A 55915-nucleotide genomic window follows, 5' to 3' on the forward strand; every position below is an offset into this window, starting at 1 on the left:
CCGTGCCGGCGACCGCGCCGGGCTGCTGCGCTCCGGCGCGATCGTCGCCGGGCTGCTGGTGACCGCCGCCGGCTACCTCTCGGCCCGGGCCCGGAGCACCTCGCAGGCGGTCAGCGAGCCGGCTCCCCGGCGCCGGGCCGGTCCGGCACCGATACGGGTGCTCGCCGTGGAACTCTCCGAGGGGGTGCCCGACGTGCCCGACACGGGCGGGCCGGACGGCAGCCGGTACGGCGCGGCGCACGTCCTGGTCCGGCTGCACGGGCAGCCGCTCGGGCTGGTCGACGTCACGCTGCCGGCCGGCGGGCTGCCCGCGCCGGCGCTCACCGCCGCGATCCGGGCCCGCCTCGCCGCGGTGATCGACGAGCACCTGCGGCGTGACGGCCTGCCCCCGCTCGACCGGCGCGACCCCGGCCCGGTCGAGGAGACCGACGGCACCGGAAACGCGCTCTGTGCCGAAGCGTCCGCGCCTCCCGCCGGGGCCGGGTCGTGTCCGTCCCGCCCGCCGGCGGTGGAGCACACCCCGTTCGTCAGCGTGGTCGTGCCCACGTGTGGGCGCACGCCGCTCTTCGAATCCGCCCTCGACTCGATCGCCGCCCTCGACTACCCCCACTTCGAGATCGTCGTCGTGGACAACGCGCCACAGGTCACCGACACGGCGCGGATCGTCGCCGGACGCACCGCCGACGATCCGCGGTTCCGCTACGCCGGCGAACCGCGACCCGGTGTGGCGCACGCCCGCAACCGGGGACTGGCCGAGGCTCGGGGCGGAATCGTGGCGTTCGCCGACGATGACGTCATCCTGGACCGGGGGTGGCTGCGCAGCCTGGTCGACGGCTTCACCGACGACGAGGTGGCCGGGGTGACCGGCCAGGTCCTCGCCCGGGAACTCGACACGCCGTCGCAGATCTGGCTGGAGCAGTACGGCGGTTACGGCAAGGGCTGCCAGCGGCGGCGGTTCGACCGGGCCGGGTCCGCCACGTTCGAGGTGGGGGACGGGCGTCGCGTTGACGTGCCAGCGCCGTCCCTCCACCCGTACCTGCCCGGTTCGTACGGCTCCGGCGCCAACATGGCGTTCCGCACCGACGCGCTGCGCCGGCTGGGCGGTTTCGATCCGCGGCTGCGCAGCGGGGAGGACATCGATGTGCTGCTGCGTACGGTGCTCGCCGGGCACGCGCTGGCCTACGAACCCGGGGCCATCGTCTGGCACACGCACCGCCGTGAGCTGCGGGCCCTGCGACGGACCATGTACCTGTACGGGGTCGGCCTCGGCGCCGTACTGACGAAATGCCTGGCGAGTGATCCGACCGCCCGACGCGAGCTGTTGGGGCGGCTGCCCCGCGGCATCGCCTACGCCCTGCGGCCCGGGTCGGCGAAGAACAGCCGGAAGCAGGAGGACTATCCCGCCTCGCTGACCGTCCTCGAACTCTGCGGGCTGGCACTCGGGCCGGCCCACTACGCCGCCGCCGCGGCCCGAGCCGGAAGGAGCCGCACGTGAACGGTTCACCGAGGGCCGCGGTCCCCGTCCTGTGTTACCACAGCATTGGCGACGTACGCCGAGACGGCACGCTGCGCTGGTCGGTGTCGCCGGGCGACTTCGACGAGCAGATGGCGCTGATCCGGGAACGCGGGCGTACGCCGATGACGGTGGGCGGCTACGCGGCCGTGCTGCACGGGCTGGCCTCGCTGCCGCCGCGACCTGTGCTGATCACCTTTGACGACGGCTTCCCCGACCTCGCCGAGACCGCGCTGCCGGTGCTGCTGCGGCACCGTCTCACGGCGACCGCGTACGTCATCGCCGCCCGGGTGGGCGCGGCGCCGCTGCCGGACGCGGATCCGTCACTGGACTGGGACCAGCTCCGTGAGCTGCAGGCGCACGGGCTGGAGATCGGGTCGCACAGCCGGAGCCACCGTGCGCTCGACTGCCTACGCCCCGCCGAGCTGCACCAGGAGATCGTGGAGAGCCGACAGATGCTGGAGGCCGTGACGGGCACCGCGGTCCACTCGTTCGCCTATCCGTACGGATACCACAGCCCCGCCGTGCGGACCACGGTGCGCGCCGCCGGCTACACCTCCGCCTGCGCGGTCAAGAACGCGCTGAGCCACTCGGGCGACGACGTCTTCGCCATCGCCCGGGTGCTGATCGAGCGGGACACCGGCGTCGCCGGAATCGAGGCCCTGCTTCAGGGCACCGGCCGGCCGCTGGCCTGGCGCGGCGAGCGGTTGCGCACCCGGGGTTGGCGCGCGTACCGGCGGGCCCGGCAGCTGGTGCACACCGCGCGCCCGCGGCTGAGCCACCCGACCTCGTGACTTCAGGGAGAGCACCGGAAACGAGAGGAGGGATGACCTCGTGAGCGCCCAACCCACCGGGACCGCGGACCCGGCGATCGGCCGCACGGCCCCCACCGTCGCCGAGCCGATCGGGGTTCGGCTGCGCCAGCACCTGCGCGACCCGCTGAACGGCAACGTCTACGCGCTGATGCTCAACACGGCCCTGAGCTCGGTGCTCGGCATCGCGTACTGGGCTCTCGCCGCTCGCCTCTACTCGCCGGCCGAGCTCGGTGTCGGGGCGGCGATGGTGTCCACGATGACGTTTCTGAGCAACCTCTCCCAACTCAATCTGAACGGCGCCCTGGCCCGCTTCCTGCCTGCCGCGGCGGAGCAGGGCAGCCGGCTGGTCGGGTACGCCTACGCGGTCACCTGTCTCGCGTCACTCGCCCTGAGCTGCGGTTTCCTGCTGCTCGCCCCCCTGGTCAGCGACCGGCTCGATTTCCTGCACCACTCTCCCCTGCTCGCCGTGGCGTTCGTCCTCTCCGTCGCCGCCTGGTGCGTCTTCACCCTGCAGGACAGCGTGCTGACCGCCCTGCGCGGGGTCGTCTGGGTACCGGTTGAGAACACCGCCTTCGGGCTCGCCAAGATCGCGTTGCTGGTGTTGTTCGCCGGCGGCGTACCGACCCTGGGCATCTTCATCTCCTGGAACCTGGCGGTCGTCGCGGCGCTTGTCCCCGTCAACGCGCTGGTCTTCCGCCGGCTGCTGCCCCGGCAGCGGGCACGCCGCACCGGTGCGGTGTTGCCGGGCCGTCGGGTACTCGCCCGGTTCGTGGCGCTGGACTACGTCGGATATCTGTTCATGCAGGCCGGCACGAACGCTCTGCCGCTGATCGTGACCGCCCGACTGGGCGCGGAGGCCAACGGCGTCTTCTACGTGGCCTGGCTCCTCGGCGGCTCCCTGGAACTGGTGGCGTATCACTTCGGCACCTCGCTGACCGTGGAGGCCGCCGCCGACGAGTCGCGGCTCGCGGCGTACGCGCGGCAGGTGCTGCGGCGAGGCCTGCTCCTCTTCGTACCGGCGGTCGTCCTGCTCTGGGTGTCGGCACCGGTGCTGCTGGCCCTCTTCGGCAGTGACTACGCCTCGACCGGCTCGGACACCCTGCGGCTCTTCGCCGTCGCGGTGCTGCCCAAGCTGGTGCTGACCGTCTTCGTCGCGGCGTCCCGGGTGCAACGCCGGGTGGGGCGCATCATCGCCGTGCAGGCGTCCACGAGCGCCCTGGTCGTGTCGCTGGCGCTGGTGGCGATGGCCGAGATCGGGGTCGTCGGGGTCGGCTACGCGTACCTCGCCGGACAGGTCGTGGTGATGGCTGCCGTCCTCCCGTCGATGCTGCGGCTGTTGAGGGGCGCGTCGTGAGCGGCGACCCGGCGCTGCTGGCCGTTCCGGTCACCGCCGGTCAACGGATACGAACCGGTCTGCTCACCGGCAGCGAGTGGGCGGCGCCCGTCGCGGCGCTCGCGCTGGGGGTCTGGGCCCTGAAGCGGGGGGATGCCGCCGACATCGGGTCGCTCGGCCTGGTCACCGCGCTCCGTCCCGAACTGTACGGCGCGCTGGCCCTGCTGACCGTGAGCTTCCTCCACGGGGTGTTCCGCACCCGCCCGGCGTCCGACACCCTGCTCGCCGCGCACGTGGTGGTGCTCGTCATCCTGATCTTCGGCGCGGCGCCGATCATCGAGCCACTGCCGCGGGTGATCTCGGGCTGGCTGCACGTTGGCTTCGCCGACTACATCGCCCGCACCGGGGAGACGCTGCCGGAGTTGGACGCCCGGTTCAGCTGGCCCGGGTTCTTCGCGCTGACGGCCATGGCGACGCGGGCGGCTGGGATGCCGGACGCCATGCCGCTGCTCGCCTGGGCACCCGTGGGGTTCAACCTGCTCTACGGTGCCGCGGTCTTCCGACTGGCCCGGATCTCGTCGACTGACGCGCGGGCGGCGTGGCTCGCCCTGTGGCTGTTCTTCCCCGCCAACTGGGTGGGGCAGGACTACTTCGGCCCGCAGGCGCTGAACTACCTCTTCTACCTGGTCGTGTTGTTGGTGCTGGTCCGCTGGTTCCACCCGGTCCGGTCCGGGGGCCGGTACCGCCAACGGTTCCTGGACAGCCTGGTCGGTCTGCTGCTGCGCCTGCTCCGGCTCCCGCCGAGACCGATGCTGCTCGACCCGGTGGCCGAGCAGGCCAGCCGGGCGTCGCTGGTCGGTCTGGTGGCGGTGGTCCTCACCGTCTTCGCGGCCGGTACCGTGAGCCACCAGCTCACCCCGATAGCGATCGTGGTCAGCGTCGGTGCGCTGGTGCTGGTCCGCCGCTGCACGCTCCGTACCCTGCCGGTCCTGCTCGCCGTCGCGCTGATGGCCTACATCAGCTACGGTGCCGTCGCCTACTGGCAGGGGCACCTGAACGACATGTTCGGCTCCTTCGGCAATGTCGGCGGCACCGTCAAGGACGGGGCGGTCGAACGGGTACACGGCGACGCGGGGCACCAGATGGTGGTGTGGCTGCGGGTCGTCCTCGCGATGGCGGTCTGGGGGCTGGCGGCCGTCGGCGCGTGGCGACGAATGCGTCGGGGGCAGCCCGTCCTGGTGCTCCTGGCGCTCGCCGGGGCGCCGTTCCTCCTCCTGGCGATGCAGAGCTACGGCGGCGAGATCTTCCTCCGGGTGTACGCGTTCGCCCTGCCGTTCATGGCGATCCTGCTGGCCGCGCTGCTGGTCCCGGTGTGGCCGGCGCGGCGTCGTGTCCCCGCGGTCCTCATGGCGGGCGCGTTGAGCACGCTCCTCACCGGCGCGTTCTTCGTCGCCCGATACGGCAACGACGCCTTCGAGCAGGTGCGCCCGGCCGACCATCGGGCCGTGGAGTGGCTCTACGCCAACGCCCCGACGGGCACCTCGTTCGTCTCGGTGACCTCCAACGTCCCCTGGCGGGCGCAGGGCGTCGAACGGTACGAGTACCTGCCCCTCGGCCAGGATCTCGGGCCGACGACGGCCATCGCGATCGAGGCGGAGATGCGGGGCAACCCGAAGGGCGCATATCTGATCATGACGAAGGGGCAGTTCGTCTTCGCGGAGACGTTCCTGGGCAAGCCACGGGGCTGGGGCGAGAGCGTGGAACGGGAGGTCGTCGACTCAGGGGACTTCAAGCTCGTCTACTCCAATCCCGAGGCGAGGATCTACGTCCTCGCCAGCGGCGAGAGTGGCGGCCGATGACCCAGATCGCCGAGCCCGACAGCCATGCCCGCCCGGTTTCTGCTGACCCTCGACTCCCCTCCCCACGGGCCAGCCTCCCGTCGGGTACGCCATGGCCGGCGTTGGTGACGCTCGTCGCCGGCGACGCCGTCATCGCCCTCGTCCTCTGGGACGTGCCTGGGATCCTGCGGATGGTCAGCGTCCTCGGCTACCTCGCCGTGGCGCCGGGGCTGGCCTGCGCGAGGCTGATCCGGATACCGGACGGGCTCACCCGGTTCGTCGTCGGCGTCGCGCTCAGCCTCGCCCTCGGCATCCTGGTCGCGCAGGGGATGATCCACCTGCACCTGTGGTCGCCGCTGCTCGGGATCCTCACCCTCACCGTGATCGCGTCGCTGGTCGCCCTGATCGAGTTGGTCCGAAGCGTCCGGCAGCACCGCCGGAAGCGATGGATGGAGGCCGGTTGACTGACACCCTGCTCAGCATGGCGCGGTCCGGGCCGGTCCAGGCGACCGTGCTCGCCCTGCTGCTGGTCGCGCTCATCGCCCGGATCACGGTGCAGCTCACCGCGCGACGGGCGCGGCCGGAGGCCCTCCGGTTGCTCGACCTGGCCGCCGTACCGCTGCTCGTCGCGTTCGCCGTCATCATCCTGGACCGGTTCCGTGACCTGAGCTGACCGTGGTCCACCTCCCCCTCTTCAGAGACCGTGGCGACGGTCACCGGTCACCAGCTCGCTGATTCGCGCCTCGGACCGGGCCGAGAACGGGTCCCGACAGGCGGCCACCGCCCGCCGGGTGTCCTCGGCGACCAGGTCGGCGTTGATCTGGGCGGCCGCGGCGGCACCCGCAGCGGCGGCGCCGCCCACCTGGGCGACCAGATCGGTGACGTTGCCCGCGACCCACACCCCGGGCACCTCGGTACGGCCGGTCGGGTCGGCGGGAAGGTACTCGCCGACGCCCGCCGGGTGTGCCGCCGGCCGCAGCCCGAGCGCCGCCAGGAACCCGGCGCGCGCCACCATCCGCGACGACACCGCCAGGGCGTCGCGGCGGACCAGCCGGCCGTCGCTGAGCCGTACGCCCACGAGGCGGTCCTCGACGATCTCCAGGGACGCCACCTCGCCGTCCACCACCCGGATGCCGCGGGCGGCCAACTGCTCCGCTTCCTCGTCGCCGGGCGGTGGCATGGTGTGGGTGAAGAACGTGACATCGGCGCTCCACTGGCGGAACAGCAACGCCTGATGCACCGACAACGGCCCGGTGGCCAACACCCCGATCGCCTGCTCCCGGACCTCCCAACCGTGACAATACGGGCAGTGCAGCACGTCCCGGCCCCACCTGGCCCGCAGTCCCGGCAGGTCCGGCAGCTCGTCCACCAGCCCGGTGGCCACCAGCAACCGGCGTGCCCGCACCGTCCGGCCGTCGACCAGCGCCACCGCGAACCCGTCGCCCTCGCACGTTGCCGCGCCCACCTCACCGGCCACCACGTGGCCGCCATAGCCACGGACCTCAGCCCGGCCGCGCGCCAGCAGCTCGGCCGGCGGCACGCCCTCGCGGGCCAGCAACCCGTGCACCCCCTCGGCCGGGGCGTTGCGCGGGGCACCCCCGTCGATCACCACCACCGACCGGCGCGCCCGGGCCAGCATCAGCGCCCCGCTCAACCCCGCGGCGCCCCCGCCGATCACCGCCACGTCGTAGCCGTCCTCCAGCTGATCGGTCACCCTGACCACCTCCTGCGGAAACCATCCGACCAACACGGCTACAGTGGCAAGCTCTGTTGCCGTTCTGGCAAACTGGCCGAATGGAAGACGACCTCGACAAGGCGCTCGACGCGGTCGGCCCCCGGCTCCGCGCACTTCGCCAACAGCGCAACACCACGCTGGCCGAACTGTCGACAACGACCGGCATCTCGGTGAGCACCCTGTCCCGGCTGGAGTCCGGCACCCGCCGGCCGACCCTCGAACTCCTGCTCCCCCTGGCCAGAGCCCACGACGTCACGCTCGACGAACTCGTCGGCGCCCCACCCACCGGCGACCCGCGCATCCACCTGCGCCCGGTCACCCGCCACGGCATGACCATGCTGCCGCTGACCCGCCGGGCCGGCGGCATCCAGGCGTACAAGCTGGTGATCCCGGCCGACGGACGGCGGAGCGAACCCGACCCGCAGACCCACGAGGGCTACGAATGGCTCTACGTCCTCAACGGGCGGCTGCGGCTCGTCCTCGGCGATCACGACCTGGTGCTCTCCCCCGGCGAGGCGGCCGAGTTCGACACCCGCGTACCGCACTGGTTCGGGGCCGCCGACGCCGAACCGGTCGAGTTCCTCAGCCTGTTCGGCCGGCAGGGCGAACGCCTGCACCTGCGCGCCCGCCCCGCATCGTCGACATCGCGACCCGGCGCGGAACGGGCCAACCGTCCGGCACCGGGCAGTGGGAGGCCATCTGGCGACGCCGGGCGGAGCTGATCGGAGACCAGCCCCGGACTGATCGACGGCCTCCTACGGTTGCCCGCCTTGCTGTACGGGTGGTGATGGCGCTCGGGTCTGGCCGGTCAGCGGCACGTCGACGGGCAACGCCTCGAACTGGAAGCGGCTCACCAGGTCGGGCAGCAGGGTGGCGAGGGCGCTGACGGTGTTCCGCCGGTCGCCGCCGCCGTCGTGGAAGAGCACGATGGAGCCAGCCCTGGTGCCCTTCGAGACGGTGGAGATGATGTCGGCTGCCGACGGTTCCTCCCAGTCCTGGGGGTCTACTGCCCAGTGCAGGCTGGTCATGCCCAGGTCCTGAGCGATGGCGACAAGCTGCGGCGTCCAGTTCCCGCCCGGCTGCCGGAAGTACTTGATCGGGGCGTGCGGTGCGGCGGCGTGGATGGCCTGGCTGGTACGGAGCAGATCGCCCTCGATGTCCATGCGTGGCCGACCGCCGAGCTCGAAGTCTTCGTTCCAGGTGTGGTTGCACACGGTGTGACCGTCGGCCACGATGGCCCGCACGAGCTCCGGATGCGCCTGGACGTTCTCGCCGCGCAGGCAGAACGTCGCCTTGACGTGGAACTGGCGCAGCGCTTTCAGGACGAGCGGGGTCCACGTGGGATCGGGCCCGTCGTTGAAGGTCAGCGCGACCTGGGCCGAGCCGGTGGTCGTCTGGACCCCGGCGGGGATGGGGGATGCGGTGGCGGACGGCGTGACGCCGGGCGACGCCGCTCGCGGCACCGGGGACCGGCCGATCAGATAGACGCCGCCGAGCAGCACCGCCAGGACCACGGTCAGGATGGCAGCGGTACGCAGCGCCAGCGACCGGCGCATCAGGCTGTCCCTCGGCTGCCTGCCGCCGCCGGCATGGAATGACTGGTCACGGTCGCCCTCTCTCCCGATCCAACAGCGGCCACGTTAGCGGCCAAACGACGCAAGACTGGCACAAATGGGCTTATTCCAGGCCAGCCGAGCCGACCCGACGTCGGGTCGCGTCGCCGCGCGGCTCGCCTCGATAGGCTGACCGGATCGGGTCGGCAGCCGACGCCGGCCACGTTCCAAGAGGAGCCCAGGGATTGACTGGCGGTGGCCGGCGGACCGGTCGGGGACCCGCGGCCGGGTCGGAGCGGGACGCGTGCCTGGCGGCGATCGCCCGAGCCGCCAGCGCCGACGCCGGCGGGGTGCCGGTGGACCTGCTCGGGGACTACCTGTGGCTGCTCGCCGAGGCGGCGGTGACCGGGCGCCGGCCCCGGCGCGCCGAGCTCGACGCCGTGGGCATGCTGGGGCGGCGCGCCGCCGAGCAGGGCGTGTCGGCGGGACGGGCGGTCCGGCTGTACCTGTCGGCGGCCCGGCGGCTGTGGCAGCAGCTGCCCCAGTTGACCAGTTCCACGGACAGCAACGTGGTCCGCGCGTCGGCCGAGGCGGTGCTGCACGTCGTCGACAGCGCGGTGGCCACCCTCGCCGACGGCTACGCCGTGGCCCGCCGGGAGCTGGTCCGGCGGGAAGAGGCGCTGCGCCGAGAACTCGTCGACGACCTGCTACGCGGCGACTCCGACCTGGGTGGCCTGGTGGAACGCGCCGAGCCGTTCGGCCTGGACCTGGCCCGGGTGCACCAGGTGGCACTGGCCGCGCCGCGCCGCCGGCTCCCGGACACCGACGCCGCGATCAGCGCGCTGGAAGGCGTCATCTTCGACCGGCTCGGCGACCGCGACGTGCTGGTGGCGACGAAGGAAGGGCTACTCGTGGTGATCGCGCCCGCCGACGCGGTCGCACCCGACCGCGGCGTCCACGGGCGGGAGGTGTCCGGCGACCTCGGGCGACTGATGCACGCCGAGTTGGACCGCCTGCCGCGAGGCGGCCCGTGGCAGGTGGCGGTCGGCCGCCCGCACCCCGGCCTGTACGGCATCGCCCGTTCTTACGAGGAGGCCCGCGAGGCGTTGATGACGGCGCAGCGGCTGAACGCCGACACCCCCGTCATCGACGCCCGAGACCTGCTCGTCTACCGCGTGCTGTTACGGGATCAGCCCGCCATCGTGGATCTCGTCCAGGCGGCGCTCAGCCCGCTGCGGCACGCCCGCGGCGGGGCCCAGCCGTTGCTGGACACCCTGGACGCATACTTCGCCGCCGGCGGGGTCGCCACCGACGCCGCCCGCCGCCTGCACGTGTCCGTCCGCACGGTCACCTACCGGCTGGACCGGATCAGAACGCTCAGCGGATACGACCCGAACGACCCGCGCGACCGGTTCACGCTGCAGACCGCGGTGTACGGCGCGAGGGCGTTGGACTGGCCGCGCCAGCCGCTGCCCGGCCCCGCGTCGTAGCGGCCGAAGCCCCGTCAACTCCGCTGGTCGCCGCCGATAACGTCGAGCAGGCCCAGCAGGCCGGCCAGCGTGACCGCCTCGGAACGGGTGAGGCGGAGCTCGCAGGTCCTGTCCGGATCGTCCAGGTCGTCGTAGATGACGTCCCGGCGGTCCAGTCCGCGGTATTCGACCACCCCGACCCGGCGGCCCTGGGCGGTGGTGAAGGTGTGTTGCATCCCGATACCGGGTAGTGGGGTGTGTTCGATCTTCATCGGTGCTCCGTACGGGAGGGGCTGGTGGGGCCGCGGGTAGCGGCCAGGTCGGCCGGCGCCACCGGGCCGGGTGGCTCGGGGCGCGGCGCGGACCAGGGGTGCGGAAAGCGGGACGGCGCGCTCAGGCGGGCAGGCCCGGCGGCGCCCGGTCGGCCGACCAGGCCGGGACGAATCCCGCGATGGCGCTCGCCGGCCGGACCACGGCGCACCGGCCCATGGTGCCGCCGGCCCGCCGGAGTGCGGTGAGCACGGCCACCACGACGAACATCGCCAGCGCGGTGCGCGAAGCGACGTCCAGTCGGGGCCGAAGGACTGCCATGCGGCCCACCATAGCCGTACGAACCGCATCCCGTCGCCGCCCTTCCCGGCGGTGGCCGCGGCCGGCTCGCCGGCCGGTCTCCGGTCGCGACAGGTCGCCGGTGGCCGGCAACGAAGAGGCCGGAAGTTGGCCGGCCGCAGGCCATGTCGGTCCGCGACTTCGGACCGACCCTGGAGGTTCGACAGGCTTCCTGGCCGGCGAGGGGGTGGGTGATGACGACCAGCGAGGTGGCTGCACGATCGGTGCCCCGGCCGCGCCAGCCCGCGCCAGTCCGCACGCCGGGCACCGTCAGCGGCTGACCCGAGCCGGATGAGCGCGGCCCGCCGGTCCGCGTGCTCCCGCCCAATTCCCACGTCGCCCCACGTCGGGGCGGCGCATCGTCATATTCCACCGTGGAAGAAGAGGTCAGCATGCCCGTCGCCCAGGCCCCCGCCGGTCGCCCCTTGGACACCGCTGGCACCGTCTCCGCACGCACCGGCGTCCACGACCCGGCCACCTTTCGGCCCAGCCCGATCGCCGTCGACCTCGGCAGCGGTCAGTTGCGGATCCGGCTGGGTGGCCACGAACCGCTCACCACCGTGATCACCGACCGGTCGGCCCGACGACATCCACTGGTACGGCGGGGCCGGGTGATCGACGGTCGCGGATGCGCCACGGCACTGTCCCAGCTACTGCGACAGCACCGGGTCGGCGTGCCGGCCCGGCCCCTGGTCGTGGCGTGCCGTCCGCTGCTGTCCACGACGGCCGACCAGGACACCACCCGGCGGGTCCTCGACGCCGTCTTCGCGCCAGCGCGACTGCTGTTCATCGACACCGTACGCGCCGCCGCCATCGGCGCCGGGGCCGGCGCCGGCACGCTGCTCGTCGCCGATGTCGGCGCCCAGCTCACCGAGGTGGCCGTCCTGCGGGACAGCCAGGTCGTCGCCGGCCGGCGGGCGAACCTCGGCACCTGCGACCTCACCGACGGAGCCACCGTCGACGTGCTCGCCGACCGGCTCGCCCGCCTGGTGCGGGACCTGACCCACGGGCCCCAGGCGGTGCCGGCGGCCGCCGCCGCCCTGGCCCGCGGACTGGTCCTGGTCGGGGACGGGGCCACCCGACCTGACCTGAGAGACCGCCTTGCCGCCACAACGGGGGCCCCGGTGCACCGTGCCGCGGGCCCCCGTACCGCCGCACTGACCGGTGCGAGCCTGGCCGCCGCGGCCGCCGCCCGCCACCCGGCCGCCGGCGACTGAGCCGAGCCACGACCGCACCACCACCTTTCACACCGGCCCCGCACCGACGTGCTCCACGGAGAGGTTCCCAGCCATGACCGACACGCTCCGCAGCCGTACCGCCGCCCTGCGCGACATCCTCGAACAGCAGTTCCAGACGCACACCGGTCAGCTCCTCGAACTCACCGCGCACAGCCGGGAGCCCGGCCACGGTGGCCACGACCCCGACACGTTGCGGGCACTCATGGAAACTGCCCGCCAGGGCATCGCGGACAGCGCGGGAGCGCTGCGGCGCATGTCCGAGGGCACCTACGGGTGCTGCGAGAGCTGCGGCGGCGAGATCCCGGTCGCCCGGCTGGAGATCCGGCCGTCGGCCCGGTACTGCGTCCCCTGCCAGCAACGACAGCAACGCTGAGCGCCATCACCCCGTCGGCCGGGGTCACCACCGGCCACCGGAACGCCCCGCAGCGGTCAGTCCGCCAGTGCCGCGCCGATCGCGCGTACCTGACCGGGCGCGACCGACCGCCAGTAGTGGTCGTCGTGGCAGCCGGTGGTGATCTCCACCGCGGACGGGTCGGGCAGCCGCTCGCGCAGCGTACGGACCGCGTCGGCGAACGGGTCGGCCGCGCCGATCGCGATCCGCACCGGCAGGCCGGCGAACTCGTGTGCCCGGGCGGTCACGTCATACCGGGCCCACTCGTCGGCGCTGTCGAAGGCGCCCGCGTTGACCCGCTTCGCGTCGGCGTACGAGTGGAATATCGCCGGCGAGGTGGCGACCACGGCCCGGAACCGGTCGGGGTAGGTCAGCGCGGCGAGCAGGGCGCCATAGCCGCCCATCGACCAGCCGGCCACCGCGACCCGGTCGGTGCGCAGCCCCCGCTCGGCGAGCAGCGGCAGGAACTCGTCGACCAGCATGCCGAGCGGGTCGTCGTCGGCGTGCGGGTGCCAGTAACCGTTCCCGCCGTCCGGGGCGGCGAGGGCGAACGGGGTCACGCCCTGCGACGGCTTCGACGGCTCCGGTTCGCCGCGCCCCGAGCTGGAGCCGTCGCCGGCCAGCAACTCCGAATACCCGCCCGCCTGGATGGTGCCGCGGGAATCCGAGCCGTACCCGTGCAGGGCCAGGCAGACCGGGAGCCGCGCGCCCGGCGCGTACCCCGGCGGGTAGGCGATGGCGAAGGCGACCTGCCGGCGCCGCGCCGCGGAGCGGAAGCTGCCGGTGACCGGCGCCGGCGCGGGCACGCGCGGCGCGTCCGGCTCACGGGCGTTGCAGCGGCCGAGGGTCTGGTTCAGCGCCGACCGGCCCGGCAGCACCTCGGCGTCGACCAGGGCGATGCCGCCCGCGCCGACCCCGGCGATTCCCGCTGCGGCGCCGAGGGACTGGAGCAGTCGACGTCGGGTCAGCGCCATCCGGTCACAGTAGCCGGTCCAGCGAGTCCGGCAACATGGCCAGCCGAACTCCAGCGCACCCGCGCCGGTGTCCCAGGTGCCCGGCTCGTCGCGGGCGCCGGCGCCGCGTCGGGCCAGCAGCAACCGGCCACGGCGGCTGTTACCTGGCGGTTACCCCGCCGCGAAGCAGCCGTGGCACGGCAGCCCGACCGTCGAGCCACGGGACCACCGGAAACCGTCCGGTGATCGCCCCGAACATCGACGGGAGGACACCGATGAGACTGAGGAGAACACTGCTGGCGCTGGTCATGGTGCTCGGCGGGCTGCTCGCCGGGGCGGGTGGCGCCACGGCGGCCACCCCCTACTGCGGGATCACCTGGGGCAGCACGGCGAAGGCGGACGGCACGCTCAGCAGCGCCCCGCTGGTCGACGTCCGCACCGGGCAGCACGACTGCTGGGACCGGGTGGTCTTCGAGTTCGCCGGCCCGGCGGACGGCTGGTCGGTCGGGTACGGCGAGGCGTACACCGAGGGGCAGGGGTTGGCGCTGTCCCCGTACACCGCCGGGGGCGCGCTGCTGCGGGTCTCGCTGCGGGCGCCCGCGTACGACGCCGGTCACGCCGCCACCGTGCCGTACCGCACCGGGGACCACGCCGCGAACGCGCTCGGCTACCGGACCCTGCGGGACGTGGTCTTCGGCGGCAGCTTCGAGGGCTACACCACCTTCGCCGTGGGTGTGCGCGCCCAACTGCCGTACCGGGTCTTCGTGCTCACCGGTCCGGGTACGCACAGCCGGATCGTCCTCGACGTGGCCCACCAGTGGCAGGAGTGATCCCGCCGCCGGTGATGGGGGCCGACCGGTCCCCCATCACCGGCCGTTGCGCCAGGATCCCGGGTCGCCGGCCCGGACTACCCTGAGTGGCGTCATGGAGGGCCGCGTGCTGGTCGTCGAGGACGATGCCTCCATCCGGGAGGTCACCGCCCTCGGTCTGCGACGGTCCGGGTTCCGGGTGGACACCGCCGTGGACGGCCCGGCCGCCCTCGCCGCGTGGCGGGCCCGGCCGGTCGACCTGATCGTGCTCGACGTGATGCTGCCCGGCCTCGACGGCTTCGAGGTGTGCCGGGAGATCCGGCGGACCAGCCAGGTGCCGATCCTGATGCTGACCGCCCGCACCGACACCATCGACGTCGTCGTCGGGCTGGAATGCGGGGCCGACGACTACCTGCGCAAGCCGTTCGACCTGCCGGAGCTGGTCGCCCGGGTCCGCGCCGTGCTGCGCCGGACGGTCGCCCCCGTCACCGACAGCACCGTGACGGCCGGGCCGCTGGAGATCGACCCGGCCCGGTTCGTGGCCCGCAAGGCGGGCCGGGAGCTGATCCTGACCGCGACCGAGTTCCGGCTGCTGCTGGAGCTGGCCCGGCGCCCCGGACAGGTCTTCACCCGCGAACTGCTGCTCGACCGGGTGTGGGGGCACACCTACCTCGGCGACTCCCGGCTGGTGGACGTGGCGGTGCAACGGCTGCGCGCCAAGGTGGAGGACGATCCCGGCGCCCCGACGCTGATCAGGACGGTCCGCGGGGCGGGCTACAAGCTGTCGACGGGGTGACGGCGCGATGGCGGCGGGCACGGTCGCACCCGGGCGCCTGCGGCGCCGGCTCGTCATCGCGTTCGTACTCGTCGCCGGCGTCTCCGCCGGCGCGCTCGCCGGCGGCTCGTACCTGATGCTCCGGCAGGCCCGCTACGACGGCGCGCTGCAACGCGCCGCGGCCGACGCCCGCTACCAGCTCGTGCTCGCCGCGCAGTTCCTGCCGCTGACCGACGCCCGCCGGGCCGACCTGCTGGCCAGCTTCGAACAGAACGGACGGCACGTGCTGCTGGTCGCCGGCGACACCCGGGCGTCCAACCCCCGGTACGCGCCGACGCCCGGCCGGGCCCTGCGGGGCAGCGTCGCCGCCGGACAGCTCGGCTTCCAACGCTCCGCCGGCAGCGCGCGGCCGCACCTGCTGGTGGTCGGCGGACGGATCCCCGGTTCCACCGCCGAGCTGTACGTGGTGACGGTCGAGGACGACCTCGTCGACGGCCTGAACCAGCTCCGCACCGCGCTGGCGGTGGGCTGGGCGGCCGTGGTGCTGCTCGCCGCCGGGGTGGGCAACACCCTCGCCCGGCGGACCCTGGAACCCGTGGGGCGGGCCAGCCGGGCGGCCCGCGCGGTCGCCGAGGGACTGCTGGACACCCGGCTGCCGGTACGCGGCCGGGACGAGTTCAGCGCCTGGGCCGCCTCGTTCAACGAGATGGCCGAGGCGCTGGAGACGAAGATCGATGCGCTGTCCCGGGCCCAGGCACGGGAGCGGCGGTTCACCGCCGACGTGGCGCACGAGCTGCGTACCCCGGTCACCGCCCTGGTGGCGGCGGCGTCGCTGCTCGCCGACCAGCTCGACGCGCTCCCCGCCGACGCCCGCCGCGCCGCCGAACTCCTCGTCACCGACGTGGTCCGGCTCCGCCGGCTCGTCGAGGAGCTGATGGAGATCTCCCGGATGGACGCCGGACGGGAGGTCGTGTCGAGCCAGCCCGTCGACGTCGTCGCGCTGCTCGGCGGCATCGTCGACGCGGGCGGCTGGGCCGACCGGGTGCGCGTGGCCGGGTCGGCGCCCCCGACCGTCACGGACCCCCGCCGCCTGGAACGGGTGCTGGCCAACCTGGTGTCCAACGCGGTCGAGCACGGCGACGCCGAGGTACGGGCCGACGTCCGGCACGCCGGCGAATCGGTGATCGTCGAGGTCACCGACCGGGGTCCCGGCATCCCCGCCGAACACCTGCCGCACCTGTTCGACCGCTTCTACAAGGTCGACCCGTCCCGCACCGGACCCGGCAGCGGACTCGGCCTGGCCATCGCGCTGGAGAACACCCGGCTGCTCGACGGACGCCTGACCGTGCAGAGCGAGGTCGGCCGGGGCACCCGCTTCCGCCTCGAACTGCCGGTCGACGCCGGAGGTGACCGATGCGACGCCTGATCACCCCGCTCGCGGCGCTGCTGCTGCTCGCCGCCGGCTGCGCCCCGGCCCGGACCGGCACCCTCGGACCGGCCCCGGCCGGATCCTCCGCCACCACCGGCGCCACCGCGACGGGGACGGCCCCCGGCACGCCCACCTCCGGCACCTCGCCCGACACGCGTACCCGATCCCCGGCCGCCGGCCCGACCGGCCCGACCACCGCCGGAACGCCCGGCCCGGACGGGACGATCACCGTGGAGCTGTGGTTCGCCCGCGACGGCCGGCTCGTGCCGACCCGGCGTACCCGACCCGCCACCCTGACCACCTCTCGGCTGGCGCTCACCGAGCTGGCCGCCGGCCCGTCCGGGGCCGAGACCGCCGCCGGCATGGCCACCCTGGTCCCGCCCGGCACGCAGGTGAGCCGCATCGCCGGCGGCGTGGCCACGCTGGTCCCGCCGACCGGCTTCGACACCGGCGGCGCGGCGACCGCCCGGCTCCGCCGGGCCCAGGTGGTCTGGACGCTGACCCAGTTCCCCTCCGTACGCCGGGTGGCCTTCACCACGGACGACACCGCACCGACCGGGCGCGACGACTACGCCGACCTGCTGCCGCCGATCGTGGTGACCGCCCCCGCGGTCGGCGACCGGGTCACCAGCCCGGTCACCGTCACCGGGACCGCCGAGGTGTTCGAGGCGACCGTGAGCGTCCGGGTGCTGGACGCGGCGGGTCGGGAGATCGGCACCGCGTTCACCCTCGCCGCCTGCGGCTCCGGCTGCCGCGGCGCCTACCGGGTGAACGTCGGCTACCGGCGGGCCACCGCCGGACCGGGCAGGGTCGAGGTGTACGAGGTGTCGGCGCACGACGGTTCCCGGGTCAACGTCGTGGCCATCCCCGTCGTCATGGCCGCCGCGGGGTAGGGACGGCCAGCTTCTCGATCAGGTCGGCGGCGGTGGTGGCGCCGTCGGCCGAGCGGATCGAGCTGCCGAGCCGGGCCGCCGCAGCACGGTGCGGACCGTCGCCGAGCATGTGCTCGATCGCGGCTCGGATGTCGCTGACCGAGGCGGACCTGCGCAGCACCGTGGCGGCGCCCTGCCGGGCGACGGCCCTGGCCACCGCGGGCTGGTCGCCGAGCGAGGACATGGGGATGAGCACCATCGGCAGGTCGTGCGCCAGCGCCTGGACGGTGGTGCTGTGGCCGGCATGCCCCACGACCAGGCTCACGGTCGGCAGGATCGGCGCGTGCGGCAGGAACTGGTGCACCTCGACGTTGGCCGGTGGGCGGATCTCGTCGGGCCGTACGCCGTGCCCGGTCGTGACCACCGCCTGCAGGGGCAGGCCGGCGACCGCCTCCATCACCGACTGCAGCACGGCCCGCTGACCGACGTAGTAGATCGAGCTGAGGCTGACCAGGATCCGTGGCTGCCGTACGTGGGGGGTCGGGGCGGGCGTGCCGACGGGCCACACCGGACCGGTGATCCGGGCATTCCCCGGCAGCGCGGCGGCCTCGTCCAGGTCCGGCGCGGTGGCCACCAGGCTCAGCTCGCCGCGCCGCCACAGCCGCGTCGGCGCCATGCCCTTCGCCCGCGCGACCAGCCCGACCGGCCCGCGGGCCCAGGCATCGTGCAGGTAGCGGTGCAGGGTGTGCATCAGCGTCACCTGCGGAACACCGAGATCCTGCGCGGCCCTGATGCCCGCCAGCAGCATGCAGTCGACCACGGCGACGTCGGTCGGCTCGCGGCGCAGGGACTCGGCCACATCGGCGCCCACGGCCCGCTCGGTGAACAGCCGCAGGTATTTCACGGCCCACTGCGGGCTGGTGGTACGCGTCACCGGCGACCATTCGGCGGCCTGCCGGTACGGCTCGAATCGCAACCCGGCCGCCTCCACCGCCTGACGTTGCCGCGGGTGACCGAGCAGGCGAACCGCGTGCCCGCGCCGGTGGAGTTCGGCGGCGATGCCGAGCGCCGGTGGCACGTTGCCGCCACCGTCCCAGGTGACGAAGAGCGAAGACGTCACGATGACTCTCCAAGGATCGCTGCGATGAGATGCCGGACCCTGGCTTCGGCCTGGTCCCTGGGCAGCCGGCGGTCTCGGGTCAGAAGCTTCCACGTGTACAGGTCCGTCGCGATGACCAGCAGGTCGGTGACAATCTCCCGCGCGTCGGACGACCGGGCGGCGAGCATCGGCGCGAAGACCTCGCCGACCCAGTCACGATGCAGCTCGCGCCCCTGCTCGGTCACCGCGTGGGTCTTCGGGTCGCGGGTCTCCTGGGCCAGGAGGCGCAGCATCATCTCGCCCCAACGCTCGTAGTGGTCGAAGAGGGAGCGCACGGCGGCGGCGATGTCGCCGACCGGGGAGCGTCGTTCGGCGGTGACCTGCCGCACGGCGTACGCTGCCGCCGCCTCGAACAGGCCGTCCCGGCTGCCGAAGTGCCGCAGCACCGTCTGCACACTCACCGCCGCGGACTCCGCCACGTCGTTGAGGACGATCTCCACCGACATCTGCCGCCGGGCCAGCGCCACCGTGGCGTCCAGGATGCGTTGCCGGGTGCGCGCCGCAGCAGCCGCCCGCGCCGTCTGGACGTAGGCCCGCTTGGCGTTCACACGTGTCAGTGAACGCCGCCAGCCACTTTCATGTCAACAGCATTGACGCGAAAACTGACCGCGGGGCGCGAGCTCCGGCATCGCGTACCGGTCGAGGAAGCCGCTCCTACCCGGCGGCGGACCGGGGCGCCTCGTAGATCCACTCGGTCGCCGTGTCGGGCGCCCGCCCCACCCGGCGGTAATCGACGTCTTCCGTCGCCTCATGGGGCCCGTGCAGCTTGAGCGCGTACGTCATCGGCGGGTCGTCCGCATCCGGCACGTCCCAGCTCAATGCCACCCCGTCGTACGGCCCGCCACGCAGCCGCACCCTCACGATCGCCACGCCACTGACGTTAGCGAAGCGGCGGCCCGCGCGGGCGGGTTAGCGGAGTGCCGGTCCCCCAGCCTCCGGTGCCCCGACAAACTGGGCCGCGGTCAACCCCGCAGTGGACGGCAGATCGGTGAGGTCGCGCCCCCGGCTGGATTCGAACCAGCGACCTTCAGGTTCGGAACCTGATGCGCTCTCCGCTGCGCCACGGGGGCATGAGGCCGCGGGCGACGATCACCCGCCGTGCGTACCCGGGGCGCGATTCGAACGCGCACTGGCCGTTTCCTGAAAACGGTGCCTCTCCCGTTGGGCTACCCGGGCCTGATCACTGCGTGCCCTCGGCGCGATTCGAACGCGCACTGCGCGGCACCTCATGCCGCTGCCTCCTGCCAGTTGGGCTACGAGGGCTCTGCTGCGAGCGGAGGAGTCGAACCTCCAACCTTCCAATCCAGAGTTGGATGTGCTGCCAGTTGCACCAGCTCGCATGGTGTCCGCCGAGCGGCGGACCGTGCCCCGACCAGGATTCGAACCTGGGCTCTCCGGTTTCGTAGACCGGCGCGCTCTCCGCTGCGCCACCGGGGCGGGCAACCGGCGCCCACCCCCGTGGGGCGCCGATCGTTCTCAGCCCTTCACGCAGACCACCTGCTTGAGGTGTGCCACCACCTCGACCAGGTCCTCCTGCTGCGCCATCACCTGGGTGATGTCCTTGTACGCGCCGGGGATCTCGTCGACCACCCCGGCGTCCTTGCGGCACTCCACGCCGGCGGTCTGCGCGACCAGGTCCTCGGTGCTGTACGTCCGCTTCGCCTGTCCGCGCGACATCCGCCGCCCGGCGCCGTGCGAGGCCGAGCAGTACGCGTCCGCGTTGCCCCGGCCGCGCACGATGTACGACCCGGTGCCCATCGACCCCGGGATGATGCCCAGGTCGCCCTTGCCGGCCCGGATGGCGCCCTTGCGGGTCACCAGCACGTCCACCCCGTCGTACGTCTCCTCCGCCACGTAGTTGTGGTGGCACGAGATCGGCTCGTCGAAGGTGACCTGCGGGAACTCGTCGCGGACCACCCCGCAGAGCAGGGCGAGCATGACGGCCCGGTTGCGGCGCGCGTACTCCTGCGCCCACCAGAGGTCCCGGCGGTAGGCGTCCATCTCCGGCGTACCGGCGAGGAACACCGCGAGGTCCCGGTCGGGCAGTTCGACGTTGTGCGGCAGGCCGCGGGCCACCGCCATGTGCCGCTCGGCCAGTTCCTTGCCGATGTTGCGGGACCCGGAGTGCAGCATCAGCCAGACCTGGCCGTCGTCCGGGCCGCCCCGCTGGATGCAGACCTCGATGAAGTGGTTACCGCCGCCGAGGGTGCCCAGCTGGCGCTGGGCCCGGGTCTCCAGCTGCGCCACCTTCCGGTCGAGGGTGCCGAAGCGCCGCCAGAAGTCGTCCCAGCCGCGCTGCTCCAGGCCACGGATCCGGCGCGGATCGACCGCGTCGTCGCGCATCGCGAAGCCGACCGGGATGGTCGCCTCGATCGCCGTACGCAGCCCGGCGAGGTCGTCGGGCAGGTCGGCCGCGGTGAGCGAGGTGCGGACCGCCGACATGCCACAGCCGATGTCGACGCCGACCGCGGCCGGCGAGACGGCCTGCCGCATCGCGATGACCGAGCCGACGGTGGCGCCCTTACCGAAGTGCACGTCCGGCATGACGGCGACCCCGTGCACCCAGGGCAGCGCCCCGATGTTGCGCAGCTGCTTGGCCGCCTGCGCCTCGATGGCGTACGGGTCGGTCCAGACCCGGACCGGTGCCCGGGTGCCGGCCAGCGGGGTGAAACCCATCGTCGTCTCCTTGATCTGGGGTGATGTCCGAGCGGCTGGCCGGATTCGAACCGGCGATCTTCACCGTGGCGAGGTGACGCGCTGCCTGGCTGCGCTACAACCGCATCGGGAACGGCGGTGTCGCCGTTCCCCGAGTCCGGGACCGCGGAATCGAACCGCGTGTCTCTCGCGCCCAAGGCGAGCGGGTCAGCCAGCTCCCTCGTCCCGGATGCCCGGCCGACGCGAGCGCGCCGGCCGGGATCGTGCTCATGCCGTCCACTGTGGAGTTGAGAAGGATCGACGTCGCCGGCGGGCGGCCGGGACGGGTCGAGCAGGGGCGACAGGATTCGAACCTGCAACCGTCGGATTTGGAGGCCGGTGCTCTTCCGTTGAGCTACACCCCTACGAAAAAGCCGCCCGGTCCCTGGTCACGGGGCGGGCGGCTGCGCGGTCTTCGCGCTGGCGCTAGACGCGCCGCCACCCCGATTGCCACCGCTGCCGTCGGCAGCTGCCCAGGCCGAGTTTCGGCAGCAGGGCACCCCCGCGCGGCGTGGGCCGCTCGGTCAAGGCGCGATACTGCTGCGACACGGTGTGCTCCCTGGGGTGCGTGGAACCGGTTGACGTTGCCCACTCAAGGTAGAGGCACCGTCGGCGGCACCGCAATGAATATTCGCGAGGATGTCTCGGCCGGCTCCGGCACCGATCTCGTCAGGCAGTCGCCGGCGCTGGCCGATCCTGGCCGAAATGCCGCTTCGCGAGCAGGAAGAGCCACGTCGTGATGACGAACGGCGCGGTCAGTGTCGGTATCCCCAGCGGTTGCAGAACCGTGGTGAGCGCCGCCTGGACGAAGACCGTGGCGATGATGCCGAACAGCGTGTAGAGGATCGCCGGGAGCGTGGGCCGATAGGACACCGCGCCCAGCGCGATGGCGGTCAGCACCGCGTTGAAATCCCACAGCCCGGCTTCGACGGCCGGGGCCCCGGCCTCGTACCAGATCGCGACGAGCGAGGCGACCACCGTGCCGATGATCGCGAAGAGCGCCGCACGCAGCGAGTTCACGGCCAGCCCGAGCACGATGATCGCCCCGGCGACGGCGCTCGGTATCAGGTAGACCTGGGCGACGCCTTCGATCATGCCGGGGATCACGTCGGTCACCGGCGACGCCGGCGCCGAGTGTGCGCCGGGCAGCGCCGGGCGGCTGGGCGTCGCCACGGTCACCGCCGCGAACTGGTAGGCACCCATCAGCACGGCCCAGGTGGTCAGGACGAAGGGGAAGGTGAACGGCAGCAGGCCCCAGGTCCGCAAGACCGGGATCAGGGCGAGCGTGGTGATGGTGGTGGCCGCGGCGCCGAAGATCACCAGGAGCCAGAGCAGGGCGCCGCCGCGCAGGAAGAGCAGCACTCCGATGCCGGTCAGCAGCGGGCTGAAGCCGAACAGTCCCTGCCGTAGGGAGCCGGCGTCCGCCCGCAGCAACAGGGCGGTCACGGTGCCGACGGCCACGCCGACGATGGCCCCGCCGACCAGCCGGGGCGCACCGGCGATTCCGGCGCCCACCCCGATCGCGATGAGGATCAGCAGGCCGGTCAGCGGATTGTTCTGCAACATCACCTGCGCCGCGCCGCGCAGGCACATGTCGACGAACTCGACCGCCTTGTTGCGCCCGGTGAGTCGCCGCCACGGTTCGGCGATGCTGCTCATGCCACTCCCGTCGATGAGGGCGGCCAGCAGCACCGCGTCGCCGACCAACGCCTGTCTCCTGCTCGCCAACTTAGGCAGTCACAGGGGGTCTGAGCCGGGCTTCCGGGTCTTTGTCCCCGAACCGGGGCCCGCGCCGGGTCACCGCTGGGGGCGGGCGGTGACCCGGCGGGCGACGGCGAGCAGGTAGTCCTTGCGGTTGAGCGGGTCGTGGTCCCAGCGGGGCCGGCTCGGGGCGGGGCCACGGACGGGCCGGTAGTGGTCGAACTCGGATTCCAGGGTCCCCTCGCCCCGGGTGAGCGACGGCAGTCGCTGCTCCAACGTGTGCACCCGGCCGGCCGGCACCTCCCCCTCGACCAGGTAGGACGTGCCACGCAGGATGGACATCCGGGGCACCGCGTCGAGGCCGGACAGCACCGGCAGAACCACGCCGAACAGGTCGGCCGGCAGGTCCAGCCGGAACCGGTGCACCGGCTCGTGGACACGGGTGCCGGCGCGGCTGAGCGCGGCCATGAGCACCAGTGGCGTCAGGTTGCGGAAGTCGCCGGCGGTGCTGGACATGCTCTTGTCGAACACCCCGTGCGAGTGGCTCTGCCGGGCCCAGTAGCCGCCGTGGGTGAGGGTGACCACGCAGTCGATCACCTCCCAGCCGCACACGCCCTGCCGCAGGGTCTCCCGGACGGTCTCCTCGACGGCCTTGAGGAAGGCCAGCGGCATCGAGCCGAGCTCGATGCCGAGCCGGAACTCGACGCCGCTGCCGAGCGGCCCGGGCTCGACCCGGAGCCCGACGGTGCCGAGGAACGGATTCGGCTCCCGGCCGATCCACTCGACGGCGGCGCCGGCCCCGACCGGCCGTTCCACGCAGACGGTGGTGGTCTCCCGGAAGGTGACCGCCACGTCGTACTCGTCGGCGAGGGTGGCCTGGATGACCTCCTTCTGCACCTCGCCGTAGAGGGACACCGCGATCTCCCGGCGCAGGTCGTCCTGGCGGAGATTGATCAGCGGGTCCTGCTCGGCGAGCTGGGCGAGGGCGGCGTGTATGGCCGGCCGGTCGCCGTCCCGAACGGGTACGACCACGGTCTCCAGGGTGGGCGGGGAGAACTGGCCCCGGCCGGCGGGACGGGCGGGCGGATCGCCGAGCGGATCGCCGACGCGGACGTCGGCCAGGCCGTGCAGTCGGACGATGCCGCCCGCGCCGGCCGAGTCGCGGGGCAGGGCGTCGCCACCGGAGTAGCCGTCGATGCCGGTGATCCTGGCCTCGTGGTCCCGCCGGTAACGGATCCGGTCGCGTACCCGCACGGTTCCGGTGAAGATCCGGGCGTATGCGATCTTCTCGCCGGCCGCGCCGCGCTCGACCTTGAAGACGGTGCCGGCGAGCGGGGCGTCGTCGTCGCCCTCGGCGGCGGGGAGCAGTTCGGCGACGGCGGCGATCAGGTCGTCCACCCCGGCGCCGGTGATGGCCGACCCGGCGTGGACCGGGTACACCCGTGCCCGCGCGGTCCAGGTGGCGAGCGCCGCACGCAGCCGGGCCGGCGTCGCCGTCCGCTCGTTCGCGACGTACGCGGCGAGCAGTGCGTCGTCGTACGTGGTGAACAGGTCGACCAGCCGCCGGTCGTGGCCGGGATCGTCGGGCTCGAAGGGTGCCCAGCGGGCGTTCGGGGTACCGGCGGCGGTGACCCGTCCGAGAGCAACGGCGGCGGGGGTAAGCCGGTCGGCGATCTGGTCCAACACCCGGTCGAGGTCGGCGCCGGCCCGGTCCATCTTGTTCACGAAGATCAGCGTGGGGATGCCGAGCCGGTGCAGGGTACGGCCGAGCACCCGGGTCTGGGCCTGTACGCCCTCGACGGCCGAGACGACCAGCACCGCGCCGTCGAGCACGCCGAGCGCGCGTTCCACCTCGGCGATGAAGTCGGGGTGGCCGGGAGTGTCGATCAGGTTGACGGTGGTCCCGGCGACGACGAAGGAGACGACGGCGGAGCGGATGGTGATGCCCCGTTGCCGTTCCAGCGTCATGGTGTCGGTACGGGTGCTGCCCGCGTCGACGCTGCCGAGTTCGTCGATGACCCCGGCGCCGAGCAGCAGCCGTTCGGTCAGGCTCGTCTTACCGGCATCGACATGGGCGAGGATGCCAAGGTTGATGGTTTTCACGCAGCGTCATGTCCTTCGGGTGGGCGGTCGTTCCCTTCTGGTCGGACATCGACGCGGCTCGCATCTCGTGGCTCCTCTGCTCGTGAACGTGTGGGTCGGATTGCAGCAACCGGCGGACACGCCCCGCAACCGATTAACTCGGACGGGTGAACCGCACAGGTGCGGCTGAACTAGGCTGGCCGGTGTGTGTTCCGGCGCCCCTGCGGCCACCGTGCGGGAGGCGTGGCAGACCATCACGGCCTGACCGGGGTCCAGTTGGCTCCGCCGACTGGCGGCGGGACGACAGGCTAGACGGCGTGGGCTACCGGGTGGCGCTTCATCGCCTCCATGAACGGAAACCGCGTGGTGAGGTCGGCGACCGTCGCGCCGTCGCGCCAGGCGTCGGCCACCTGCGCCACCTGGAGCAGGTCGGTGGCGTCGCCCCGGGCCTGGACCTCCCCCGACACCCCTAGATCGATCATGAAGTAGCGGGCCTGGGAGCCGAGGCCGACGCGGACGACGCCTTGGTCGGAACTCAGCTCGGCGCCGGTGAACCGGGCCCGCCCCTGCACGGGGGCGGTCACCTGGCCGAGGTCGAGCTGGTGCCGGGCGGCCGTCTCGACGAGCGCGGGGGCCAGACCGCCCCGCTCGACCAGGTCCGGGTAGAGACGCACACCCAGGGCGCTCGACACGTCACTCATGACTGACTCCCACTTCCTCGTGACAGAGACCAGCGGCGGCGCAGGTTACGGGGAGGTTTCCGGCGCGCCTGGTCATCCTGGCCCTCCCGGCTACCCCACGGCAATAGGAACGACGTATTCGGCCGGGATCGGGGCCGGCCTCACCACCGGTGTGGTCGCGGCCGCGATCACCGTGGGCGCGGCCGTCACCGGACTCAGGGCGCTGCGGTACGCCCGCTGAGTCACCCGGCCGGGCGGCCGTCACGGTACGATCCGGGCCCATGGCGCGGATCCGGTGTGACTTCTTCTCCGAGGCGCTCGGCATGGGCACGTCGATGACGGTGCTGCTACCGGAACGGTCTCCCGCGATCGGCGTGGCGGGCCGGGGAGTCGATGGCGACCCGCCGGTGCTCTACCTGCTGCACGGCCTGAGCGACGACGACACCATCTGGACCCGGCGCACCTCGATCGAACGGTACGTCGCTGCGCTCGGGCTGGCGGTGGTGATGCCGCAGGCCGCGCGGAGCTTCTACTCCGACGAGACGCACGGCAACCGGTACTGGACCTTCCTCAGTGACGAACTGCCCGAGGTCTGCCACTCGTTCTTCCGCCTCTCCACGCGCCGGCAGGACACCTTCGTCGCCGGCCTGTCGATGGGCGGCTACGGGGCGATGAAGTGGGCGCTGCGCGACCCGGGCCGGTTCGCCGCGGCGGCCAGCCTCTCCGGCGCACTCGACGTCACCCGCCGGCGGGACCACCCGACCGCCCCGGTGGACCCGGCGGTGTGGCACACCGTGTGGGACGACCGGGAGGTGACCGGCACCGACGCCGACACGATCGCATTGCTGGAACGTGCCGGTGACGACCTGCCGGCGCTCTACGTCGCCTGCGGCACTGAGGACTTCCTGTACGAGGACAACCTGCGCTTCGTCGACACCGCCCGCCGCCGCGGGGTGCCGCTCACAGTGGACTTCTCCCCCGGTGCCCACGACTGGGCGTACTGGGACGCGAAGATCCAGGACGTGCTGGCCTGGCTGCCGCTGCCCCGCGACGCCTCTCGGTGAGGACCGCCGTGCCTCCGGGGAGGGATCCGGAGGCACGGCGGGGGTGCCGGTCAGGCTCGGTTCAGCACCACCTTGAGCGCGCCGGTCTCGGCCGGCCGGGAGAAGACGTCGTACGCCTCGACGATCTGGTCCAGCGCGAACCGGTGGGTCACCATGTGCGCGGTGTCGAGCTGGCCCGCGACCAGCATGTTCAGCAACGTCGGCGTGGTCCGGGTGTCGACCAGGCCGGTGGTGATGGTGACGTCGCGGATCCACAGACGCTCCAGGTGCAGCGTGGCCGGGCTGCCGTGCACGCCGATGTTCGCCACCCGGCCGCCGGGGCGTACCAGGGTGGTGCAGAGTTCGAAGGTGGCCGGGATACCGACCGCCTCCATCACCACGTCGGCGCCGAGCCCGCCGGTGAGCGAGCGGACCACGTCGAACGGGTCGCCGTCGGCGAGCACGGTGCGGTCCGCACCGAACCGCTTGGCCGCGTCGAGCCGGCTCTGCGCCTTGTCGACGGCCACGATGTGGGTCGGCGAGTAGAGCCTGGCGGTCTGGATGGCGGCCAGCCCGATCGGGCCGGCGCCGACCACCACGACGGTGTCGCCGGGCCGCACCCCGCCGTTGAGCACGCCGACCTCATACGAGGTGGGCAGGATGTCGGCGAGCAGCACAGCCGCCTCGTCGGAGACCGACTCGGGAAGCCGGTACGTGGACAGGTCCGCGAACGGGATGCGGGCGTACTCGGCCTGCACGCCGTCGACGGTGTGGCCGAGAATCCAGCCGCCCCCGCCGAGGCACTGCCCGTAGACGCCGTCCCGGCAGTAGCGGCAGACGCCGCACGCGGAGATGCAGGAGGCGAGGACCCGGTCGCCCTCCTTGAGGTTGGTTACGCCGCCGCCGACCGCGACGACGGTGCCGACCGCCTCGTGGCCGAGGACCCGGCCCGCTTCGACCTCGGGCACGTCGCCGCCGAGGATGTGCAGGTCGGTTCCGCAGATGGTGACCGCGTCGACCCGGACGATCGCGTCGCGGGGGCCGGCGATGGTCGGATCCGGGATCTCGGACCAGGACTTCTCGCCCGGCCCGCCGTACACGAGTGCCTTCATTGCTCCTCCTAACGCCGTTGTCCCCTCCCACGCTGCTCCGGCGGGTGGGCGGCGGGCAGGGCCGGAGGGCCCGCCGGCCGGGACCGAGGTCCCGGCCGGCGGATCAGACGCCCACGGCGCCGTCGATGGCCTCGCGGAGGAAGTCGGCGTGCCCGTTGTGCCGGGCGTACTCGTGCATCATGTGCAGCATCACCAGCCGCAGTGAGACGTCCTCGCCCCAGCGGGCCTGGTGGCCGGTCACGTCCAACGACTCGGCCTCCCGCTCGATCCGCCGGGCGTGTTCGACCTCCCGCTGCCAGGCCTCGAACGCCTCCGACCGGCTGGCCGTGCCGGCGTCGTACGCCTCCTGGAAGTCGCCGGTCTCCGACCAGACCAGCGGGATGTCCTCGCCGTTGATGACCCGGCGGAACCAGGTCCGCTCCACCTCGGCCATGTGCCGGACCAGGCCGAGCAGCGACAGCGTCGACGGCGGCGACGACTGGCGACGCAGCTCCTCGTCGGTGAGACCCGCGCATTTCGTGGCCAGTGTGGCCCGGTGGTAGTCGAGGAAGGCGCGCAGCGTCTCCCGCTCCCCGGCCAGCAGCGGCGGGCCGATCCGTTCGGTCTCCACGGGTGGTCCTTCCATGCGGGCCGGCCCGGCCCGATCGTCGAGGGGTTGGCAGGAATTTCGGGAGCCTAGAACAGCGCTCATCGCAGCGAGGAGCGGGCCACCGGGAAGTCGAAGTACGTGTCCGGGTAGGGCTCGTCGACGTAGCGGTAGTGCCACCACTCCCGGGAATAGTTCTCGAACCCCTGCGCGGTCATCAGTCGTTGGAGCAGATCCCGGTTGTCCCGGGCCGCGCCGGTCACCCCGGCGTCGGCGGTGTGGGCACGCGGGTCGAAGCAGTCGAAGCCGGTGCCCATGTCGATCGAGTTGTCCGGGAATCGGCGCCCGGCGGGTGCGGTGCAGGCGACCAACGGCTGTCCCGGCACGTACGCGGGCTGCTCCGGAGTGGGCACCGGGACCAGGGTGAGGTCGAGGGTGCTGCCCCGGCTGTGCGCGGTCGGCGCACCGATGTACCCGTCGGCGAAGAGCCGGTCCTTGGGCAGGTCGGGATAGAACTCGGCCTTCGTCTGCTGCTCGCCGGGGAGCTTGGCCCAGGCGACGAAGTCGTTCACCGCCCGCTCCGGGCGGTAGCAGTCGTACACCTTGAGGCTGCGGCCCTCGGCGAGGGCGGCGGTCTGCACCCGGTGCAGCGCCTCCGCCGCCCGCCGGGTGAGCAGGCAGCGGGGTTCCGGATAACCGGCGATCGGACGGCCGACGAAGTTGTGCGCGGTGGCGTACCGGATGTCGGTGCGGACGCTGCGGTCGACGTCGGCGAGGTCGACGAAGTCGGCGGGGGCGCGGGGACCGGCCGGCGGCGACGCGGATGGTGACGGTTGGGGGGTCGGCGCCGGGTGCGGCGTGGGCCGCCCGCACCCGGCGGTAAGCGCGACGGCCGCGACGGCCAGCGCCGCCGTCACGCGGGCCGCCTTTCCTCCGCGGGGTCCCATCCTGCCGTGTCTACCAGCATCGGCGGGCCGTCGGACCGGCAACGCGGCGACGGCCCGCCGACGGGGCGAACGCCGGTCAGCGGCCGAGCGCCTGCCGGAGGAAGGTGAGGGCCATCGCGTCGTCGTCGATGCCGCCCGCCTCGTGGCCGTTGTACCGCCACACCGCCAGTTCCTTCTCCCCCGCGTACGCGTTGACCGCGGCGAAGACCGTCGAGGGGGGCACGATCTCGTCCATCAGCGCGACGGAGAAGCGGGCCGGGACGGAGGCCCGCCGGGCGAAGGCGACGCCGTCGACGTAGCCGAGGGTGCGGAGCACCTGCTCCTCCCGATCGCGGTGCACGGCGAGATAGTCCCGGATCTCCCGGTAGGGGTGGGCGTCGGTGACCACGATCGCCCGCGGGATGTCACAGAGGAACGGCACGTACGACACGACGGCCGCCAGGTCCGGCACCAGGGCGGCGACCGCGAGGGCGGTGCCACCGCCCTGGCTGTGCCCCAGGACCGCCACTCGGGACGCGTCCACCACCGGCAGGCTCCGTGCGGTGTCCACGGCCCGGACCGCATCGGTGAAGAGCCGCCGGTAGTAGTAGTGACGTGGGTCCTCGATGCCCCTGGTCATGACCCCCGGGGCCGCCGGGCCGACCGCGGCCGGGTCGGGGGTGTCGCCCCGGCTCCAGCCGGAGCCCTGGCCACGGGTGTCCATCTGGAGGTGGACGAAGCCGGCCGAAGCCCAGAGCAGGTTCTCCAGCGGGTGCCCCCGACCGCCGCCGTAGCCGACGTACTGGACCACGGTGGGAAGCGGCCCCTCGATGCCGCGCGGGACCCGCAACCACGCCTTCACCGGCTGCCCGGCGAACCCGGGGAAGGTGACGTCGCAGACGTCCACCATGGTCAACGGGGTGGTCAGTGGGGTCACCTCGACGGATCCCCCGGACGCGCGGGCCTCCGCGATGGTGTCGGACCAGAACCGTTCGAAGTCCTCTGGCTCCCGCAGTTCGCTGCGGTAGGCACGAAGCTCCGCCTCGGGCATGTCGGTGTGCATAGGACTCCTCAGCGCGCCGGGGTCAGGATGAAGTCGGGGTGCAGCCGGCGGGTATGGTCCATCGCGCGGACCGGTCCCCGCAAGGTCACCTCGACACACTCACCCGCGTCAAGCGGCACCCGCTGGTAACCACCCAGGCGCTGCACCGGCTGGACCACCGAGGCGACCAGGTCGTGCGCGTACAGCTGGACCACCTCATTGAGGGACAGCACGACCGGGGCGGCAGCCCTGATCGGTTGACGCCGTACCGCCGTCGGCGTAAGGCGGCCTGGTGAATTTCCGGAAGGTTTCCGGAACTCGGAGGAACGCTAGAACGGCCCCGACTTGTCGTCAACCCCCTGCCGTACGGCAAGATGAGCGCGGGCCCGGGCAGGCAGTTCCGCATCTTCGGCGGCAGGGTTTCGGGCAGTGTTCCGGCCGGTGGAGGAGACACGAGTGAGCGCGGACGACGAGCGCAGGGTGACCATCACCGCGATCGCGCAGGAAGCCGGTGTCTCCGTGCCCACTGTCTCGCGGGTGCTCAACGGGCGCTCGGACGTGGCACCCGGCACCCGGGAGCGGATCGAGGAGCTGCTGCGCCACCACGGCTACCGCCGCCGCGGCAGCCGTAGCGTGCGCCGGGCCGACCTGGTCGACCTGGTCTTCAACGACCTCGACAGCCCCTGGGCCGTGGAGATCATCCGCGGCGTGGAGGACGTCGGCCACGCCGCCGGGGTCGGCACCGTCGTCTCGGCCATCCACAGCCACTCCACCTCGACCCGGCAGTGGTTGCAGAACCTGCAGGCCCGCGCCTCCGACGGGGTCATCGTCGTGACCTCCCACCTGATTCCGCCGGTGCACGCCCAACTACGCCGCCTCAACGTGCCCGTCGTGGTGGTCGATCCGGCCGGCGTGCCCGCCACCGACGTGCCCAGCATCGGCGCGACGAACTGGGCCGGCGGCCTCGCCGCCACCGAGCACCTGCTCGGGCTCGGGCACCGCCGGATCGGCTTCGTGGCGGGGCCCCCGCACCTGCTCTGCAGTCGGGCCCGGCTGGACGGCTACCGCGCGGCACTGGAGGCGGTCGGGGTGCCGCTGGACGAGCGGCTGGTGCAGGCCGGCGACTTCTACCACGCCTCGGGCTTCGCGGTCGGGTCCGCCCTGCTGGACCTCGACGACCCGCCCACCGCGATCTTCGCGGCCAGCGACCAGATGGCCTTCGGGGTGTACGAGGCCGTCCGCCAGCGCGGGCTGCGGGTCGCCGACGACGTGAGCGTGGTCGGCTTCGACGACCTGCCGGAGGCCCGGTGGGCGTCACCGCCGCTGACCACGGTGCGCCAGCCCCTGGTCGAGATGGGCCGGCTCGCAGCCCGCACGGTGCTGCGCCTCGGCCAGGGCGAGGACATCGAGGCGCCCCGGGTCGAGCTGGCCACCGAACTCGTGGTCCGGGACAGCTCCGCCGCCCGCCCCCAGTAGCGACGCCCGCCGACGGCCCGGGCCGGGCAGTTCCGGAATCGGGCCGACCCGGGTCCGCCGCCGGCGCCACCACTGCCGGCCGGCGACGGCCGCCACGGCCAGCGCGACCAGCGTGCCCAGCAACGCGGCCCGGTCCAGCACCGGTCGCAGCGGGGCCGCGGAGACGCGTACGGAGGTGGCGGTCGTGGCGCCGGCCGGCACCAGCCAGGGGTGGGTGTCGGTCACCGGGGGCAGGCCGTCACGGAGCACCGTCACCCCTACCTTCCACCGGCCCGGGGTACGGATGTCGTCCACCGCCACCACCCAGCCGTCGCCGGTCCGGGTGACCGGATGCACCGCCCGCTCCCCGTTCGGGCCGGTGAGCAGCAGCGACACTCCGGTCACCGGCCCTGGGGCCGGGCGGCGGGTGTCCTCGACGGCGACGGTGACGATGTTGCGGCCCGGCCGGTTGGGTCGTACGGCCACCGTGTCGACGAGGTCGGCGACCTGCCCGCTGACCTGGGGCACGGCCCGACGGGCGTCGGCCTCCGGGAAGCTGGGGCCCCGACCGGGTCCGGCGGCGGCCAGCGCCCCGGCCAGTCCGAGGACGGCCAGCAGCAGCCCCGCCTCGGCGAGCAGGCCCCGCCGGGGCAGGTCGGCGTGGCGCAGCCGCCGGGCGGTCCGCAGACCCACCAGTCCCGCCGCCCCGACCGCCGCGACCTTGGCGAGCAGCAGCAGGCCGTACGGAGAGCCGAGCAGGGCGTCGACGGTGGCCACCTGAGGACCGGTGAGCAGCAGCCCGGTGAGCACCAGCACGGTGAGGCAGCCGGTGGCGAGCGGCGCGAAGGCGCGCAGCAGCGTACTGAGCTGGGCGGTCCGGTCGGCTGGCCGCCGGGCCGACGGCAGGAGGGCGAGCACGGCGGCCACGACCGCGCCGGCCCAGCCGCCGGCCGCCAGCACGTGGACGCCGCCGACCAGGGCGGTACGCAGTGGCCCGCCCATCGGATGGCCGAGCAGGGCGGTGCCCGCGGCGGCAGCGAGCGCACCCGCCACGCCGAGGGCGACGGTCGTGGGGGCGGCCGACCGGCCGGCGGGACCGGACGGACCGGCCGATGCGATCGCCTCGGGTCGAGGCCGACGCGCGGCCCGGAGCACGATCACGAACACCAGTGCCGTGCCGACCTCGCGGAGCAGCCAGCGACCGCTGGTGAGCTGGCCGGCCAGGAGACGCCACCCGCCACCCGCCCCGGAGAGCTGGACGGCCAGCTGCAGAGGTGCGGCGAGCAGGGCGAGCGCGCCCGCATACCCGGCGACGGTGTGCAGCCGTCGGCGGAGCACGGCGGCCGTGGGGTCGGGGCGGCGGCCGCCGGCCGCGCTCAGCAGGGCCAGCGCGGCACCGCCGAGCAGGACGGCGAGGCCGGCCAGCCCGAGTGCCCGGGCGGCGCTCTCCCGGGGGCCGGGGCCGACCGGGCGGGCCGGGCCCGCGGCGGTGACCTGCCGGTCCACGCCGAAGACCAGCGTGCCGCTGGTGATGTGCAGGTCGTCGGAGGAGAGGGTCCGCCAGGCGACGTGGTAGGTGTTGGCCGGCAACGGGGGCAGGCCGACGACCAGGGTGACCGGCTCCTCGGTGTCGGCGTCCGCAGCGGGTTCGCCGTCCGCTCCGCGCAGCGCCAGCCCGGTCACCACCCACTGCCGGCCGTCGCCGTCGACCAGGTTGACCCGGGCGGCGGAGAGCTCCACGTGCTCGGTGAAGGCCAGGGTCAACGTCTCGGGCGCCCGGTCCAGCACGGCGCCGTCCGCGGGCATGCTGCGGACCAGGTACGCGTGGGCCCGCGCCGGCGCGGGCCCGACCAGCACGGCCAGGCCCACCACGGCGAGGGTGGCGACCAGGCGGCCCAGTCGGCGGCGCATCCCGGTCACCGCACCGGGACGTGGGCCAGGCGGCGCTGACCCGAGGTGACCTCGATCTTGTCGCCACGTTTGATGGCGTTGTCGTTGTTCAGGTAGAGCAGGTAGTAGCTCTGGCCGGGGCGCAGCTCGTGGCCCTGTTTCATCAGGGCCGCCCGCCAGGCCAGCTTGCCGGAGCGCTCGTTGCGCAGCCGTGGTGGATGCTTGGTGTCGTTCTGGAAGGCCGACGCCTTCTGGGTGTCCAGCACCACGTAGCGCAGCTCCACCAGGCCGCCGTCGGCGACGACCGCCGCCTGGGTGAAGCGGATGCCCAGGGCACCCTCCAACTGCCCGTCCTGCGGGACGGCATAGCCCGGCCGGGCTTCGGCGGATCCGCCGAAGCGGACGATCGACACCGCGACCAGCGCCAGGACGAGCAGCAGGAGCACCGCCTGGCCGGCGCGGCGGCGCGACAGGGGCAACGGGATCGCGACCATCAGGAACTCCTCGTGGACGGTGGGGCCGGGGCGGAGCCCGGCCCCACAGGGCGTCAGGGTGCGGTGTAGCGGGTGGAGGCGTAGTTGTCGAAGCTGAGCGAGCCGGTGGTGGCGGCGTTGCGGGCCACCAGCCCCAGGGCGGCCGACTCCACCCGGTAGCCGCCGGTGTTGCCGGTCAGCCGCCCGATAGTGGTCTTCCCGACCTTCAGGGTCGCCGCGCCCGCGGTGGCCGAGGACCAGCCGACGCGTATCGTCCCGCCGGAGGCGGCCTTCCATCCGGTGTACGCCCAGCCGGTCGGCCGCAGCAGCCCCAGCCGGAACTGGTTGACCCGGCCGTTGCGCCGGTACTGCACCACCGCCAGTGCCCCGCCGGAGGCGTTGCGAACCTGGTAGACGGTCACCACGGCGGTCCGCGGGTTGAACTTGCCGAGGGTGAGGTCGAACCTCGCCTGGAAGGTGCGCTCGGCGGCCGGGGTGGTGTCCACCACGTAACCGACAGTGCCGGCGACCAGTCGACCGGAGCTGACCGACACCGTCCCGACCCGCTGCGACCAGCCGCTCGTGCCGCTGGTGAAGGCGTTGGCGAAGATGGCGTTCGGCGGGTCGACGTTGACCGTCACCGAGCCGGCCGTACCCCAGTTGCCCACCGCGTCGCGGGCCCGGACCCGCAGCGTGTGGTTGCCTCGGCTGAACCCGTTGAGCGCGATGGTGGCGGAGACGGTCGTCCCACTGACCGTCATCGCGCGTCCGCGGCCAAGGCCCGGGTCCGCCCCCTCGTACCACTCGGCGGCGGTGACCGCCGACAGCGCGTCGATGGCGGTAGCCCGGAGGGCGAGCGAGGTGGCGCGGGCGGTCGGGTTCGGAGTGGCGGTGACCGCGCTGATGACCGGACCGGTCCGGTCGAGGGTGAAGGTGACCGCGGTGAGCGGCCCCCAGTTGCCGGCCGAGTCGCGAGCGTGCACCAGCACCTGGTGAACGCCCTCGGCCCGCCCGGTCAGCTCGGAGAGCGGCAGCAGCCCGTAGGTGTTCTCGGTGGCGCTGTTGAACGCCCCGTCGAGGGCGAGGAAGGTGAAACCGGTACCGTCGGTCCCGCCGGCGTCCAGGAAGCCCTCCGCCGCGGCGATCGTCGAGCGTACCCCGCCGCCGACCGGGTCGGTGAAGGCGGCGTTGATCCGCAGGTCGTTCGGGTCGGACGCCGAGCCGATGCGGCCGTTCGTGACGGCCGGAACCACCACCGCGGAGAGCAGGGTGGGCACGGTCCGGTCCACCACCAGGTCGGCGGTCACGTACGGGCCCCAGAGGTTGAACGAGTCCCGGGTGTGCACCAGCACGGTGTGCCGGCCCTCGGCCAGCGCGGCGACCACCACCGCGGGGATGGTGCCGGTCTCGGTGGTGACCGCAGCCCCGGGGCTGCCCAGGGTCAGCGCGGTCCCGGTGCCGTTGGACGCGGTGCTGTCCACAAAGTACTCGGCACCGGTAACCGTGCCACCGAGCCCGCCGTCGTCGCCGGTGGCCGAGATGGTGACGTCGCCGGTGCCGGCGGTCGGGTTCGGGGTCAGGGTCAGCGCGGTGGTGACCGCGCCGGTGACGGCGAGGTTGAGCGTGGTGCTGCCTACCGAACCCCAGTTGCCGGCCAGGTCGTGACCACGGACGTAGATGGTGTGCGGGCCCTGGGTCAGGGCGGTGAGCAGTGCGGTGGGGATCGTGGCGGTGGCCCCGGTGACCGTCGGGCCGGTGCCGAAGCCGGCGGCGGTGAACGGGACGCCGGTCCCCTCCGCCACCCGCAGGTCGTCGATGACCACCTCGGCCCGGTCGACCACCGAGTTGCCGGTCTGCGCGTCGGAGAAGTCGGCGGTGACGGTGACCGGGTTGAGCGCGCTCGCCGGGTTCGGGGCGACCCGCACGTTCGCCGCGGCCGGGCCGACGTTGTCGCCGCTGACCGGCGGCGGGTTGGTGTCCAGGAAGGTGAGCATCCCGCCGAACGCCTGCTGCGGACTCACCCCGGTGACCGTGGTGCCGTACCGCTGGCCGGCGTTGTTGAGCTGCCCGCCGGACTCGTACAGGGCGAAGCGCCGCCCGTCCGGCCCGCCCGGCACATCGACCACGGCGTCGACCGCCTGCCCCGGTTGCAGCGGTAGGGTCACCGCCGCCTCCGGGTACGCGGCCGGCCGGGCGTCCTGCCCGACGACCGCCTGGTCCAGCCCGAGCAGGGTCATCGGGTGCGGCTGCAGCCCGGCGGCGACGTAGCGCAGCAGCACCCTGCGGCCGGCATCGGTGGCGACCACGTCGGTCTCCGGGAACGCCTTGCCGTTGATCAGGCGGTATTTCGGGGCGTACGCCCGCATGTCGTAGGTGCGCGGGGCGGCGTTGAACGCCGGGTCCACCTCGGTGAGCACCAGCACCGCCTCGTCGTCGTAGGCGGAGGCGGTGTCCCCGTACGCGCTGGGCCGCCCGCCGACCGCCGGGGCGCGGACCACCAGCGCGCCGACCAGGCCCATGGCGACCTGCCTGGCCCCGTACGCGGTGTGGCCGGCCTCGTAGAGGTAGGTGCCGGGACGGGAGGCGGTGAAGGTGTAGCTGCGGGTGCCGCCGGGGGCGGCGCCGGTGCGGTCCGGGGCGAGCCCGGTGACCGCCGGGAACGCCAGCGACAGGTTGTCGGTGAGTCCGTTGTGCACGATGACGGTCACCTGGTCGCCCCGGTCGACCACGAGCACCGGGCCGGACAGGGTGGCCGGGGCGGCGTCGGTCGAGGCGAAGCCCCAGATCGGCACCGGCGCCGCGGCGCCGGGCAGCACCACCGAACCGGGCTTGGCCCACAGGTCGCAGGTGGCGGTGCCGGCGGCGAGCCGGCAGCCCGTCTGCGGCAACGTGCCCTGCGGCGGTCCGGGCGGTCCGGTGCGGGTCGCCGACGCCCGGCCGGCGGGTGCGGCGGGGTGTCGGGCCGCGGCGTGAGCCGGGGCTGGGCCGAGCACCAGCAGCGCCGCCGCGACTCCGGCGACCAGCCGAGGCGTACGGGTCAGTGTCATCGTCGCCCTCCCCTGCCGTGTCATGCCGGGCACCCGGCGGGCGGGTCGATGCGGATCAGCGTCATCATTCCGCCGAAGCTCGCCCCGTAGTTGGTGGCCTGTTCGAGCGCGTGGCTGTGCGCGACGTGGTAGTACTCGCCGCACTGGTTGTTCTGCACCACGCCGGGCGGCAGCTCGCCCTGCTCCCCGCCGAGGTACGGATTCTCCGCGAACCAGGTCTCCGGGCCGGGGCCGACGATCTGGTCCTGCAACGACGGCAGCGGCACCGGGATCGGGTTGGTGCTCGGGTTCCAGTGTTCGGCGTCCTTCCAGACCATCAGCGTGTCGACGGTCTGCCCGGGCGCGACGTCGATGAGGAAGTTGGAGAACGAGAGGTCCTGCCCGCCGGGGCCCTGCGCCGGCCGGCCGTCCCGGGCGATGAGCTGCTCGTCGCTGCCGTGCGGGTGGAACGGATAGCTGACCGAGCCGGCGTTGAGGTAGCGGATCAGGGCCGGCTTCGGGTTGCTCGTCGGGTCGTACGGCCGGATGTGGATCAACGCACCGTACGGCTGGTCGGGCAGCCAATCGGCGTGGTTGGGGGCGAGGGTGTCGGGCATGCTGCGCCCGTTGATGGTGAAGTAGCGGGCCTTGTACTTCGTGAAGTCGTACGCGCGCCGGCGCTCGACGGCCAGGTGCAGGTCGGGGTCGATCTCGCCGAGCAGGTAGAGGTATTCGTGGTCGGGGTCGAACGCCGAGTCGGCGCGGTCGTTCTCCCGATCCGGGTGGCCGGCCGGGCGTACCAGCAGCGCTCCGTGGAGCCCCATCTGCACCTGCTTCTGCACGTCGGTGCCGGACTGGTAGAGGTAGGTGCCCGGCGGGCCGGCGGTGAAGGTGTAGGTGACCGAGCCGTTGCCAGCCGCGGCGGTGGTGGTGAGGGAGGTGAGATTGCCGGCGGTGTCGCTCTCCGGCTGGGCCGGCTGCCCGTCGGCGAGCACCTGCGCCTGGCCGGGGAAGGTGATCGAGGTGGGCTCCGGCAGGGTGTTGTGCAGCACGACGGTGACCTTCGTCCCAGAGGCGACGCACATCGTCGGGCCGGGCAACTGGAACTCGCCGCCGCTGGGCGCGTAGCTCCACATGTAGATCGTGTTGCCGTCGGGCATGGCCACGTATCCGTCGGTGGCGGTCAGGTCGAAGGCGTTGTCGCGGGAGGTAAGGCACTCCAGGCCGGCCGGCGGGCTGGCGGCCACCTGATGCGGCCCGGGGACGAGGAGCACGGCGACGATTGCCGCGACGAGCGGCACCGCGCTCAGCCGCTTCCACCGGCCGCGGTCGAGACGAAGCATCGGTACCCCCACCTCAGGCGTTCGCCCGGGTCTGCGCCGCGAGCGTGCCGGGCGGCGAGATCTGGATCTCGGTCAACTGCCCGCCCCGTCCACCGCCGGCGTTGGCCAGCGACATCAGGTCGCGGTCGTAGAGCAGGTACGTGCCGGCGTCGGGCGCGGTGAAGATGACGTCGCGGCTCTCCCCCGGTCCGATCTCGACGGTGTTCGTCACCTGGTACTCGGCGCTGCCGTCCCGGCCGCGCAGCAGCGCGGCGTCCTTGCCGACCACCAGCAGGTCGATGCCGTCCACCGTGAGGGTGTGGTTCCAGTAGCCGAGGTTGGCCAGCCGCAGCAGCACCCGCTCCCCCGCGTTCGCGGTGATCAGCGAGGAGATCGGCTGGTAGCGCAGCCGCCCGGCGGTGGGACTGAGCGGGTCGCCGTTGGGGGCGATCGTGTCCGGATAGCAACGGCCGTTGAAGGCGAAGAAGGACGGCTTGTAGTCGGTCCAGTCGGTGGTCTGGATGTGCGCGTCGCGGTAGTGCGCCTCGGCCCACACCTCGGTGAGCATCAGCGCGAACTCCCGGTCGTACCGAGTGGTGCCGTCGCCGTCGTTGTAGACGTACTTTCCGGGCGGCACGTCGGCGGTGCCGGCGTTCTGCGTGGGGCGTACGTAGACGATCCCGGTCATGCCCATCTGCACGTGCTCGACGTCCTCGAAATGGCAGTGGTACATGTAGGTGCCGGCGTCGTGCGGCCGGAAGAAGTAGGTGAACTCGCGGCCGATCGGCACCGAGATGGACAGTTCCGGCACACCGTCGAAGAGCGGGATGGCGTTGCGGAAGCCGTGCCAGTGGACGGTGTGCCCGTCGACCAGGTCGGGGCGCTGGGCCAGGCCGAGGTTGGTCAGCTTGATCTTGATGTCGGTCTCCTGGTCGAAGCCGAGCAGCGGGGCGGTGATCTGCGCCTTGCCGCGCTGGGCGGTGACCTCGGTGGCGGACAGGCCGGTGACGTCGCGGAAGCCGAAGACGTACAGGTTTGTGTTGGGTGGGGCGAGCGGGTCGGGCCAGAACGGGCTGATCGCCGGGGAGCCCTGCGGCATGGAGACCCAGCCATCGGTGGCCGCCAGGTGCAGGGTCACCGCCGGGTTGGGCACTGCGCGCGGCAGGACCGCCGCCGGGCGACGCAGCTGGGCGTCGGAGCCGGTCTCCGGCAGGACCGCCCAGGTGCCCAGACCGGTGACGCCGGCCAGCAGGGCACGCCGGCTGATGCGCCGCTGCCGTACGGGATCGGTCACGATCTCCTCCTCAACGGGTGGAACGGGCGGGCTTGGGGGCCGGCCGATGCGGGCCGACCGAAGACGGCCGATGCGGGCCGACCGAAGACGGCCGATGCGGGCCGACCGAAGACGGCCGATGCGGGCCGACCGAAGACGGCCGATGCGGGCCGACCGGGAACAGCCGATGCGGGCCGACCGGAGACAGCCGATACGGGCCGGGGACGGCCGGCACCCCCCGGCCGCCCAGGGACGCTCCGGACAGTTCGTCGGCGCCGGCGTCCGGACGCGTGGTGCTGCGGGCCTGACCATCGATGTCGACCGTCGGGGCGGTGACGGTCACCGTGCCGTAGGCACGCGAGCGCACCCCCAGGGTCCGCGCCGACGAGGCGGCGTCGGCCAGGTGCCAGTCACCCATCGCGGTCAGCGGGACCTGCTGGAGCACGATCACCGCCTGCCGGAACGACGGGAAGGTGCGCGAGGTGAGGATCTGCACCGACACCGGGAACGGGCTGCGGAACCGGGGGTCGAGGCCGACCCGGTTGGTGCTGCTGAGCGCGGTGCCGGTGGTGTCCTGGAGCACCGAGTTCGTCGGGGACAGCGGGCCCACCCCGTCGGCCGAGCCCATGTCCCAGTGGCGGACGGTGTCCCCGGCCGGGGCGTCGGTGGTGCCGACGCCCTTGACGTACTCGCCGGTCCACTCGCCGGCCCGGTTGTCCCAGAACACGTTGTTGAACAGCCTCGGGTCGCTGAAGGTGGGCGCGCCCGCCCGCAGGGTGGCCTGCAGCTGCGCGCTGTTGGCCGTGGTGGACAGGCCGGCGGGGGCGGCGCGGCCGTCGCTGGTGGCCGCGGTCGCGGTGGTGATGTTGCCGGCGACGGTGTTGTTGACGAACCGGACGTCCGGCGCGTCGTCGAGCGCGATGCCGCCGCCCTCGTGGGTGGAGATGTTGTCGACCAGCATGGTGTTGGTCACCGAGATCGGCACGTTGCCGGCCTGGAGCAGCCGGATACCGCCGCCGTCGTCGTTGGCGAGGTTCGCCTCCACCACGTTGGCGTCGATCTGCACCGTCCCCGAGCCGGGCGACAGCTTCGTCGGATCCGACGGCAGCTCCCCGGCGATCATGACGCCGCCGCCCTCGTCGTACGACTGGTTGAGCCAGATCCGGTTGCTCGCGATCCGGCCGTTCGGTGACAGGCCGTAGTGGCTGATGCCACCGCCGTACTCGGCGGAGAAGTTGCCGCAGATCGCGTTCTTGTCCACCGAGTACGCGTTGCTGCCGGCGAAGATGCCGACGCCGCCGGCCAGGTTCGTCCCGCCGTTGTCCCGGATCTGGTTACGGGAGATGGTGACGTGGTCGTTGCCGGTGTTCAGGTAGGGCGTGCCGACCCGGATCGCACCGCCGTAGGAGCCGCTGTTGGCGACGATGACGTTGTCGGTGATCCGGGTGTAGCGGGCCGCGCCGTGCAGGTAGATGCCGCCGCCCTGGGTCACCACCGCGCCCGGCGCGCCGTACGGGGTGCTCACCCCGCCGGTCACCGGGTTGATGTTGCCCGGGAAGTCGGACTGGTTGCCGCCGGTGATCCGGAACCCGTCGACGGTGACCGCGTTGCCCGAGCTGAACTGGCCGGGACGGGCCAGCACGGTCACCACCGCGCCGTCCGGCACCACCTCCGGCCCGGCATGCGTGAGGGACGCCACCAGGGTCATCCACGCCGTGCCGTTCGGGTTGTCGATACCGAACGCCCGGCCGTCCAGGATGGACCCGGCGACCACCGTGCCGTCGGCGTACCGGCCGCCCGGGCCCACACCCTGCAGCCGCGCCGAGGAGTGCACGACCACGTTCTCCAGGTAGGCGCCGGCCGGATTGTCCGGTCCCGGGGTGTTCGGCCAGACCGCGACGACCCCGATGCCACCGGCACGGGCGGCCGCCTCCAGCGCCGCCTGCACGCCCGAATAGGTGGTCTCCCCGGCACGCGTCGCCCAGGCAGGCGGCTTGACCTGGAACAGCCGGGGGTTGCCCGCGCCGCCGAGGCCGCTACCGGTCGTGGTGCCGAGGATCTGGAAGGTCAGTCCGTTGACCGTCTGGCGGCCGTTGGCGGCGGTGACGCTCACATCCGCCGGGCCGACCGAGCCACCGGCGACGGTGACCTCGATCTTCTCGTTGGACCAGGAGTTGACGGTCACCCTCGGGTCGGTGCCGGCCGAGTCGAAGACGACGGCGCTGCCCGGACCGCGGGCGCCGAACCCGGTGCCGGTGATGGTGACCCGGCGGTCGGTGTCGGTGCTGCGCAGGAATGGCCGGGAGACCGCGAACAGCTGGGGGACGTCCCCGGCCGGGTCGCACTGCACCGCGCCGAGTTGCCCGGAACCGGGCGAGATGCCGACCGCCGCGACCGAGGTGGGCGCGGTGTCGGTCACCGTGTAGAGGCCGGGCCAGGCCTGGAAGTTGGTGCCGATGGTGCGGTAGCGGGGGTTGTAGTTGGCGTTCAGGTGGCCGGGCTGGCCGGGGTCGTTGCCGACGAAGTGGTACATGTTCGGGCACGGCCCGGCCGGCAGCGGGCAGTTGTACGTGCTGGTCGACGGCTCGATCGCCTCGTACATGCCGTTGAAGTCGGTGTCGACGGTGTCCACCAGGCGGCCGGCCCAGTCGTACAGGCCGACCGGGAGGTTCGGGATGCCCTCGGCCTCGCCGTAGTTGACGCTGCGCCTGTCGTGGCTCAGGCCGAGGTCGTTGATCACCAGCCCCCAGAAGTGGGTGGGCAGCGGCACCGGGGTGAACAGGCTGAAGTTGGGCGCACTGGCCTGCCCGGCCCGGACCTCGACCAGCTTGGTGTCGCAGAGCGGGCGCTGCTGGCCCTCGAACGGGCTGCCACCGCCGTCGATGAAGGCGGCGTCGGTGACGTGCACCTGGTGGGAGGCGCCGGCGCAGGACGAGTTGATGCCGTTGCCCTGCGACGGCGGCTCGCCCGGGTCGGGCTGCGGGTCGGGCGGCGCCGGCTGGTCGGTGGCCTGGTCGGGCGAGGGCGGGAAGTTCTCCTGGGGCAGGTAGCCGTCGCCGGCGAAGACGTTGACGTCCTCCTCCCGGGTAGGCAGGTACATCGACCCGCCACCGACCGGATTCTCGCCCAGCTCCACCGACACCAGATAGTCGTCCGGCACCAGCGGCTGGGTCTGTCCGTCCGGCAGCGGCGCGTACAGCGGCAGGTCGTGGTTCGGGCCGGGGTTCGCCGGGTCGCCCGGCGGGAGCAGGTTCAGCTTGGAGTCGGCGAACGCGTAGTTGCCGTTGACGGTCTGCCCGAAGTTGGTCGGGTCGTTGTCGGTCGGCGCGGTCTGGAAGCCCATCATCGGGGCCTCGACGCACATCTGGTTCGCCTCGGTGCCGAAGTCCGGCAGGGCGAGCTGGTCGGTCAGCGGGCGCCCGTCGAACATCCGGGCCGTGCAGCCACGTCCGGGTGCCCAGGTCTCCGAGGTGTACGCGTCGTTGAGTTCAGGTCCCTTCTTCAGCGAACCGTCCCCGTCCCGGACCGGGTCCCCGTTCTCGTCGCGGACCACCGCGTACAGATGCAGCTTCAGGCCCGGGATGCCCGGCTGGTACGGCTCGGTGACCGCGTACGCCGGGTCCAGCTCGTTGCGGGTGGTGTCGTAGGTGACGGTGCCGGCGATGCCGCCGTTCTCCGTTCCCCGGTACGGCTGCACACCCCAGTCCACCCGGCCGGACAGCCCGATGATCGGCAGCACGTCGACGTCGACGGCCGCGCCGAGCAACGTGGTCGGGCCGGGGTCGTTCGGCGCCTGGTAGGTGATGCCGGTGGTCCTGTAGCGGGTGTGGAACGCCTCCAGCACCAGCCACTTGCTCAGCGGGTACACCTCCTTGATGGCGTAGCGGCCGTTGCTGTCGGTGACCACGCTGTTGGTGCCCTGGTCCATCAGGGAGTTGTCGCGTTCCTTGACCACCACCGGGAAGCGGGGCACACCCTTCTCACCGGGGTCCTGCCGGCCGTTGCCGTTGGTGTCCACGAATACGGTGCCGGTGATCTCGGTGAACCAGCCCGCGAGCGGCTTGGTGCCGACGTCGACGGTCTTCCCGCCGCTGACCGTGACGTTGAACGAGTCGAGCAGCATCTCCTGCGGGCCGTCCCAGAGGGTCAGCTGGTAGTCGCCGTCGGGCACGTGCGGGATGCGGAAGGAACCGTCGGCGGCGCCCCGGTCCAGGTAGATCATCTGGTCGCCGTTGCCCAGGTCGGACAGGGCCACCCAGGGCCGGCTCACCGGTCCGGCGATCTTTCCGCCGGCCACCCCGGTCTCCGGGACCGTCACGCCGCCCTGCCCGCCGATGTAGGTGTAGATCTGCACCACGGTGCCGGTGATCGCGCCGGTGGCGGTGCCGGTGAGCGCCTTCGGGGCGACGAAGCCGAAGTCCACGTAGGGCACCAGCTCACCACCGAGGCTCTGCTCGGTGTCGTAGCCGGTGTCGTTCTCCTGCACCCAGACGTCCCAGTCGTGGCCGCCCTCCAGGGTCGTCGTCTGGACCCAGCTCTGGCCGCTCGGGGCGACGACCGAGGCGGCGTAGCGGTTCGGGCCGAGGTTGGGGATGACGATGTCGCCGTTCGCGTCGCTGCGGCAGCCGGTGGACTCCTCGGCGATGACCGGTGCGCCGTCGTCGAAGACGACCTGCCCGGCCGGGTGCCTGGCGTCGGGCGCGGTGTGCTCGTACTCGGTGCAGAGCGGGTTGCCGTAGTAGTCGACCGTCACCTCCCCCATCACGTCGGCGAGGTGGGCGGTGAAGCCGGCCAGGCCCCGCTCGGCACCGACCTCGTAGGTGCCGTCGACCGGGACGCTGTCCTCGAAGATCCGCAGCCGGACCGTGCCGAGCGGCAGCGGGTACGGCTGCATGCCGACGGTCACCGCGGTGGTCCGACCCGGGGCGACCGTGAAGTGCTCACCGTCGATCTTGTAGCCGTCGGCGGTGACCGAGATCAGGTAACGGCCGGCCGGCAGGCGGCCCAGCGCCTTGCCGGAGGAGAGTGCCTCCTGGTCACCCTGGGCGATCACCGGGACCGCTCCGGGGGTGTTACGGATGGACGGCCAGCGGCAGTGGTCGGCGAAGTCCGGCGCGCTGGCCACCCCGGCCCGGGCCGGCAGGCAGTGCTCCAGCGCGTCGTGCGGGTCACCGGTGTCGTCCGCCGTGATCATCCAGCGGTAGTCGGTCACCGGGTCGCCCTGCTGGATCTGCGGCGCCGGCCCGACGGTCCGGGCGCTGACCACCTTGAGGGTGATGTCGCCCGTGGTGGGCTCGGCGGCGGCCACGGCCCGACCGGGCGGTACGACGAACCCGACGAGCAGCAGGCAACTGGCGGACACGAACCAGCGCGGCCAGACGGAACGCGGCATGCCCTCACCCCCTCGGTCAGCGGAGAACGGCCACGGCGGTAGCGGCCGGGCTGGTGTGAGGAGCATGGGCGGTGCCACCGCGCCGACGCCGGTTTATGACGGCGTCGTCATGCGACCGTCATCCGGCCGACGACCTGCCTTGTCGGAACCGCGACAGAGATGTGTCCGTTTCGGTGGTGGCGCGGATGAGCACGGGTCGCGCTTCATGAGGAAGCCAGAAAGTCACCGACGGCTGTGGGGGCACGGTGGGGCGAGTACTGGTGATCGAGGACGACGAGCGGATCGGACGGCTGGTCGCCCGGGCACTTGAGGGTGGTGGCCTGCTGACCGAGCGGGCGTCGTCCGGCACGTCCGGCCTGGACGCGGCGCTGCGCCGGGACTTCGACCTGGTGGTGCTGGACCTGATGCTGCCCGGTCTGGACGGCCGTCAGGTGTTGGACCGGCTGCTGGAGCGACGGCCCGAGCAACGCGTGCTGGTGCTCTCCGCGATACCGGAGATCAGCACCCGGGTGGCGGTGCTGGAGGCGGGCGCGGCGGACTTCCTCGGCAAGCCGTTCGCGGTCGCCGAGCTGCTGGCCCGGGTACGCGCCCGGATGCGCGGGGTGTCCGCCGGGGACGCGGGCCGGTGGCTGCGGGTCGGCCCGGTGCAGCTGGACCTGCACCGGCGCCAGGCCAGCGTGCACGGGGTACGCGTGGACCTGCCGCTGCGCGAGTTCCTGCTCTTGCAGCACCTGATGAGCCGGGCCGGCCGCCCGTGCAGCCGCGAGGAGCTGCTCGCCGACGTGTGGGGCCTGCACTTCGACCCGGGCAGCAACGTGGTCGACGTGTCGGTCCGCCGGCTGCGTGGCCGGCTGGACCGGCCGGACCGGATCGAGACGGTACGCGGTGTGGGCTATGCGTACGCCGTCGACTGACCGCCTACTGGCCCACGTCTGGATCGTCTTCGCCGCGATCAACGTGGCGCTGATGTGGTTCTTGCCCGGGCAGGAGACGGTGCCGTTCCACCTGGTCTGGATCAGCCTGGCCCTGGTCTACGGCTTCACCACCTGGCCGCTGTCCTGGATGGTGGCCGCGCTGGTGGCGGTGACCACCACGACCGGCGTGATCCTGGCCCACCACGCGGCCGTCGGCGAGATCCGCTGGGAGGAGACCGCCGAGGAACCGCTGATGGCGGTGATCTTCGTCGTGATGGCCTGGCACGTGCACCGCAGGCACGTGCTGCTGCACGAGATGCGCCGCATCGGCGAGGCCGAGCGGGACCGGGCGCACCGGCAGGAACTTCTGGTCCGGCTCGCCTCGCACGAGCTGCGTACGCCGCTGACCATCGCCCGCGGCTACACCGAACTGCTGCGTACCACCCACGACGACCCGCCGACCCTGGCGGACACCGCGGTGGTGCTCGACGAGCTGGACAAGGCGACCCGCATCGCGCACCGGCTGGTCACCCTGATGCAGCTGGAGCAGCAGCACCCGGTACGCCCGGTCGACCTGGACACCGAGCTGGCCCGGATCGCCCGGCGGTGGGCACCCACCGCCGACCGGGAGTGGTCCTGCCGGTCGGCGATCGGGCCGACCCGGGTCAACCCGGAGCGGCTGGAGGCCGCGTTGGACTGCCTGATCGAGAACGCGGTGAAGTTCACCGCACCCGGGGACCGGATCGCGCTGGTGGGCCGCCGGGACCCGGCCGGCTGGACGGTGGAGGTGATCGACTCGGGAGAGGGCATCCCGCCGGAGACCGTTTCAGACCTGCTCGCCGGGCGTCCCGGTCGTCCGACCGCCACCGGTACGGGTCTCGGCTGGGCCATCGTCGATGCGGTGGCCACGACGCTCGACGGTCGGATGACCGTCGGCGGCGGGCCGGGCGGCGGCACCCGGGTCGGGCTGTGGGTGCCGGAACCCGCCCCGCCCGGCCCGGCCCGCCCGGAACCGGTCCGCGCAGCGCCCGCAGATGGGCCGATCAGCCTGACCTCGGGCTGACCGGCCCGGCCGAACCGAGCACGTGCGGCGACCGGACCGAGTCCGAGCGCGTGGAAGGACAGCCGGCTCAGCGGGCCTTGCGCGGCGCGCCGGCAGCCAGCCAGACGCCTGCCACGATCGCAGCCGCCGCGAGCACGACGAGCGGGATCAGGTACCCGCTGAGCGAAAGCCTCTCGCGGAACGCGGTCACCCCGACGACCACCCCGGCCACCGGTTCGGTGAGGGTGAGCGCGGTCAGCGGAGCGGCGATCCGCCCGCTCTGGAACGCGTTCTGGTTGACCTGCACGCCGACCAGCGAGACCACCACCAGCGCCGCCAGCCGCGGGTCCGTGACCAGCGCGAACAGGTCGCCCTGGAACCGGGTCACCACCGCCTTGATCAGCGCCGCGGCCAGGCCGTACAGGATTCCGGTGGCCACGCCGAGCAGTGCGCCGCGGGCCGCGCCGGTGGTCGGCCGGGCCGCCGCCAGGCAGGCGGCCACCGCGCCGCCGGCCCCGGCCGACACCCACCACCACACGGCGGCGGCCGGGTCGTCGACCCCCGCCGACGGGGCGGCCGTGACCAGGAACGCGGTCAGACCCGCCGTGCCGAGCAGCGTCGCCACCAGGTCACGGCGTTGCACCGGCCGCCGGGACCAGACGGCCTCGATCAGGACGGCCATGAACAGCCCGGTGGCCATCAACGGCTGCACCACCGCCAACGGGCCGTGCCGCAGGGCCACGGCCTGGGCGAGGAGAGCCCCCGCGTTCGGCGTCCAGCCCAACTGCCAGGACCGGGTACGCAGCAGCCGCCACAGCAACCGCACGTCCCAGGCCCGCCGTGGCGGCTGCCGCTTCGCGGCCCGCTGCTGAATCGTGGTGGACAGCGCGTAGCAGAAGGCCGCGACGAGCGCGGTCACCACCGCGATGGTCATCGGGCCACGTTTCGGTGCCCGCCGAGCGGGCCGACGGTCCAGCCCCGGCTCCGGCACTCGGCCAGCAGCCGGGGCAGGGCGGCCAGCCCGGCGCGCCAGGCGCCCGACGCGGCGGTGCACGAGGAGTCGTGCAGCAGGATCGTGCCCCCGCCGGAGAGTCCCGCCTGGACGGTGTCGTACACCGTGTCGGCGGTGGCCGTGGCAGTCCAGTCCCGGCCCCAGCAGCTCCAGAGCACCGGCTCCAGCCCGAGCCGACGCGCCGCCACCAGGGTGGCGCCGGTCAGCAACCCGTACGGCGGGCGCAGGAACCGGGGCTTCCGGCCGGTCACGGCGGTGATCAGCGCGCGGGCGCGGGCCAGGTCGCGTACGGTGGCCGCCGGGCCGCGCAGCAGCAGGTTGTCGTGCCGCCAGCCGTGCACCGCCACCTCGTGCCCGGCGGAGACGATGTCCCGGCCGAGCTCGGGCGACCGCTGCAACATCACGCCGAGCAGGAAGAACGTGGCCCGGACCCGATGCGCGGCCAGCACCTCCAGGAACCCGGGCGTGGACTCCGGGTCGGGGCCGTCGTCGAAGGTGAGCGCGACCCGGTCCGGCGGGCCGACGCCGTGCAGCCCGGGGAAGAAGCGGCGTCGTACCGCCGGCAGCGCGGTCACCGCTGGCGCCAGGTGCAGCGCCGGCAGCGTCACCGCCGCGGCCCACCCGGCCCGGGCGGGACCACCGTTCACCACGGTCCGCCGGAGGACTGCAGCAGCGCGGCGACCACCGCGGCCGCGTCCCCGACCGAGTTGACGAGGGGCCGCCGGCCGCGCTCCTCGTCCCCCGCGCTCCCGGCCCGGCTCGCCGCCTCCGCGACGAGGCTGGCCAGGTCGAGCCACGGCTCGGCCGGGTCGACGCGGGTCGGCCGTCGGGGCAGCCGGGCGCCGCGCTCACCCCGGAGGCCGCCGGTCAGCGCCGTCAGGACCGGCCCGAGCTGGTCGCGATCGGGCACCCACCGGGTGAGGCCGGACCGGGCCAGGACCGAGGCGTTCGCCCGCCCGTGCCCCGGAATCGGGCGATAGGTCACCACGGGCACCCCGCAGGCGAGCGCCTCCTGGCAGGTCAGGCCACCCGCGTTCTCCACCACCACGTCCACCGCGCGCATCAGCGTCGGCATGTCGTCCACCCAGCCGAAGACGTGCGGGTGATCGGCCCGCAACTGCCGCCGCAGCGCCTCGTTGTGCCCGCACACCACCACCGGTCGTACGCGGGCGGTCGCGGCGACCTCCGCCACCGTGGCCTTGAGTTCCCCGGCACCCCAGGCACCCGCCACGATGAGGGCCAGCCGCTCGTCCGCGGGCAGGCCGAAGCGACGCCGGGCGTGCCGGCGGTCGACGGCCGCCGGGGCGGCGAAGGCCGGGGACACCAGCGGCTGGACCACGGTGACGTCGATGTCGTCCGCCGCGCTGGCCGGGTGCACCTCCGCGTGCCGCACCACGCAGTAGACGTCCACGCCCGGGGATTGCCAGGTGGGATGGAGGACGAAGTCGGTCACGTAGGTGATGAGCGGGACGTCCAGCCGCCCCTGCCGGCGTAACGGCCCGAGCAGCTGGTTGGCGAACGGGTAGGTCGTCACCACCACCCGGGTGTCCGCGGGGATGGCGCGCCGCATCCGGGGACGGACCGGCCGGAGCAGCATCCGGAGCACCGAAACGGAGAACCGGGACCGGTTGCCGAGCGCGAACAGCACGTCGTAGCCCCACGGCACCCACCGCAGGATGCCCCGGTACATCTCCTTGAAGGCCCAGTGCGCTGGGCGGGGCAGCACGTCCAGGAAGTTGAGCCGGTCCACCACGAAGCCCCGGCCGCGCAGCCGTCGCGTCAGCTCGGCGGCGGCCGAGTCGTGGCCACCGCCGACATCGGCGGAGACCACGACAATCCGTCCCGGGGATTCCATGTCGCGGCGCATACCCAGAGTCGTGCCGTCCACGCCGGGTGCCGGTCAGACGGCGCGTCGGCGCACCAGCAGACGAAGCGCCACGTACCCGGGCAGCACCGGCAGCCAGAAGGTGGCGAGCCGGTAGATCAGCACTCCGGCGACCGCGGTGCCCGCCGGGACACCGTAGAGCAGCAGGCCGGAGACCAGCGCCGCCTCGGTGGCGCCCAGCCCGCCCGGAGTCGGCGCGGCGGTCGACACCCCCTCGCCGAACACGGCCACCAGCACCACCGGAGCGAGCAGGCCCGGTTCGGCGGGCAGCCCGACGGCGAGCAGCGAGAACCAGAGCGCGGTCGCGTACGCCAGGGTGAGCGCCACCCCGACCGTCAACAGCCGCAGCACCCGCCCGCTGCGGGCCAGCGAGCGCAGCGCGTCGATCGACTGCCGGCCGGCGTGGCGGGCGCGGGCCCGCCAGCGGGGCGTGGCGATTGCGACGCCGGCCAGCACCAGCAGGCCGAGCCCGACGAGCAGCACCATCCAGCCCCGGCCGGCGGCCGCGGCGCGCAGGTGTTCCGCCGAGTCCCGCGCGAAGGGCAGCAGGGCCGGCAGCAGCAGGGCGACGGCGAGGAAGCCGGCGGCCCGATCGACGGCGACCGTGGTGGCCGCGACCGGCAACGGCAGGCCCTGCCGGCGCAGATAGCGCAGGCTGAGCGCGAATCCACCCACGGCGCCCGGCGCGACCCGGTTCACGAATCCGGCTGCCACCTGCACCGACACGGTGGTGCCGAAGGGGATCCGGCCGGCTGCCGCGAGGCGCAGCGCGAGGGCGCTGAGCGGATACGTGGCCGCGGCTGCCAGCAGGGTGCCCGCCACGGCTGCCGGATCAGCGTGTCCGAGCGCCCGCACCGCCAGGGTGAACTGGCCGTACTCGACCTTCAGGAAGTACCCGAGGACGCCGAGCATGGCCAGCAGGAACAGGCCCCGGCCGGTGAACCGGACGACCCGGACGGTACGCACGGGACGGCCCGGGCAGCGGTGGGCGATCTCGGCGCGAAGATCGTCGAGCAGGCCCGGCCGGGCGGCCGGCGTGTGCCGGGCGGGCCGGGACAGCAGCGCGGGTTGCAGCCAGGGCAGGCTGTCGGCCACCGCCGCACCCCCCAGGTGGTCGACGGCGGCCGCGACGGTCTCGCGTACGCCGGCCAGCCCGGCCAGCGTGACCAGTGGCTCCACCAGGTCACGGGCGAGCTGCTCGGGGCTGGCCCGGTCGGTGCCGGCGGCCAGCGCGACGAGCCGGGCCGTGGAGTCGGTCACCAGCACGTTCGCGCCGCGCAGGTCGCGGTGGGCCAGCCCGGCCCGGTGCAGCAGCGCGACCTGCCGCCAGACGTCGGCGAGCGCGTCCGCGCCGAGTTCGCCCCGGTGAAGCGTGTCCAGCGGCCGGCCCGGCACGAACTCCTCGACGATCAGACCCTCCCCGGCCGGGCCGGCGTCCTCGGCCAGCAGTGGCGGCACCCGGGCTCCGCCCCGCCGGGCGAGCCGCAGCAGACGCGCCTCGTGCCCGGCCTTCCCCGCCGCGCTGGCGTACGCCGGCCGGTGGTCGAGGTGGCGGTAGCGCAGCCGCCTACCCCACCGGCGCAGGCGTCCCGCGTCCCGCTGCCGGCCGGCGGACAGCTTCACGAACAGGTCGCGACCGTCGGTGGTGGTGACCCGCCACGGGTGCGACCCGCGATCGTCGCCGGGCAGCGGCGCGACGGCGCGTACCGGCACGCCCCGGTCGGCGAGGAGCTGGCGGACCCGCACGGCGGAGCCGGCCCCGCCGCTGTCCCGCATGCTCCGACCATAGGGCGATTCCGGCGTCCGCCGGGCGGCAACGGCAGGTCCGTCGGGCGACGACGCGCACGTGGCCGGCCGGCGATCTGAGCCGCTCCGCCCGCCCGCAGGACGCGCCCCGCGTGAATGCCGGGCGCGGCGGCGGCCGAGCGGCCGGGGCGGGCGCTAGGCGCGGCGGCGGCCGACCGGGCGGGATCGACCACGGCGCGCGGCCAGCGCCGCCACGAGACCGCCGACGGCGAGGGCGAGGATGCCCGCGGCCGGCAGGATGATCCGCCAGTCACCGTCGGCCATCCGGCGCAGCGCGGTTCCGGCCGGCCCCTGCCACTGTGCGGACGGGGTCGGCGTGGACCCGGCCGGCGAGGTGCCCGGGTCCGCCTCTGCCGTGTCCTGCTCGCCGGGTTCGACCAGCCGGCCGACCGAGGCGTCCCGGGGCAGGGAGAAACCCCAGTCGAGCAGTTGGGCACCCTGCTGCCAGCCGCGTACCGGGCGGGCCTCGGCGCCGAGCAGGGTCACCACGAGGCGGCGTCCGCCGCGCTCGGCGGCGCCCACATAGCTGTGCCGGGCCAGTTGGGTGAAGCCGGTCTTGCCGCCCAGGGCGCCCTGGTAGTTGTAGATGAGCTTGTTCTCGTTCTGGATCTGGAAGCCGCCCTTCTTCAGGGCCGGCTGGGCCGGAATCTTGGTGTTCTCGGTCAGCGTGTAACGGCGGAACAGCGGGTTGTCGAAGCACACGCGGGCGACGAGCGCCATGTCGTACGCGCTGGTGAACTGTCCCTTCCCGTCCAGGCCGGACGGGGTGACGGCGTGGGTCTGCCGGGCGCCGAGCCGGCGGGCCTCCTCGTTCATCGCCTGCACCCCGCCGGGCACGCCGTCGGCACCGCCGCCGAGGCGGGCCAGCACGTTGGCGGCCTCGTTGCCGGAGTTGAGCAGCAGCCCGAGCCACACCGTCTCGACGGTGTACTTTCCGCCGACGAGCAGGCCGACGGCCGAACTGCCCGGTTCGATCTTCAGGTCGTCGCGGGTCACGGTGACCACCTGCTTCGGGTCGAGCCGGGGCAGCATGGTCGCCGCGAGCAGCATTTTCTGGGTACTGGCCGGGGTGCCGTACTCGTGCGGGCCGCAGGCGCCCAGCACGGCGCCGGTGTCCAGGTCGGCGACCAGCCAGCTCGTGGCGGTCACGGCCGGCGCCGCGGGTGCGTCCTCCGGCACCACCAACCCGGGCGTGTCCAACGCCTCGCCACCGACCACCCGGTCCTCCGCCACGTTCGGCGGCGGCACCGGTCGGGGCGGGCGGGACACCTTCGGTGCCGGTGCCTTCGGGCAGGGCATCGGAGCCCGGGCGGCCGCCGCGGCGGGTACGGCCCGAACACCTGTTCCCGCCGGTGCGGCGTGCGCTGCGGTCCCGGTGCCCAGTAGGACGGCGGCGGTGAGGGCGGCCAGAACCCGAGCATCCATGGACAGGGAGACTAACCCGCATGATCGCCGGGGGTGACACCGGCGGGACCCGCCACGCCGGGGCCGCCGGCCGATCACGTGGGGTCACCGACCGATCATTCGCGGCGCTTTCAGCGCAGCCGGCGCAACCACCGCCGCTGCCACGGGGTCTCCACGGCGCGCGGGTGGTAGCGGGCGCGCACCCAGGGCACCGCCTGCTCGGGCGCCACCCCGTCGAGCACGGCGAGGGCGGCGAGCGCGGTGCCGGTGCGGCCGATGCCGCCCCGGCAGGCGACCTCCACCCGCTCCCCGGCGTACGCCCGGCGCCACGCCTCGCGAAGCGCGTCCAGCGCGTCGGCGGGATCGCTCGGCACCAGAAAGTCGGGCCAGCGGATCCGGCGGTACGGCCAGGGCGGAGTCGGTTCGGGGGCCAGGAGCAGGGCGAAGTCGGCCGGCGTGGCCGCAGCGGCGAGCCGCCGCCCGCGTACCGTCGCGCCGCCGGGCAGCACGACGAGGCCGGTCCGGTCCGTCCACGGCTGCCCCGCGCTCATCCGGACATTGTGCCGCCTCCCGGCCATCGCGCGCCTGAGGTGACGCGGGATCCAGGGCGGGTCGTGGCATCAACGGCGCCGGCGGCCGGACCGCGAGGTGACGTCCTGCAGCATCTGCTCGATCCGGTCGACGCCGGCCCGCAGCGACATCTCCCGCAGGTAGGCGTCGCGCCCCCGCCGGCCCATCTCGGACCGGGCGGGCGGTGGGATCGCCGCGGCCAGCCAGAACCGGTCGGCCAACGCGGCCCAGTCCTCCGGCGGGCAGGAGAGCCCGGCCCGGGCCCGCTCCACCACCGCCACCGTGTCTCCGCCGGCCGACGCGACCACCGGGGAGGCGCAGGAGAGCGCCGCCTGCAGCTTCCCGGGCACCATGCCGCGCAGCTCCGGCAGGTCCCGCAGCATGACGAGCTGGTAGTCGGCCGCCGAGTAGAGCTCCGGCATGTCCAGCGGCGACCGCCGTTCGACGAATCGGACATTGTCCGCCCGCAACTCGGCGGCGAGCCCCCGCACCCGCCGCTCCTCGGCTCCCGAGCCGACCAGGACCAGGTCCATCCGGTCGCCCAACGCCGCCGCCGCGCGTACCGCGGTCTCCAGGCCCTGGCGTACGCCGATCGTCCCGGCGTGCATGACCACGCACCGGTTGTCCCGGCGGATCAACCGCCGGGCGGCCCGGCTCGGCTCGGTCGGCCGGAAGATCCGCTCATCGGTCCAGTTGAGCACCACCTGTACCCGGTCCTGCTCGGCGCCGCCGGAGGCCACCAGGTCCCGCATGGACGGCGCGCTGACCGCGATGCCGTCGGCCTCCTGGTAGATCCGGCGCAGGGTGGCGCCGAGTCGCCCGGAGAACCGGTGCGCCTCACCCGTCCGGGCCTGGTTCTCCTCCGGCCAGACGTCCTGCACGTGCAGCACGGTCGGCACCCGGCCGAGCAACCGGAGCAGGCCGGCCGCGGCGAAGGTGACCGCCGGAAGCTGGAAGACGTACAGGGCGTCCACGTCGCCGAGGTAGCGCCGGCCGGTCAGGGCCACGCTGCCGGCGAAGGAGAGCCAGCTGGCCATCCGTGAGCCGTCGCCTCCGGCGTACCGGGGAACCCGGCGGACGGTCAGCCGTTCGCTGTGGGTCTGGTGCCGCCAGCGCTGCCGCCAGCCCGGGTAGACGTGCCCGCCCGGGTAGTCGGGGAAGCCGGTGAGTACGCGCACCTCGTGGCCTCGGGCGGCCAGCTCCTCGGCGAGGCTGCCCGGGATGAACGCCGGTTCCGGCGGGAAGTGGTACGACAGAATGCCGATCTTCATGGTCGGGCTCCCGGCACGGCCGCACGACGCCCGACCGGGCGGACCCCGTACGATGCTCGCAACCCCTCCGCGTCCGGCCGCGACCGCCGGAACAGCGCCGTCGCGGCGATCCGTCCCGCGACCGTGCCGACGAGAGGGGTGCAGATGGTCGACGGGGTGCTCTTCGTCTGCCACGCCAACATGTGCCGGTCCCCGATGGCGGAGTACATCACCCGCCAGTTCCTCGCCGACCTGCCGGTCACCGTGGCGAGCGCCGGGACCGACGCCGTCGACGGGGCGCCCATGCACCCGTACGCGATCGAGGTCGCGGTCGGGACCGGCGCGGACCCGACGGCCTTCCGCACCCGCCGGCTGCGCCCCGAGCACCTGACCGGGGCCGCGCTGGTGCTCGCCGCGACCCGTCGGCAACGCTCCGTCTGCACGGCGCTGGCACCGGCCGCACTGCACCGGACCTTCACGCTGCGCCAGTTCGGCCGGCTGGCCGCCGCGGCCGAGCCGACCGGATTGCGCAGCCGGTCGCCGCTGCGCAGCGCGGTCGAGGCGGCGGCCCGCGTCCGGGGGCGGCTGCAACCCGCCGCCCCCGACACGGACGATCTGAGGGATCCGATCGGTGGTTCACCGGTCGACTTCCGGCGCTGCGCCGAGGAGATCGAGCGGTCCATCCGACCCGTGCTGGCGCTCATCGGGACAGCCGGGTGAGTTCCTGAGTGCGGTCGCCGCCCCTGGCGGACTCGCCGCGCCGGGCGGCTCGGGCCCGATCGGTGGGCACGGACGGCGCGGGCGGCACCACCACCTTGTACGCCTCGTACTGGTGGGCGTCCGC

49 protein-coding genes, 8 tRNA genes and 1 pseudogene (2 of these 58 running past the window's edge) are annotated in these 55915 nt (G+C 73.4%); 19 read left to right on the forward strand and 39 right to left on the reverse strand.

The genetic code is table 11. From position 1 onward, the window contains the following. The 6 genes in view from ACIRG9_RS05640 to ACIRG9_RS05665 are tightly spaced (at most 40 nt apart) and all read left to right on the forward strand, a layout consistent with a single transcriptional unit that may run on beyond the window. Positions 1-1495, forward strand: the 3' portion of a protein-coding gene (locus tag ACIRG9_RS05640) for a glycosyltransferase (protein ID WP_402850681.1). It extends 917 nt beyond the left edge of the window; the window shows 1495 of its 2412 coding nt (coding positions 918-2412); its start codon lies off the left edge, out of view; it ends in the stop codon at positions 1493-1495. After that, on the forward strand, positions 1492-2307 hold the full coding sequence (locus ACIRG9_RS05645) for a polysaccharide deacetylase family protein (protein WP_402850684.1): 816 nt from the start codon (positions 1492-1494) through the stop codon (positions 2305-2307). Before ACIRG9_RS05640 ends, ACIRG9_RS05645 begins: the two co-directional genes overlap by 4 nt. Before the next feature lie 40 nt (positions 2308-2347). Further along, positions 2348-3682: a lipopolysaccharide biosynthesis protein gene (locus tag ACIRG9_RS05650; RefSeq protein WP_402850686.1), complete on the forward strand. Its 1335-nt coding sequence runs from the start codon at positions 2348-2350 to the stop codon at positions 3680-3682. Further along, positions 3679-5520, forward strand: a complete 1842-nt coding sequence (locus tag ACIRG9_RS05655) for a hypothetical protein (protein WP_402850688.1) — start codon at positions 3679-3681, stop codon at positions 5518-5520. Before ACIRG9_RS05650 ends, ACIRG9_RS05655 begins: the two co-directional genes overlap by 4 nt. Beyond that, positions 5517-5963 (forward strand): hypothetical protein, encoded by a 447-nt coding sequence (locus ACIRG9_RS05660; RefSeq protein WP_402850691.1) that lies wholly within the window; start codon positions 5517-5519, stop codon positions 5961-5963. Before ACIRG9_RS05655 ends, ACIRG9_RS05660 begins: the two co-directional genes overlap by 4 nt. Next, positions 5960-6172: a hypothetical protein gene (locus ACIRG9_RS05665; RefSeq protein WP_402850693.1), complete on the forward strand. Its 213-nt coding sequence runs from the start codon at positions 5960-5962 to the stop codon at positions 6170-6172. Before ACIRG9_RS05660 ends, ACIRG9_RS05665 begins: the two co-directional genes overlap by 4 nt. A gap of 21 nt (positions 6173-6193) precedes the next feature. On the opposite strand, the gene ACIRG9_RS05670 is transcribed toward ACIRG9_RS05665, so the two are convergent. Then, complete coding sequence (locus ACIRG9_RS05670; RefSeq protein WP_402850696.1) at positions 6194-7213, reverse strand: NAD(P)/FAD-dependent oxidoreductase; 1020 nt, start codon at positions 7211-7213, stop codon at positions 6194-6196. A gap of 80 nt (positions 7214-7293) precedes the next feature. Here ACIRG9_RS05670 and ACIRG9_RS05675 point away from each other — a divergent pair, with 80 nt between their 5' ends. Further along, entirely contained in the window at positions 7294-7956 is a 663-nt protein-coding gene (locus tag ACIRG9_RS05675; RefSeq protein WP_402850699.1) for a helix-turn-helix domain-containing protein, read from the forward strand. Between the two features lie 33 nt (positions 7957-7989). Here ACIRG9_RS05675 and ACIRG9_RS05680 read toward each other — a convergent pair whose 3' ends face one another. Beyond that, the gene (locus ACIRG9_RS05680; protein ID WP_402850702.1) at positions 7990-8790 is read right to left on the reverse strand and encodes a polysaccharide deacetylase family protein; all 801 of its coding nucleotides are present in this window, start codon (positions 8788-8790) and stop codon (positions 7990-7992) included. Positions 8791-9032: 242 nt separating this feature from the next. Here ACIRG9_RS05680 and ACIRG9_RS05685 point away from each other — a divergent pair, with 242 nt between their 5' ends. Then, positions 9033-10277, forward strand: a complete 1245-nt coding sequence (locus tag ACIRG9_RS05685) for a PucR family transcriptional regulator (RefSeq protein WP_402850705.1) — start codon at positions 9033-9035, stop codon at positions 10275-10277. 14 nt (positions 10278-10291) lie between these two features. Here the strand turns inward: ACIRG9_RS05685 and ACIRG9_RS05690 are convergent, their stop codons facing one another. Then, entirely contained in the window at positions 10292-10528 is a 237-nt protein-coding gene (locus ACIRG9_RS05690) for a potassium transporter TrkA (RefSeq protein WP_402850708.1), read from the reverse strand. 121 nt (positions 10529-10649) lie between these two features. Continuing rightward, entirely contained in the window at positions 10650-10847 is a 198-nt protein-coding gene (locus ACIRG9_RS05695) for a hypothetical protein (protein WP_402850710.1), read from the reverse strand. A gap of 410 nt (positions 10848-11257) precedes the next feature. Here ACIRG9_RS05695 and ACIRG9_RS05700 point away from each other — a divergent pair, with 410 nt between their 5' ends. Both ACIRG9_RS05700 and ACIRG9_RS05705 read left to right on the forward strand, forming a co-directional pair. Continuing rightward, positions 11258-12082 (forward strand): cell shape-determining protein MreB, encoded by an 825-nt coding sequence (locus ACIRG9_RS05700; protein WP_402850713.1) that lies wholly within the window; start codon positions 11258-11260, stop codon positions 12080-12082. A 73-nt stretch (positions 12083-12155) separates the two neighbouring features. Next, the gene (locus tag ACIRG9_RS05705) at positions 12156-12476 is read left to right on the forward strand and encodes a TraR/DksA family transcriptional regulator (protein WP_402850715.1); all 321 of its coding nucleotides are present in this window, start codon (positions 12156-12158) and stop codon (positions 12474-12476) included. A 56-nt stretch (positions 12477-12532) separates the two neighbouring features. On the opposite strand, the gene ACIRG9_RS05710 is transcribed toward ACIRG9_RS05705, so the two are convergent. Next, a complete protein-coding gene (locus tag ACIRG9_RS05710) occupies positions 12533-13591 on the reverse strand; it encodes an alpha/beta hydrolase (protein ID WP_402850718.1) in 1059 nt (352 codons plus the stop codon). A 131-nt stretch (positions 13592-13722) separates the two neighbouring features. Between ACIRG9_RS05710 and ACIRG9_RS05715 the strand changes: the two genes are divergently transcribed. The 4 genes from ACIRG9_RS05715 to ACIRG9_RS05730 all read left to right on the forward strand — a co-directional run bounded on the left by ACIRG9_RS05715 (position 13723) and on the right by ACIRG9_RS05730 (position 17353). Then, a complete protein-coding gene (locus ACIRG9_RS05715; protein WP_402850721.1) occupies positions 13723-14277 on the forward strand; it encodes a hypothetical protein in 555 nt (184 codons plus the stop codon). Between the two features lie 94 nt (positions 14278-14371). After that, the gene (locus ACIRG9_RS05720; RefSeq protein WP_402850724.1) at positions 14372-15052 is read left to right on the forward strand and encodes a response regulator; all 681 of its coding nucleotides are present in this window, start codon (positions 14372-14374) and stop codon (positions 15050-15052) included. A gap of 7 nt (positions 15053-15059) precedes the next feature. Further along, positions 15060-16457, forward strand: coding sequence for an ATP-binding protein (locus tag ACIRG9_RS05725; protein ID WP_402850727.1), 1398 nt, complete (start codon positions 15060-15062; stop codon positions 16455-16457). After that, complete coding sequence (locus ACIRG9_RS05730) at positions 16445-17353, forward strand: Gmad2 immunoglobulin-like domain-containing protein (protein WP_402850730.1); 909 nt, start codon at positions 16445-16447, stop codon at positions 17351-17353. Before ACIRG9_RS05725 ends, ACIRG9_RS05730 begins: the two co-directional genes overlap by 13 nt. Here ACIRG9_RS05730 and ACIRG9_RS05735 read toward each other — a convergent pair. The 15 genes from ACIRG9_RS05735 to ACIRG9_RS05805 all read right to left on the reverse strand — a co-directional run bounded on the left by ACIRG9_RS05735 (position 17334) and on the right by ACIRG9_RS05805 (position 25669). Next, positions 17334-18452 (reverse strand): glycosyltransferase, encoded by a 1119-nt coding sequence (locus tag ACIRG9_RS05735; RefSeq protein ID WP_402850733.1) that lies wholly within the window; start codon positions 18450-18452, stop codon positions 17334-17336. The genes ACIRG9_RS05730 and ACIRG9_RS05735 overlap by 20 nt on opposite strands. Further along, positions 18449-19039, reverse strand: coding sequence for a TetR/AcrR family transcriptional regulator (locus tag ACIRG9_RS05740; RefSeq protein WP_402850736.1), 591 nt, complete (start codon positions 19037-19039; stop codon positions 18449-18451). The genes ACIRG9_RS05735 and ACIRG9_RS05740 overlap by 4 nt, the downstream gene beginning before the upstream one ends. 106 nt (positions 19040-19145) lie before the next feature. Then, the gene (locus ACIRG9_RS05745) at positions 19146-19361 is read right to left on the reverse strand and encodes a hypothetical protein (protein ID WP_402850739.1); all 216 of its coding nucleotides are present in this window, start codon (positions 19359-19361) and stop codon (positions 19146-19148) included. A 127-nt stretch (positions 19362-19488) separates the two neighbouring features. Further along, positions 19489-19561: transfer RNA gene (locus tag ACIRG9_RS05750), tRNA-Arg, on the reverse strand. 33 nt (positions 19562-19594) lie between these two features. Continuing rightward, a tRNA-Leu gene (locus ACIRG9_RS05755) sits at positions 19595-19667 on the reverse strand. A 12-nt stretch (positions 19668-19679) separates the two neighbouring features. Further along, a tRNA-Leu gene (locus tag ACIRG9_RS05760) sits at positions 19680-19754 on the reverse strand. Between the two features lie 4 nt (positions 19755-19758). Then, a tRNA-Gln gene (locus ACIRG9_RS05765) sits at positions 19759-19831 on the reverse strand. A 24-nt stretch (positions 19832-19855) separates the two neighbouring features. Beyond that, positions 19856-19928: transfer RNA gene (locus ACIRG9_RS05770), tRNA-Arg, on the reverse strand. A gap of 39 nt (positions 19929-19967) precedes the next feature. Continuing rightward, a complete protein-coding gene (locus tag ACIRG9_RS05775; protein WP_402850742.1) occupies positions 19968-21167 on the reverse strand; it encodes an RtcB family protein in 1200 nt (399 codons plus the stop codon). Between the two features lie 30 nt (positions 21168-21197). After that, positions 21198-21271 (reverse strand) — tRNA-Gly (locus ACIRG9_RS05780). A gap of 31 nt (positions 21272-21302) precedes the next feature. Further along, positions 21303-21375: transfer RNA gene (locus ACIRG9_RS05785), tRNA-Pro, on the reverse strand. A 103-nt stretch (positions 21376-21478) separates the two neighbouring features. Further along, positions 21479-21550, reverse strand: a tRNA-Trp gene (locus tag ACIRG9_RS05790). A 304-nt stretch (positions 21551-21854) separates the two neighbouring features. Continuing rightward, a complete protein-coding gene (locus tag ACIRG9_RS05795; RefSeq protein WP_402850745.1) occupies positions 21855-22913 on the reverse strand; it encodes an urea transporter in 1059 nt (352 codons plus the stop codon). A 69-nt stretch (positions 22914-22982) separates the two neighbouring features. After that, positions 22983-24989, reverse strand: coding sequence for a GTP-binding protein (locus tag ACIRG9_RS05800; protein WP_402850748.1), 2007 nt, complete (start codon positions 24987-24989; stop codon positions 22983-22985). A 287-nt stretch (positions 24990-25276) separates the two neighbouring features. Further along, positions 25277-25669 (reverse strand): hypothetical protein, encoded by a 393-nt coding sequence (locus ACIRG9_RS05805; protein ID WP_402850751.1) that lies wholly within the window; start codon positions 25667-25669, stop codon positions 25277-25279. Between the two features lie 260 nt (positions 25670-25929). Between ACIRG9_RS05805 and ACIRG9_RS05810 the strand changes: the two genes are divergently transcribed. Then, a complete protein-coding gene (locus ACIRG9_RS05810; RefSeq protein ID WP_402850754.1) occupies positions 25930-26712 on the forward strand; it encodes an alpha/beta hydrolase in 783 nt (260 codons plus the stop codon). A 50-nt stretch (positions 26713-26762) separates the two neighbouring features. On the opposite strand, the gene ACIRG9_RS05815 is transcribed toward ACIRG9_RS05810, so the two are convergent. The 5 genes from ACIRG9_RS05815 to ACIRG9_RS05835 all read right to left on the reverse strand — a co-directional run bounded on the left by ACIRG9_RS05815 (position 26763) and on the right by ACIRG9_RS05835 (position 30590). Then, a complete protein-coding gene (locus ACIRG9_RS05815; RefSeq protein WP_402850756.1) occupies positions 26763-27803 on the reverse strand; it encodes an alcohol dehydrogenase catalytic domain-containing protein in 1041 nt (346 codons plus the stop codon). Between the two features lie 103 nt (positions 27804-27906). Next, positions 27907-28413: a DinB family protein gene (locus ACIRG9_RS05820; RefSeq protein ID WP_402850759.1), complete on the reverse strand. Its 507-nt coding sequence runs from the start codon at positions 28411-28413 to the stop codon at positions 27907-27909. A gap of 77 nt (positions 28414-28490) precedes the next feature. Beyond that, positions 28491-29336, reverse strand: coding sequence for a M15 family metallopeptidase (locus tag ACIRG9_RS05825; RefSeq protein WP_402850762.1), 846 nt, complete (start codon positions 29334-29336; stop codon positions 28491-28493). Positions 29337-29412: 76 nt separating this feature from the next. Next, complete coding sequence (locus tag ACIRG9_RS05830; protein ID WP_402850765.1) at positions 29413-30378, reverse strand: acetylxylan esterase; 966 nt, start codon at positions 30376-30378, stop codon at positions 29413-29415. Positions 30379-30386: 8 nt separating this feature from the next. Then, on the reverse strand, positions 30387-30590 hold the full coding sequence (locus ACIRG9_RS05835; RefSeq protein ID WP_402850767.1) for a fibronectin type III-like domain-contianing protein: 204 nt from the start codon (positions 30588-30590) through the stop codon (positions 30387-30389). A 223-nt stretch (positions 30591-30813) separates the two neighbouring features. Between ACIRG9_RS05835 and ACIRG9_RS05840 the strand changes: the two genes are divergently transcribed. Next, entirely contained in the window at positions 30814-31833 is a 1020-nt protein-coding gene (locus tag ACIRG9_RS05840; RefSeq protein WP_402850770.1) for a LacI family DNA-binding transcriptional regulator, read from the forward strand. Positions 31834-32409: 576 nt separating this feature from the next. Here the strand turns inward: ACIRG9_RS05840 and ACIRG9_RS05845 are convergent. From ACIRG9_RS05845 to ACIRG9_RS05870, 6 genes and pseudogenes are all read right to left on the reverse strand, one after another. Beyond that, positions 32410-33723 (reverse strand): annotated as a pseudogene (locus tag ACIRG9_RS05845) (copper resistance protein CopC); the annotation flags it as partial. 5 nt (positions 33724-33728) lie between these two features. Next, entirely contained in the window at positions 33729-34196 is a 468-nt protein-coding gene (locus tag ACIRG9_RS05850; protein ID WP_402850773.1) for a hypothetical protein, read from the reverse strand. A 53-nt stretch (positions 34197-34249) separates the two neighbouring features. Continuing rightward, a complete protein-coding gene (locus ACIRG9_RS05855; protein ID WP_402850776.1) occupies positions 34250-37222 on the reverse strand; it encodes a multicopper oxidase domain-containing protein in 2973 nt (990 codons plus the stop codon). A 20-nt stretch (positions 37223-37242) separates the two neighbouring features. Next, positions 37243-38544 (reverse strand): multicopper oxidase domain-containing protein, encoded by a 1302-nt coding sequence (locus ACIRG9_RS05860; protein WP_402850779.1) that lies wholly within the window; start codon positions 38542-38544, stop codon positions 37243-37245. A 13-nt stretch (positions 38545-38557) separates the two neighbouring features. Then, entirely contained in the window at positions 38558-39817 is a 1260-nt protein-coding gene (locus ACIRG9_RS05865; RefSeq protein WP_402850782.1) for a multicopper oxidase domain-containing protein, read from the reverse strand. 10 nt (positions 39818-39827) lie between these two features. Continuing rightward, on the reverse strand, positions 39828-45188 hold the full coding sequence (locus ACIRG9_RS05870; RefSeq protein ID WP_402850785.1) for an IPT/TIG domain-containing protein: 5361 nt from the start codon (positions 45186-45188) through the stop codon (positions 39828-39830). A 260-nt stretch (positions 45189-45448) separates the two neighbouring features. Here ACIRG9_RS05870 and ACIRG9_RS05875 point away from each other — a divergent pair, with 260 nt between their 5' ends. Further along, complete coding sequence (locus ACIRG9_RS05875) at positions 45449-46102, forward strand: response regulator transcription factor (RefSeq protein WP_402850788.1); 654 nt, start codon at positions 45449-45451, stop codon at positions 46100-46102. Beyond that, positions 46083-47165, forward strand: a complete 1083-nt coding sequence (locus ACIRG9_RS05880) for a sensor histidine kinase (RefSeq protein WP_402850791.1) — start codon at positions 46083-46085, stop codon at positions 47163-47165. The genes ACIRG9_RS05875 and ACIRG9_RS05880 overlap by 20 nt, the downstream gene beginning before the upstream one ends. A gap of 67 nt (positions 47166-47232) precedes the next feature. Here the strand turns inward: ACIRG9_RS05880 and ACIRG9_RS05885 are convergent, their stop codons facing one another. The 7 genes from ACIRG9_RS05885 to ACIRG9_RS05915 all read right to left on the reverse strand — a co-directional run bounded on the left by ACIRG9_RS05885 (position 47233) and on the right by ACIRG9_RS05915 (position 55092). Beyond that, positions 47233-48078, reverse strand: coding sequence for a DMT family transporter (locus ACIRG9_RS05885; protein ID WP_402850794.1), 846 nt, complete (start codon positions 48076-48078; stop codon positions 47233-47235). Next, on the reverse strand, positions 48075-48803 hold the full coding sequence (locus ACIRG9_RS05890; protein WP_402850797.1) for a polysaccharide deacetylase family protein: 729 nt from the start codon (positions 48801-48803) through the stop codon (positions 48075-48077). The genes ACIRG9_RS05885 and ACIRG9_RS05890 overlap by 4 nt, the downstream gene beginning before the upstream one ends. Then, positions 48800-50011, reverse strand: a complete 1212-nt coding sequence (locus ACIRG9_RS05895) for a glycosyltransferase (protein ID WP_402850800.1) — start codon at positions 50009-50011, stop codon at positions 48800-48802. The genes ACIRG9_RS05890 and ACIRG9_RS05895 overlap by 4 nt, the downstream gene beginning before the upstream one ends. A gap of 45 nt (positions 50012-50056) precedes the next feature. After that, complete coding sequence (locus tag ACIRG9_RS05900) at positions 50057-51817, reverse strand: lysylphosphatidylglycerol synthase domain-containing protein (RefSeq protein ID WP_402850803.1); 1761 nt, start codon at positions 51815-51817, stop codon at positions 50057-50059. Positions 51818-51982: 165 nt separating this feature from the next. Then, positions 51983-53272, reverse strand: coding sequence for a D-alanyl-D-alanine carboxypeptidase family protein (locus tag ACIRG9_RS05905; protein ID WP_402850806.1), 1290 nt, complete (start codon positions 53270-53272; stop codon positions 51983-51985). Between the two features lie 110 nt (positions 53273-53382). Next, on the reverse strand, positions 53383-53802 hold the full coding sequence (locus tag ACIRG9_RS05910) for a protein-tyrosine phosphatase family protein (protein WP_402850809.1): 420 nt from the start codon (positions 53800-53802) through the stop codon (positions 53383-53385). A 69-nt stretch (positions 53803-53871) separates the two neighbouring features. Then, positions 53872-55092, reverse strand: coding sequence for a glycosyltransferase family 4 protein (locus ACIRG9_RS05915; protein ID WP_402850812.1), 1221 nt, complete (start codon positions 55090-55092; stop codon positions 53872-53874). A 144-nt stretch (positions 55093-55236) separates the two neighbouring features. On the opposite strand from ACIRG9_RS05915, the gene ACIRG9_RS05920 reads away from it, so the two are divergent. Beyond that, the gene (locus ACIRG9_RS05920; protein ID WP_402850815.1) at positions 55237-55791 is read left to right on the forward strand and encodes a low molecular weight phosphatase family protein; all 555 of its coding nucleotides are present in this window, start codon (positions 55237-55239) and stop codon (positions 55789-55791) included. Here the strand turns inward: ACIRG9_RS05920 and ACIRG9_RS05925 are convergent. Beyond that, on the reverse strand, positions 55772-55915 hold the 3' end of the coding sequence (locus tag ACIRG9_RS05925) for a polysaccharide biosynthesis tyrosine autokinase (RefSeq protein WP_402850818.1). Its footprint extends 1308 nt past the window's final position; 144 of the gene's 1452 nt are visible here — the last part of the coding sequence; its start codon lies beyond the right edge, outside the window — the gene reads right to left on this strand; it ends in the stop codon at positions 55772-55774. The two genes, ACIRG9_RS05920 and ACIRG9_RS05925, sit on opposite strands and share 20 nt — an antisense overlap.

The sequence above is a fragment of the Micromonospora sp. NPDC093277 genome, from assembly GCF_044765245.1.
Taxonomy (GTDB): Bacteria; Actinomycetota; Actinomycetes; order Mycobacteriales; family Micromonosporaceae; genus Micromonospora.

What these genes read in the sequence shown, in the direction of transcription:
- ACIRG9_RS05660 (WP_402850691.1), top strand. Translation starts at nt 5,517, where the DNA reads ATGACCCAGATCGCCGAGCCCGACAGCCATGCCCGCCCGGTTTCTGCT.
- ACIRG9_RS05675 (WP_402850699.1), top strand. Translation starts at nt 7,294, where the DNA reads ATGGAAGACGACCTCGACAAGGCGCTCGACGCGGTCGGCCCCCGGCTC.
- ACIRG9_RS05680 (WP_402850702.1), bottom strand. Translation starts at nt 8,790, where the DNA reads ATGCGCCGGTCGCTGGCGCTGCGTACCGCTGCCATCCTGACCGTGGTC.
- ACIRG9_RS05690 (WP_402850708.1), bottom strand. Translation starts at nt 10,528, where the DNA reads ATGAAGATCGAACACACCCCACTACCCGGTATCGGGATGCAACACACC.
- ACIRG9_RS05695 (WP_402850710.1), bottom strand. Translation starts at nt 10,847, where the DNA reads ATGGCAGTCCTTCGGCCCCGACTGGACGTCGCTTCGCGCACCGCGCTG.
- ACIRG9_RS05700 (WP_402850713.1), top strand. Translation starts at nt 11,258, where the DNA reads ATGCCCGTCGCCCAGGCCCCCGCCGGTCGCCCCTTGGACACCGCTGGC.
- ACIRG9_RS05705 (WP_402850715.1), top strand. Translation starts at nt 12,156, where the DNA reads ATGACCGACACGCTCCGCAGCCGTACCGCCGCCCTGCGCGACATCCTC.
- ACIRG9_RS05715 (WP_402850721.1), top strand. Translation starts at nt 13,723, where the DNA reads ATGAGACTGAGGAGAACACTGCTGGCGCTGGTCATGGTGCTCGGCGGG.
- ACIRG9_RS05720 (WP_402850724.1), top strand. Translation starts at nt 14,372, where the DNA reads ATGGAGGGCCGCGTGCTGGTCGTCGAGGACGATGCCTCCATCCGGGAG.
- ACIRG9_RS05725 (WP_402850727.1), top strand. Translation starts at nt 15,060, where the DNA reads ATGGCGGCGGGCACGGTCGCACCCGGGCGCCTGCGGCGCCGGCTCGTC.
- ACIRG9_RS05730 (WP_402850730.1), top strand. Translation starts at nt 16,445, where the DNA reads ATGCGACGCCTGATCACCCCGCTCGCGGCGCTGCTGCTGCTCGCCGCC.
- ACIRG9_RS05775 (WP_402850742.1), bottom strand. Translation starts at nt 21,167, where the DNA reads ATGGGTTTCACCCCGCTGGCCGGCACCCGGGCACCGGTCCGGGTCTGG.
- ACIRG9_RS05805 (WP_402850751.1), bottom strand. Translation starts at nt 25,669, where the DNA reads ATGAGTGACGTGTCGAGCGCCCTGGGTGTGCGTCTCTACCCGGACCTG.
- ACIRG9_RS05810 (WP_402850754.1), top strand. Translation starts at nt 25,930, where the DNA reads ATGGCGCGGATCCGGTGTGACTTCTTCTCCGAGGCGCTCGGCATGGGC.
- ACIRG9_RS05815 (WP_402850756.1), bottom strand. Translation starts at nt 27,803, where the DNA reads ATGAAGGCACTCGTGTACGGCGGGCCGGGCGAGAAGTCCTGGTCCGAG.
- ACIRG9_RS05825 (WP_402850762.1), bottom strand. Translation starts at nt 29,336, where the DNA reads ATGGGACCCCGCGGAGGAAAGGCGGCCCGCGTGACGGCGGCGCTGGCC.
- ACIRG9_RS05830 (WP_402850765.1), bottom strand. Translation starts at nt 30,378, where the DNA reads ATGCACACCGACATGCCCGAGGCGGAGCTTCGTGCCTACCGCAGCGAA.
- ACIRG9_RS05850 (WP_402850773.1), bottom strand. Translation starts at nt 34,196, where the DNA reads ATGGTCGCGATCCCGTTGCCCCTGTCGCGCCGCCGCGCCGGCCAGGCG.
- ACIRG9_RS05855 (WP_402850776.1), bottom strand. Translation starts at nt 37,222, where the DNA reads ATGACACTGACCCGTACGCCTCGGCTGGTCGCCGGAGTCGCGGCGGCG.
- ACIRG9_RS05860 (WP_402850779.1), bottom strand. Translation starts at nt 38,544, where the DNA reads ATGCTTCGTCTCGACCGCGGCCGGTGGAAGCGGCTGAGCGCGGTGCCG.
- ACIRG9_RS05870 (WP_402850785.1), bottom strand. Translation starts at nt 45,188, where the DNA reads ATGCCGCGTTCCGTCTGGCCGCGCTGGTTCGTGTCCGCCAGTTGCCTG.
- ACIRG9_RS05880 (WP_402850791.1), top strand. Translation starts at nt 46,083, where the DNA reads ATGCGTACGCCGTCGACTGACCGCCTACTGGCCCACGTCTGGATCGTC.
- ACIRG9_RS05885 (WP_402850794.1), bottom strand. Translation starts at nt 48,078, where the DNA reads ATGACCATCGCGGTGGTGACCGCGCTCGTCGCGGCCTTCTGCTACGCG.
- ACIRG9_RS05895 (WP_402850800.1), bottom strand. Translation starts at nt 50,011, where the DNA reads ATGGAATCCCCGGGACGGATTGTCGTGGTCTCCGCCGATGTCGGCGGT.
- ACIRG9_RS05900 (WP_402850803.1), bottom strand. Translation starts at nt 51,817, where the DNA reads ATGCGGGACAGCGGCGGGGCCGGCTCCGCCGTGCGGGTCCGCCAGCTC.
- ACIRG9_RS05905 (WP_402850806.1), bottom strand. Translation starts at nt 53,272, where the DNA reads ATGGATGCTCGGGTTCTGGCCGCCCTCACCGCCGCCGTCCTACTGGGC.
- ACIRG9_RS05910 (WP_402850809.1), bottom strand. Translation starts at nt 53,802, where the DNA reads ATGAGCGCGGGGCAGCCGTGGACGGACCGGACCGGCCTCGTCGTGCTG.
- ACIRG9_RS05915 (WP_402850812.1), bottom strand. Translation starts at nt 55,092, where the DNA reads ATGAAGATCGGCATTCTGTCGTACCACTTCCCGCCGGAACCGGCGTTC.
- ACIRG9_RS05920 (WP_402850815.1), top strand. Translation starts at nt 55,237, where the DNA reads ATGGTCGACGGGGTGCTCTTCGTCTGCCACGCCAACATGTGCCGGTCC.